Annotated in this window: 36 protein-coding genes and 7 pseudogenes; 24 read left to right on the top strand and 19 right to left on the bottom strand. The window is 69.2% G+C overall.

What is annotated here, in order from left to right; genetic code table 11:
* Nucleotides 1-303 precede the first annotated feature (303 nt).
* The 3 genes from ACZ5XS_RS41240 to ACZ5XS_RS41230 all read left to right on the top strand — a co-directional run bounded on the left by ACZ5XS_RS41240 (nt 304) and on the right by ACZ5XS_RS41230 (nt 2,869).
* A complete protein-coding gene (locus ACZ5XS_RS41240; RefSeq protein ID WP_468660352.1) occupies nt 304-789 on the top strand; it encodes a MarR family winged helix-turn-helix transcriptional regulator in 486 nt (161 codons plus the stop codon).
* 97 nt (nt 790-886) lie between these two features.
* On the top strand, nt 887-2,380 hold the full coding sequence (locus tag ACZ5XS_RS41235) for an MFS transporter (RefSeq protein ID WP_468660350.1): 1,494 nt from the start codon (nt 887-889) through the stop codon (nt 2,378-2,380).
* A 48-nt stretch (nt 2,381-2,428) separates the two neighbouring features.
* On the top strand, nt 2,429-2,869 hold the full coding sequence (locus tag ACZ5XS_RS41230; RefSeq protein WP_468660348.1) for a pyridoxamine 5'-phosphate oxidase family protein: 441 nt from the start codon (nt 2,429-2,431) through the stop codon (nt 2,867-2,869).
* Between the two features lie 441 nt (nt 2,870-3,310).
* Here ACZ5XS_RS41230 and ACZ5XS_RS41225 read toward each other — a convergent pair whose 3' ends face one another.
* From ACZ5XS_RS41225 to ACZ5XS_RS41215, 3 genes and pseudogenes are all read right to left on the bottom strand, one after another.
* Nucleotides 3,311-3,784, bottom strand: a complete 474-nt coding sequence (locus ACZ5XS_RS41225; protein WP_468660346.1) for a hypothetical protein — start codon at nt 3,782-3,784, stop codon at nt 3,311-3,313.
* A 116-nt stretch (nt 3,785-3,900) separates the two neighbouring features.
* Nucleotides 3,901-4,818 carry a hypothetical protein gene (locus tag ACZ5XS_RS41220; protein ID WP_468660344.1) on the bottom strand — a complete coding sequence of 306 codons (918 nt, stop codon included), beginning with the start codon at nt 4,816-4,818 and terminating at the stop codon, nt 3,901-3,903.
* Nucleotides 4,819-5,012: 194 nt separating this feature from the next.
* Nucleotides 5,013-5,244 (bottom strand): annotated as a pseudogene (locus tag ACZ5XS_RS41215) (IS5/IS1182 family transposase); the annotation flags it as partial.
* An 81-nt stretch (nt 5,245-5,325) separates the two neighbouring features.
* Between ACZ5XS_RS41215 and ACZ5XS_RS41210 the strand changes: the two are divergent.
* The 3 genes from ACZ5XS_RS41210 (at nt 5,326) to ppk2 (ending at nt 8,474) form a co-directional block, all read left to right on the top strand.
* Entirely contained in the window at nt 5,326-5,907 is a 582-nt protein-coding gene (locus ACZ5XS_RS41210) for a dihydrofolate reductase family protein (protein ID WP_468660342.1), read from the top strand.
* Nucleotides 5,908-7,094: 1,187 nt separating this feature from the next.
* A complete protein-coding gene (locus tag ACZ5XS_RS41205) occupies nt 7,095-7,340 on the top strand; it encodes a DUF6411 family protein (RefSeq protein ID WP_468660340.1) in 246 nt (81 codons plus the stop codon).
* A gap of 123 nt (nt 7,341-7,463) precedes the next feature.
* Nucleotides 7,464-8,474 carry a polyphosphate kinase 2 gene (gene ppk2 / locus ACZ5XS_RS41200; protein ID WP_468660338.1) on the top strand — a complete coding sequence of 337 codons (1,011 nt, stop codon included), beginning with the start codon at nt 7,464-7,466 and terminating at the stop codon, nt 8,472-8,474.
* Nucleotides 8,475-8,627: 153 nt separating this feature from the next.
* Here ppk2 and ACZ5XS_RS41195 read toward each other — a convergent pair whose 3' ends face one another.
* The 3 genes and pseudogenes from ACZ5XS_RS41195 to ACZ5XS_RS41185 all read right to left on the bottom strand — a co-directional run.
* A complete protein-coding gene (locus ACZ5XS_RS41195) occupies nt 8,628-10,328 on the bottom strand; it encodes an alpha-amylase family protein (RefSeq protein WP_468660336.1) in 1,701 nt (566 codons plus the stop codon).
* Nucleotides 10,319-11,323 carry a TIGR03885 family FMN-dependent LLM class oxidoreductase gene (locus ACZ5XS_RS41190; RefSeq protein ID WP_468660334.1) on the bottom strand — a complete coding sequence of 335 codons (1,005 nt, stop codon included), beginning with the start codon at nt 11,321-11,323 and terminating at the stop codon, nt 10,319-10,321. Before ACZ5XS_RS41190 ends, ACZ5XS_RS41195 begins: the two co-directional genes overlap by 10 nt.
* Before the next feature lie 146 nt (nt 11,324-11,469).
* Nucleotides 11,470-11,616, bottom strand: a pseudogene (locus ACZ5XS_RS41185) (IS5/IS1182 family transposase); the annotation flags it as partial.
* 11 nt (nt 11,617-11,627) lie between these two features.
* Between ACZ5XS_RS41185 and ACZ5XS_RS41180 the strand changes: the two are divergent.
* From ACZ5XS_RS41180 to ACZ5XS_RS41170, 3 genes and pseudogenes are all read left to right on the top strand, one after another.
* Nucleotides 11,628-12,497, top strand: a pseudogene (locus ACZ5XS_RS41180) (transcriptional regulator); the annotation flags it as partial.
* 594 nt (nt 12,498-13,091) lie between these two features.
* Nucleotides 13,092-15,140: a TerD family protein gene (locus ACZ5XS_RS41175; protein ID WP_468660360.1), complete on the top strand. Its 2,049-nt coding sequence runs from the start codon at nt 13,092-13,094 to the stop codon at nt 15,138-15,140.
* Between the two features lie 283 nt (nt 15,141-15,423).
* Nucleotides 15,424-16,119 carry a vWA domain-containing protein gene (locus ACZ5XS_RS41170; RefSeq protein ID WP_468660358.1) on the top strand — a complete coding sequence of 232 codons (696 nt, stop codon included), beginning with the start codon at nt 15,424-15,426 and terminating at the stop codon, nt 16,117-16,119.
* A 123-nt stretch (nt 16,120-16,242) separates the two neighbouring features.
* On the opposite strand, the gene ACZ5XS_RS41165 is transcribed toward ACZ5XS_RS41170, so the two are convergent.
* The 3 genes from ACZ5XS_RS41165 to ACZ5XS_RS41155 all read right to left on the bottom strand — a co-directional run bounded on the left by ACZ5XS_RS41165 (nt 16,243) and on the right by ACZ5XS_RS41155 (nt 18,508).
* Entirely contained in the window at nt 16,243-16,470 is a 228-nt protein-coding gene (locus ACZ5XS_RS41165; RefSeq protein WP_468660332.1) for a hypothetical protein, read from the bottom strand.
* 377 nt (nt 16,471-16,847) lie between these two features.
* On the bottom strand, nt 16,848-17,717 hold the full coding sequence (locus ACZ5XS_RS41160) for a helix-turn-helix domain-containing protein (RefSeq protein WP_468660330.1): 870 nt from the start codon (nt 17,715-17,717) through the stop codon (nt 16,848-16,850).
* Complete coding sequence (locus tag ACZ5XS_RS41155) at nt 17,714-18,508, bottom strand: peptidoglycan-binding protein (RefSeq protein ID WP_468660328.1); 795 nt, start codon at nt 18,506-18,508, stop codon at nt 17,714-17,716. The genes ACZ5XS_RS41160 and ACZ5XS_RS41155 overlap by 4 nt, the downstream gene beginning before the upstream one ends.
* Before the next feature lie 147 nt (nt 18,509-18,655).
* Between ACZ5XS_RS41155 and ACZ5XS_RS41150 the strand changes: the two genes are divergently transcribed.
* The 5 genes from ACZ5XS_RS41150 to ACZ5XS_RS41130 all read left to right on the top strand — a co-directional run bounded on the left by ACZ5XS_RS41150 (nt 18,656) and on the right by ACZ5XS_RS41130 (nt 23,035).
* Nucleotides 18,656-18,967, top strand: coding sequence for a hypothetical protein (locus ACZ5XS_RS41150; protein WP_468660326.1), 312 nt, complete (start codon nt 18,656-18,658; stop codon nt 18,965-18,967).
* Complete coding sequence (locus ACZ5XS_RS41145) at nt 18,951-19,484, top strand: SMI1/KNR4 family protein (protein ID WP_468660324.1); 534 nt, start codon at nt 18,951-18,953, stop codon at nt 19,482-19,484. Before ACZ5XS_RS41150 ends, ACZ5XS_RS41145 begins: the two co-directional genes overlap by 17 nt.
* 493 nt (nt 19,485-19,977) lie before the next feature.
* Nucleotides 19,978-20,793, top strand: a complete 816-nt coding sequence (locus ACZ5XS_RS41140) for an oxidoreductase (RefSeq protein ID WP_468660323.1) — start codon at nt 19,978-19,980, stop codon at nt 20,791-20,793.
* 445 nt (nt 20,794-21,238) lie between these two features.
* The gene (locus tag ACZ5XS_RS41135) at nt 21,239-21,829 is read left to right on the top strand and encodes a TetR/AcrR family transcriptional regulator (protein ID WP_468660356.1); all 591 of its coding nucleotides are present in this window, start codon (nt 21,239-21,241) and stop codon (nt 21,827-21,829) included.
* A 270-nt stretch (nt 21,830-22,099) separates the two neighbouring features.
* Nucleotides 22,100-23,035, top strand: a complete 936-nt coding sequence (locus tag ACZ5XS_RS41130; protein ID WP_468660321.1) for an alpha/beta hydrolase — start codon at nt 22,100-22,102, stop codon at nt 23,033-23,035.
* A gap of 431 nt (nt 23,036-23,466) precedes the next feature.
* Here the strand turns inward: ACZ5XS_RS41130 and ACZ5XS_RS41125 are convergent, their stop codons facing one another.
* Complete coding sequence (locus ACZ5XS_RS41125) at nt 23,467-26,757, bottom strand: RHS repeat-associated core domain-containing protein (protein ID WP_468660319.1); 3,291 nt, start codon at nt 26,755-26,757, stop codon at nt 23,467-23,469.
* Between the two features lie 307 nt (nt 26,758-27,064).
* On the opposite strand from ACZ5XS_RS41125, the gene ACZ5XS_RS41120 reads away from it, so the two are divergent.
* Both ACZ5XS_RS41120 and ACZ5XS_RS41115 read left to right on the top strand, forming a co-directional pair.
* Nucleotides 27,065-27,265 (top strand): hypothetical protein, encoded by a 201-nt coding sequence (locus tag ACZ5XS_RS41120; RefSeq protein WP_468660362.1) that lies wholly within the window; start codon nt 27,065-27,067, stop codon nt 27,263-27,265.
* Nucleotides 27,266-27,305: 40 nt separating this feature from the next.
* Nucleotides 27,306-27,443 (top strand): annotated as a pseudogene (locus ACZ5XS_RS41115) (DUF6223 family protein); the annotation flags it as partial.
* 391 nt (nt 27,444-27,834) lie between these two features.
* Here the strand turns inward: ACZ5XS_RS41115 and ACZ5XS_RS41110 are convergent.
* Nucleotides 27,835-28,116, bottom strand: coding sequence for a carotenoid oxygenase family protein (locus tag ACZ5XS_RS41110; protein ID WP_468660317.1), 282 nt, complete (start codon nt 28,114-28,116; stop codon nt 27,835-27,837).
* On the opposite strand from ACZ5XS_RS41110, the gene ACZ5XS_RS41105 reads away from it, so the two are divergent.
* Nucleotides 28,026-28,574, top strand: coding sequence for a MarR family winged helix-turn-helix transcriptional regulator (locus tag ACZ5XS_RS41105; protein ID WP_468660315.1), 549 nt, complete (start codon nt 28,026-28,028; stop codon nt 28,572-28,574). The two genes, ACZ5XS_RS41110 and ACZ5XS_RS41105, sit on opposite strands and share 91 nt — an antisense overlap.
* A 103-nt stretch (nt 28,575-28,677) precedes the next feature.
* Here ACZ5XS_RS41105 and ACZ5XS_RS41100 read toward each other — a convergent pair.
* The 3 genes and pseudogenes from ACZ5XS_RS41100 to ACZ5XS_RS41090 all read right to left on the bottom strand — a co-directional run.
* Nucleotides 28,678-29,049 (bottom strand): annotated as a pseudogene (locus tag ACZ5XS_RS41100) (KR domain-containing protein); the annotation flags it as partial.
* Nucleotides 29,050-29,164: 115 nt separating this feature from the next.
* Nucleotides 29,165-30,283 carry a fatty acid desaturase family protein gene (locus tag ACZ5XS_RS41095; protein ID WP_468660313.1) on the bottom strand — a complete coding sequence of 373 codons (1,119 nt, stop codon included), beginning with the start codon at nt 30,281-30,283 and terminating at the stop codon, nt 29,165-29,167.
* A 7-nt stretch (nt 30,284-30,290) separates the two neighbouring features.
* Nucleotides 30,291-31,346, bottom strand: a complete 1,056-nt coding sequence (locus ACZ5XS_RS41090) for a ferredoxin reductase (RefSeq protein ID WP_468660311.1) — start codon at nt 31,344-31,346, stop codon at nt 30,291-30,293.
* 87 nt (nt 31,347-31,433) lie between these two features.
* Here ACZ5XS_RS41090 and ACZ5XS_RS41085 point away from each other — a divergent pair, with 87 nt between their 5' ends.
* The gene (locus ACZ5XS_RS41085; protein ID WP_468660310.1) at nt 31,434-32,573 is read left to right on the top strand and encodes a PucR family transcriptional regulator; all 1,140 of its coding nucleotides are present in this window, start codon (nt 31,434-31,436) and stop codon (nt 32,571-32,573) included.
* On the opposite strand, the gene ACZ5XS_RS41080 is transcribed toward ACZ5XS_RS41085, so the two are convergent.
* Nucleotides 32,566-32,778 carry a hypothetical protein gene (locus tag ACZ5XS_RS41080; protein ID WP_468660308.1) on the bottom strand — a complete coding sequence of 71 codons (213 nt, stop codon included), beginning with the start codon at nt 32,776-32,778 and terminating at the stop codon, nt 32,566-32,568. The two genes, ACZ5XS_RS41085 and ACZ5XS_RS41080, sit on opposite strands and share 8 nt — an antisense overlap.
* A gap of 335 nt (nt 32,779-33,113) precedes the next feature.
* On the opposite strand from ACZ5XS_RS41080, the gene ctaD reads away from it, so the two are divergent.
* Entirely contained in the window at nt 33,114-34,826 is a 1,713-nt protein-coding gene (gene ctaD / locus ACZ5XS_RS41075) for an aa3-type cytochrome oxidase subunit I (RefSeq protein ID WP_468660306.1), read from the top strand.
* Nucleotides 34,823-35,197, top strand: a complete 375-nt coding sequence (locus tag ACZ5XS_RS41070; RefSeq protein WP_468660304.1) for a hypothetical protein — start codon at nt 34,823-34,825, stop codon at nt 35,195-35,197. Before ctaD ends, ACZ5XS_RS41070 begins: the two co-directional genes overlap by 4 nt.
* 43 nt (nt 35,198-35,240) lie before the next feature.
* Here ACZ5XS_RS41070 and ACZ5XS_RS41065 read toward each other — a convergent pair whose 3' ends face one another.
* On the bottom strand, nt 35,241-35,612 hold the full coding sequence (locus ACZ5XS_RS41065; protein WP_468660354.1) for a hypothetical protein: 372 nt from the start codon (nt 35,610-35,612) through the stop codon (nt 35,241-35,243).
* Nucleotides 35,613-36,422: 810 nt separating this feature from the next.
* Here ACZ5XS_RS41065 and ACZ5XS_RS41060 point away from each other — a divergent pair.
* On the top strand, nt 36,423-36,902 hold the full coding sequence (locus ACZ5XS_RS41060) for a MarR family winged helix-turn-helix transcriptional regulator (RefSeq protein WP_468660302.1): 480 nt from the start codon (nt 36,423-36,425) through the stop codon (nt 36,900-36,902).
* A 140-nt stretch (nt 36,903-37,042) separates the two neighbouring features.
* Nucleotides 37,043-39,502: an MFS transporter gene (locus tag ACZ5XS_RS41055; protein WP_468660300.1), complete on the top strand. Its 2,460-nt coding sequence runs from the start codon at nt 37,043-37,045 to the stop codon at nt 39,500-39,502.
* A gap of 650 nt (nt 39,503-40,152) precedes the next feature.
* Here ACZ5XS_RS41055 and ACZ5XS_RS41050 read toward each other — a convergent pair.
* Complete coding sequence (locus ACZ5XS_RS41050; protein ID WP_468660298.1) at nt 40,153-40,593, bottom strand: DUF6069 family protein; 441 nt, start codon at nt 40,591-40,593, stop codon at nt 40,153-40,155.
* A 46-nt stretch (nt 40,594-40,639) separates the two neighbouring features.
* Nucleotides 40,640-41,248, bottom strand: coding sequence for an NAD(P)-dependent oxidoreductase (locus ACZ5XS_RS41045; RefSeq protein ID WP_468660296.1), 609 nt, complete (start codon nt 41,246-41,248; stop codon nt 40,640-40,642).
* 146 nt (nt 41,249-41,394) lie between these two features.
* On the opposite strand from ACZ5XS_RS41045, the gene ACZ5XS_RS41040 reads away from it, so the two are divergent.
* A complete protein-coding gene (locus tag ACZ5XS_RS41040) occupies nt 41,395-41,889 on the top strand; it encodes a MarR family winged helix-turn-helix transcriptional regulator (protein WP_468660294.1) in 495 nt (164 codons plus the stop codon).
* Nucleotides 41,890-41,989: 100 nt separating this feature from the next.
* Here the strand turns inward: ACZ5XS_RS41040 and ACZ5XS_RS41035 are convergent.
* Nucleotides 41,990-42,244 (bottom strand): annotated as a pseudogene (locus ACZ5XS_RS41035) (NAD(P)-binding domain-containing protein); the annotation flags it as partial.
* Between the two features lie 32 nt (nt 42,245-42,276).
* Between ACZ5XS_RS41035 and ACZ5XS_RS41030 the strand changes: the two are divergent.
* Nucleotides 42,277-42,459 (top strand): annotated as a pseudogene (locus ACZ5XS_RS41030) (NAD(P)H-dependent oxidoreductase); the annotation flags it as partial.
* Nucleotides 42,460-42,562 lie beyond the last annotated feature (103 nt).

Here is a 42,562-nt window from a genome sequence, read left to right as displayed (position 1 = left end):
CAACGGCTCCAGCTTCGGGCCCCGACGAGGAACTGACGCACCAGCAGCAGAAGTCACACCACAACTAACGATCAACTACTGGCGCAGGACACTAGGCGTGCGGGACGTGGCGAAGCGGATCGGCTCGCCTCCTCCGGAGAGAAGAGCGTCCCGATCGCCCACCTGTAACCCTGCGGGGACGTGTGCGGAGCAGGTGCTCCATCACGGCATCAGGTCCAAACTGTCGGACCCTGTGACCAGCGATTGCATCAAGGTCTCTTCTGGATAATCCGCCTCGGATCGATGTGCTCTACGCTGGCAGGCATGACCGCCATGACGCCCGCCCGCACCGAACCGGACTTGTCGTTCCTCCTCGACCACACCAGTCACGTCCTGCGGAGCAAGATGTCCGCCGCCCTCGCCGAGATCGGCCTGACGGCCCGGATGCACTGCGTGCTCGTCCACGCCCTGGAGGAGGAGCGCACCCAGATCCAGCTCGCCGAAATCGGCGACATGGACAAGACCACGATGGTGGTGACGGTGGACGCCTTGGAGAAGGCAGGTCTGGCCGAGCGCCGCCCCTCAAGTACGGACCGGCGGGCCAGGATCATCGCTGTCACCGACGAGGGCGCCCGTATCGCCGGACAGAGTCAGAAGATCGTCGACCGCGTGCATCGCGACGCCCTGGCGACGCTCCCCCAGGGGGACAGGGAGGTCCTCCTGCGGGCCCTGAATCACCTGGTCGACGACAGTCTGGCAACCCCCGTCGAGGCCCCGCGCACCGCCCGCCGGGCGCGGCAGTCCAGATAGACGGGGAAGCAGGGCAAAGTAAGTCCGAAAAAAATAGTCTGCAACAAAACTATCTGCTACGGTCTCTCCTGTCGCCTCAACTGACAGGAGAGACCGCATGTCTGCCGCATTCGACTCCGCGCCGTCGCCCGCTTCTCCCGCCGCCCAGCGCTCACGCCGGCTCGCCCTCGGAGTCATCGCCACCGGGATGCTGATGATCATCCTCGACGGCTCCATCGTGACCGTGGCGATGCCGGCCATCCAGAACGACCTGGGATTCACCCCCACCGGCCTCAGCTGGGTCGTCAACGCCTACCTCATCGCGTTCGGCAGCCTGCTCCTGCTGGCCGGACGTCTCGGTGACCTGATCGGTCGCAGGCGCATGTTCCTGGCCGGCACCGCCGTCTTCACCGCCGCCTCGCTGTTGGCCGGCGTGGCCACCTCGCCCGCCGTACTGATCGCCGCCCGCTTCCTCCAGGGCATCGGCAGCGCGATGGCCTCCGCCGTCAGTCTGGGCATCCTCGTGACGCTGTTCACCGAGCCCAGGGAGCGCGCCAGGGCCATCGCCGTCTTCAGCTTCACCGGCGCCGCGGGCGCGTCCATCGGCCAGGTCCTCGGCGGCGTACTCACCGACGCGCTCAGCTGGCACTGGATCTTCTTCATCAATCTGCCGATCGGCGTCGCCACCCTCGCGATCGCCGTCCGCGTCCTGCCCGGTGGCGTCGGTTTGGGCCTCAAGGCGGGTGCGGACGTCTTCGGCGCGGTCCTGGTCACCGCCGGTCTGATGCTGGGCATCTACACCGTCGTCAAGGTCGGGGAGTACGGCTGGACGTCGGGCCGCTCCCTCGGCTTCGGCGCCCTCGCCGCCGTACTGCTCGCCGCGTTCCTCGTCCGTCAGGCCACCGCGAAGAACCCGCTGATGCCGCTGCGGATCTTCCTCTCGCGCAGCGTCTCGGCCGCCAACCTGGTCCAGATCCTGATGGTCGCCGCACTCTTCTCCTTCCAGATCCTCGTCGCCCTGTACCTCCAGAAGGTCCTCGGATACGGCGCCGCCGAGACCGGCCTCGCGATGCTCCCGGCAGCCGCCGTCATCGGTGCCGTCTCCCTGGGAGTCTCCGCCCGTCTCAACGCCCGCTTCGGTGAGCGCAACGTCCTGCTGGCGGGCATCGTGCTCCTCATCGGCGTCCTCGCCCTCCTCGCCCGCGTCCCCGTGCAGGCCGGTTACGCCGTCGACCTCCTCCCGGTCATGCTGCTCGCCGCGGGCTTCGGTCTCGCGCTGCCGGCGCTGACCACACTCGGTATGTCCGGCGCGAGCGAGGATGACGCCGGTCTCGCGTCCGGCCTGTTCAACACCACCCAGCAGATCGGCATGGCCCTGGGCGTCGCAGTCCTGTCCACCCTGGCCGCCTCCCGCACCGAGAGCCTCGCGGCGGAGGGCCGGACGGCGGCCGAGGCACTGACCGGCGGCTACCGGCTCGCCTTCGCGGTGGGTGCGGGACTTCTGGCCGTCGCCTTCACCGTCGCCTTCACGATGCTGCGCCGCCCCGAGCGGCAGGACGCCCAGGAGCCGGCCACCGACACGCCGGCTCCCGCCCACGCCACCGCCGTCTGACCCGCCCTCTCCCCCACCCACACCCCGGCCGCCGAAAGGCTGATCCCCATGAGCGAGAACACCACCGCCGAGACCACCCCCGGCACCACCAGGAACGACGGCCCGGCCCCCCGGGTGCTCACCGACCAGGAGCTCTCCCAACTGCTGCGGCAGCAGCGGTTCGGCGTGCTCGCGAGCGTCAGGAGCACCGGCCACCCGCACCTGTCCACCGTCCTCTACGACTGGAACGCCGAGGAGCGCGTCCTGCGCGTCTCCTCCACCGCCGACCGCCTCAAGGTCCGCCAGCTGCGCCGCGACCCGCACACCTCACTGCACGTCAGCGGCCCGGACGTCTGGTCGTTCGCCGTCGCGGAGGGCGAGGCGGAGATAGTGGATCCGGCCGACGGGGCGGGCCCCGGCGAGCAGCCGCTGCCCGACCGGCGCGTGGTGATCCTGATCCGGGTCTCCCGCCTGTACGGGACCGCCCTGGACATCCCCGCCCAGGACTGAGGACCACTCAGTGCGTGCGCCCGGATCGCGGAGGGATCGATGTCAGCGCAGCGGAGCGGGGCTGCATGCCGAGGCCGTCACCTTCCAACCGCCCCGAGCCAGTGCGTCAGCGGGAAGTGCATGGATGCGGAATGCCGCCGCAGTCGACGTCCGCAGCCACCACCTGAGACTGCCGGTATCGCGTGTTCACGCTGGCAGATCTCGGACGTCGAGTTCAGCAGCGAACGCCAACGAGCCTGTCCCAGAGGCCTCCTGCCGGTCGGTCCTCGCGCGCCCGACCAGGTCCACGTCGCCCGTCTCCGCCACCTGCCAGGGCTCAGGAGGAATGAGGCGGGCCACTCCGCGTGCGTGATGAAGTGAAGCAACTGATGAATGGGCTGTCGACCAAGATCAACCTGTCCGCACGGAGTCGCGTGCTGGGCATCTCGCCAGGAGGGCGCGCTAGCTGCGCGGCCACCGGAGAGTGTGCCCACCGAGCGATATCAGCGGCGAGCCGGGCCCGCGCACCCCGTCCTCGTACCGCCAGTAGCTCAGGCCGACGGTCCCGCAAAGGAACCCGGCGAGGAAGCCCAGCGCCAGCGGGCCCACCGGGTTGGGGGCGCCCTCCTCGGCCACTTGCCCGCCGACCTCGAGGATCGCCACCCCGAACCCGAGCGCCACCGCTACCCCGGCCAGGCCCAGCACCAGCCACGCCCACCGGCGGCTCCTGGTCGCCGCGACACTGAGCACCTTGAACTTCAGCGGCTTCTGGCAGCTCCCGCATTCCAGCGCCTCCACCCGCCGGCCCTTCTCCGGCCGCTCGATGTCGATCGGATAGAGAGCAAACTGGCGGACGACATGGCTGCTGTGGATGTCCTTGGACACCATGTGCGCATATCTCAGACCTGGATACGGCCCCAATTCCCGCTTACTCATAGCAGCCTCCCTATATCAGATACCTGTCGGACCGTCCCGACCGATAATCGGTCAATCCTTGCCCCACCAGCTATTCCGTGGACCCACGGCCCGTCGGTCGCCGCATCCCCACATGCTCAATCTCCGTAACTCGGGGAGCGCAGGACGTCGTCCACGTCGAAGCTGAACGTCGGCGTCGGGTACAGCGGGTCGGGCACAGTCGTGGTGTCGGGCACGTCGTACGGGTCGGCGGTGGGCTTGCCCTCGGGGCTGCAGACGTTCGGCGCCGCTGGAGGCGACAGCTCGTACGTGGCCACCCGCTCGGTCCTGAATTTCACGTTCCCGCCGGCGATGTTGAGGCCCCCGGACTCGGTGCTGATCTGCTCGGGCAGTTCCTTGCTCTTGAGGGGCCTGCCGACGTACACCGCGACCAGGGCCCCCACGCAGACGCTGCGGTCGCCGGCGTAGAGCCTCTCCGGCGGTTTCACGAGGTGCTCCTTGCGTCCGTCGACGCGCAGCTCGGTCCGCTTCACGGAGTCCATGTCGAAGTAGTAGTCCGGCGGGGCCTCCGTGGCGCTGGTGGTGTGCCCTCCGGCGCCCGCCGAGCCGTAGGTGAGCTTCCAATACTCCACCTGAACGGTGACCGTTTCGCAGAGCGGGCCGGAGTAGCCCTCCATGCTCTCGTCGATCGTGACCGGGTCCTTGGAGGTGTCAACGCCTGCGGCGGGGACATCGGACGCGATTCGCATCCAGGACACGGCCTGTTTCGTCGTCCATTCCCCGTTGGGGTGGCAGCCCTTGGCGTTGGTCGGGTAGAGCGGGGAGGGCGTGGCCAACGGGGTGGTCGGGGCAGCGGTGGCAGTGCCGGTCACGGAGGGCCTGGCGGCCGATGCGTCGGTGCCGTCTCCGTCGCCCGAGCAGCCGGCCGTCAGCAGCGCGACGGCCGCCAGCAAGGCGGTGACCGGAGCGGCGGCATACGGAGCCGGCCGGTTACGTCCCGTCGGTGTGACGGCGCGGACCAGCCACCGTACCCGGTCTCCTGCAGACTCCAGCAACGTCATCATCCCGACCTGTACTCAGTGGCTCTACCGGTCGCGCACGGTTCATCCTCGATCAAGACCCTTCCCTAAGCGGACGCTGAAGAGATCAGTAGAACTACGCAATCGGCTACGTATGTTCGCCGGCCGCGGAGTTGCCGCAGTGGGATCCTCTCCACGGATCAGGCTTTGTGTCCCGGGGGTTGTCAGGTGTCGATGACGGGAGCGCGGCGTTCGTAGCAGCGGGCGAGGCGCTGGAAGGCGTTCTGCCGGGCGTGGGTTCGTTCGACGTGCCGGCGTCGGCTCGCCTGGATCGGCGTCTTCTCACCTTTTTGTGGGCGATCCGGCCGTGCAGACCGCGCTGATCGAGCAGGGGCCGTGTCTTGTCCGAGTCGTAGTCGGCGTCCAGGGCACGGCGATGTCGTTGGGCAGCGGGCCCAGGCCAAGTGCGCGGGACGGAGAGGTCCAAGAGCGACAGCTCACGACAGGCTAATTTGGGGGCACCCCAAAGCAGAGGAGAGCCCCGTGGGCAAGGTGGTCATGTACAGCTCGGTGTCGGTGGACGGCTTCGTCGCGGACGAGAATGACCAGCCCGGACCGCTGTTCGACTGGTTGTCCAGCGGTGACGTCCCGTTGGACGAGAGCGGCGAGGTGAAGGTGTCGCAGACGTCCTACGACTACACCCGGCCGTACTGGGACCAGATCGGAGTCACGATCGTCGGCCGCCACGTCTTCGACCTGACGGACGGCTGGGACGGGAAGCCTCCGGGCGGGATCGACCACGTGGTCGTCGTGACGCACCGGCCGATGCCTGAGGGCTGGGACCCCGAGGCGCCGTTTCACTTCGTCGACGGCGTCGAGGCAGCCATGGCCAAGGCGCAGGAGCTTGCGGGCGACCGCATGGTCGAGGTCGCCGCCGGCGACGTCGGTGGCCAGGTGCTTGCCGCGGGCCTGGTCGACGAGGTGCGCATGGACGTCGTACCCGTCGTGTTCGGGTCCGGCAAGCGCTACTTCGGGTCGGTCGACGCGCAGCACGTGTTGGAGGATCCTGACGTGGTGATTCAGGGCATCCGGGTGCTTCACCTGCGCTACCGGGTGCGCCGCTGACCGATCCGAGGCCGGTCGAGGGACCGGCGATGCGGTCGGAGGGCAGCGATGCGGGCAGAGTTCGGTTGCTGGTGAGAGAGACCCTGTGGGCGGGATGGCGGAAGACAAACGTTCGCGTGGCGAGGTTGCGCCAAGTGGCCATCGCACGGGGCGCGTTGCCGGTCCGCAGGTGGGAGTGGCCTTTGCCGCGGTCGAGGTCGGTTCGCAAACTTCGGTGCCACCGACGATGGCCCGACAGCTCCGACCCTCACCTCCTCGTCACCCGCAACACCGCAGTCGACGACTCCGGCCCGCCTGTCAGCGGCAGAGTGGTCCAGAAGCCCTTCAAACGGCTCGGCCAGCCGGCCGGCGTCCTGCGCGTGGACCGGATCTACGACAAAGCCCGCCAGACTGCGGACCCGGTGCCCGGCCAGAAAGCCAGGGCGGCAAGACCTGGATGAAGATCGACCTGAAGAAGGCAGTGCAGTCGCAGGGCGTGAGCGCCCAGTAGATCGGCGATCCGGCCCAGTCCGCCGCGTACGCCAAGGCGATCAACGACAAGGGACGTCACCAAGCTCGGTACCGAGAAGATCGACGGCGCCGACACAACGTACTACCGAGTCTGGGTGGACGTCGCCGGGTTGCCGGGCGGCGCTCAGATGCGCGAGCAGCTCGGCCCGACGCTGCCGATGCACGTCCGGCTCGATGACGACGGTCGGCTGCGCCGCCAGCAGATCGACATGACGATCAAGGCTCCGCCTCCGCCTCTGCCTCCGCCAGCGCCGAGCCGGGCACCAGCGCATGGCCTGAGCAGGTCAAAGTGACCATGGTGATGAATCACTCCGACTTCGGCACCGAGGTCGACGCCGAGGCACCACCGGCAAGCCAGGTGGCTGACGTGACGGACGAGGCCATCCGGCAGGGCCGGCAGCAGAGCTGATCAGCGCGAGGACGGACAGGCATGGGCGGCGGCCCGGACCATGTCTCGGGGCCGCCCCCGTGCGTGCCGCTCCACGGCTGCCCGGCACCGGCCACAACCACGGCCACGGCCCGGCCCCGGCCCGCCCGACCACATGAGGGACCGACCAGCCGCCCGATCCGTCGGCTCAGCCCAGCCGAGACCGCTCGATCCGGCGTGATCACCGCAGGGCGGGGCACGCGGTCTGAGCAGATGGAAGAGCGCGCAAGCCCTCGATCTCCAGGAGCCCATGATGGTCATCGCCATAGTCATCGCCGCGTGTGTCGTCCTTGCCGTGCTGGCCTTTCTCGTGCCTCGGCTGTCCCGGCATCCGCAGAACGGTGCCCAGCGTGGTCTCGGAGCCGGTTCGCGGGCCGGGGCCAAGGCACCCGGCCCGCTGGGACGGCTGTTGAGCAAGCCCTTCAGCTCCAGCTCCCGTGCTCTCGGCCGCAGCGGCTCCGCCGGACGCCGGGCCCGCGGCCGCCTTCCATTCTGAGTGCCGCAATGCTGTACGTGGACGTGGTGACCCGACGACGGCGCGTAGCCGGCGGCTCATGTTCGTCTGCGCCTCGTGCGGGCACCGTCCACCTCGGTGTCCGGGATTGATCGGAGACGGGTGATGTCACAGCACGACGACGCCTCACGACCGTACGAGGTCGACGAGACGCGGGTCGAGGAGGGCCTGCTCGACGGCCTCAGCGTGGACGAACGCCGGCCGGAGAAACCGATCCTCCTGGACGCCGACGGAAGCTCCGTGGACACATGGCGGGAAAACTATCCGTACGACCAGCAGGTCAAGCGGTACGAGTACGAGCGGACCAAGCGCGTCCTGCAGATCGAGCTGCTGAAGTTGCAGCGCTGGGTCAAAGAGACCGGCCAGCGGATCATCGTGCTGTGCGAGGGCCGCGACGCCGCCGGCAAGGGAGGCACCATCCAGCGGTTCACCGAGCGGCTCAACCCGCGCGGCGCCCGCGTCGTGGCGCTGGAGAAGCCGACCGAGCGGGAAGCGGGGCAGTGGTACTTCCAGCGCTACGCGGCACACCTGCCGTCCCGTGGTGAGATCGTCTTCTTCGACCGCTCCTGGTACAACCGGGCCGGTGTCGAGCGCGTGATGGGGTTCTGCACCGAGGCCGAGTACCGCGCCTTCCTTGAGCAGGCCCCGCTGTTCGAGGAGATGCTGACCAAGGACGGCATCCTGCTGGTCAAGTTCTGGTTCTCCGTCTCCCGCACCGAGCAGCGGACCCGGTTCGCGATCCGCCAGGTCGATCCCCTACGCCGCTGGAAACTCTCCCCCACCGACCTCGCCTCGCTCGACCTGTGGGACGCGTACACCGCAGCCAAGGTCGACATGTTCCGTGCGACGGACACGCCGCACGCCCCGTGGACGGTGGTGAAGAACAACGACAAGCGCCGCGGTCGGCTCGAGGCGATGCGCAGCCTCCTCGACCGCTGTGACTACCCCGCCAAGGACCACACGGCCGTGAGCAAGCCGGACCCGCTGATCGTGGGCGCCGCGAACACGCTGCTGGAGGCGGGCGAGGAACCCATCGACCTCTCCCCGACCCCGCTGGCCGGGCACGGACATGGCCCCGGAAACCATCCGACCGAGGCGGGCGGCGAGCGGGCCTGATCCACAGCGTGCGGCCTCGCCGCGTCGCTGCGGCTTACGCCGACGGGCGCGCAGCCGGTCACCCGACTCCGTTCCACTGCGGCCCGTGCCGTCCCGGCCTTCGCCCCTGACAGCAGGCGACAGGGGCCGACCTGCGCCGGCCCCGCTGGAGCTTCAGTCACAAGCGACCCTTTCGGGGTCGTCTGCCGGCGTGCCGACGCGGAGCCACCGGTAGCCGTAGGCGGGCAGGTCGACGCGGAACAAGCCGTCGGCGGGCACCCCGGAACCGCTGTGTCCCTCGTCGAGCAGGTCGGTCAACCGTCCGCCCGCTCCCGCCTCGCTCAGCTCCAGCCGTACGGTGAGGGGCCGGTCCGCGAAGTTGTGCACGGCCAGCACCGTGCCGTCGCCGGCGCGGCAGAGATGCGCCAGGACCGCGCGCTCCCCCGTCTCCACCAGGTGGTGCTCGCCCCAGGCCAGTTCGGGTGCCTCCCGGTAGCGTTCGATGAACAGACGCATGCGGCTGAGCAGTGAGCCGGGGTCGCGGCTCTGCTCGTACACGTTGATCTTCTGGGGTCCGAATGCGCCCTCCACCAGTGGGTTGGGGAAGGCCTCCGGCTCTGCGGTGGAGAACCCCGCGCCCTTCTCCGGGGTCCATTGCATCGGGGTACGAACGGCCTGACGTCCCTCCGCGGCCAGGTTCTCGCCCATGCCGAGCTCCTCGCCGTAGAAGAGCACAGGGGTGCCCGGCAGGGTGAACAGCAGGCTGTAGGCGAGTTCGATGCGGCGCCGGTCGCCGTCGACCATGGGCGGCAGCCTGCGACGCAGCCCCCGGTCGTACAGTTGCATGTCCTTGTCCGGGCCGAACGACGCGAACACCTCGGCCCGTTCGTCGTCGCTGAGCTTGTCGAGGGTGAGTTCGTCGTGGTTGCGCACGAACATGGCCCAGTGGGCGTCGTGCGGCGCTGCGGGGCGGTCTCGTAGCGCGGCGGCCAGCGGCCGGGCGTCCTGGCGTGCCATCGACAGGTACATCTGCTGCATCGCGACGAAGTCGAAGCACATGGTGAGTTCGTCGCCGCGGTCGGAGGAAGGGTCGCCGAAGAAGCGGGCGGTGGCGTCGTAGGGCAGGTTGACCTCGCCGAGCAGGACCGACTCGCCGTTGCGGCGGCCGAGGAAGGCACGCAGGTCGGCGAGGTACTCGTGCGGGTCGGGCAGCTCCCCCGCGTCGCTCTGTCCGTCGGTCTCCAGCAGGAAGGGCACGGCGTCGACCCGGAAGCCGGACAGCCCGAGTTGCGTCCAGAACCCCATGATGCGGGCTATCTCGTCGCGGACCTCGGGGTGGGCGACGTTGAGATCGGGCTGCTGCCTGTAGAAGCGGTGCAGATAGTACTGGCCGCTGCCCTCGTCGTACTCCCACAGGCTGTCCTCCGCGTCGGGGAAGACCACGCCCTGGGGGCCGTCCTCGGGGGGCTCGTCCCTCCAGACGTACCAGTCCCGGTGGGCGGAGTGCCGGCTGGAGCGGGCGTCCCGGAACCAGGGGTGGTCCACGGAGGTGTGGTTGACGACCAGGTCGGCGATCACGCGGATGCCGCGGTCGCGTGCGGTGCGGACGAACTCGGCGAAGTCGCCGAGGGTGCCCAGGCGTGGGTCCACCCCGTAGAAGTCCGTGATGTCGTAGCCGTCGTCGCGCTCCCGCGTCGGATAGAAGGGCATCAGCCACACGCAGGTCACGCCGAGCCGCACCAGGTGGTCGATACGCTGCGTGAGTCCGGCGAAGTCACCGATGCCGTCACCGTTGCCGTCCTGGTACGTCTCGACGTCCAGGCAGTACACCACCGCGTTCTTCCACCAGAGGTCGGACGTGCGTGTCAGACGCATCGGTACTCCTTCGCCGTGGCGGGGATCGGGCGGGTCACGTGGAGTTGCGGCAGTACCTCGGCCCCGAACGCGTCGATGAACGCGCTCTGTTCGCGGCCGACGTGGTGGAGCATGACCGCGTCGAAGCCGAGGTCGGCGTACTCCTGGAGCCGGGCGGCGTGCCGGCCGAGGTCGCTGGAGACGTCGACCGTGCGCGCCACCTGCTCGGGAGTGACGTGCTCACTGACGATGTCGAACAGTTCCGCGGAGTCCAGGTCCCAACTGACCGGCGGCGCATGCACGTTGGTCCGCCACTGGTCGTGCGCGAGCGCCATGGCCTCGTCCTCGTCGGGCGCCCAGCTCAGGTGCACCTGGAGGTGGAGTGGCCCACGGCCGCCCGCGTCCCGGTACGCGGCGCCGATCTCGCGCAGGCGTTCGCGCGGGCCGTTGACCGTGATCAGACCGTCGGCCCACTCGGCGCACCAGGCCGCGGTCGCGGTACTGCACGCGGCTCCGATCAGGGGCGGTACCTCGGGCGGAAGCGTCCACAGCCGGGCCCGGTCCACGGTCACCAGCCCGTCGTGGCTGACCTCCTCACCCCGCAACAGCGCCCGGATGACGTCGACGCACTCCCGCAGCCGCGGGGTACGGGCGTCCTTACGGGGCCAACCCCCGCCGGTGATGTGCTCGTTGGACGCCTCTCCGGTGCCGAGCGCCGCCCAGAACCGGCCCGGGTTCATGGACGCGAGCGTGGCGATCGCCTGGGCGACGACTGCGGGATGGTAGCGCTGGCCGGGCGCGTTCACCACGCCGAACGGCATCTGGTCGGTGGCCTGGAGGGCGGCCCCGAGCCATGACCAGGCGAAGCCGGACTCCCCCTGGCGCACACTCCACGGCGAGAAGTGGTCCGAGCACATGGCGGCCGTGAAGCCCGCCTGTTCCGCACGTACTACGGCATCGAGCAGATCCGCGGGCGGGATCTGCTCGTGCGAGGCGTGTAACCCGTAGACAGTCATGGCAAGCGACTACCCCCCGAAGCGCCTCTCAGGGGCCAGACGGCGGTGGTTCGTGAGCAAGCCCAGGGTGTGCTCGACGGTCCACGGGCGGGGCAGGACTGTGAACGCTGCGATGGTGGGGTCGCGGCGGACGATGTGCATGTCGTGCGGGAGAAGACGTGCTCGACGCGTGCGCGGACTTTGCAGAGGGCGGTGTTGTCCTCCTCCTCGCCCTTCAGCAGTGCCCGTCCGGGCCGTTTGCGATGCGGGACGATCAGACCGGTGCTGATGCAGGCACCGTCGCCGAGCACGGTCACACCGTGGCAGCGGACCGCTGGACAGCCGCCTGGGCGGCGCCCGCGCACGGTACGACCAGGGCGGGCACGCACGGCTCCTGGTCACACTGCCCGGCCTCATCGCCGACGCGCACCACGCCGTCGCCTCCCGCCGCAACCTCGACCAGGCCCGGCTGTCCGCCGTGAACAGCCTCGCCTCCGCCGTGCTCATCAAGCTCGGCTCCCACGACCGCGCCCGGCTCACCGCGGACCGCGCCCGCACCTGGGCCGAGATCTCCGGCTCCCCGCTCGCAGCCGCGGCCGCAGCACGGGAACTGGCCTCGTGCTGCGCCACCAGGACCAACACTGCGCCGCTCAACGCCTGATGTCCTCGGCAACCGACGGCCTCGAGGCGAGCGGGCTGCGCACCGAGGCCGCGGCCGCCGCCTACACGCAGATGCTCTGCACCGTGGCCTACACCGCCGCCCGAGCCGGGCAGCGCAGCGAGGCCCTGGCGATGACCGAGGAGGCCCGCCGCGCCGCCCGCCGACTGCCCCACGCCGCTCCACTGGGCCGCCTCTTCGCCATCAGCCCGGCCGCCGTCGACCTGTACGCGGTCGTCGTGCACTGGGCACTCGGCGACGCCGGCGCCGCCCTGGACGCCGGGAAGAACCTCAGGCCCCGAGCAGTTCCCGACCGCCGAGCGCAAGGCCCGCCCGGGCACCGGCATGGCGCGCGCCTGGTGGGCCTGGCAACGGCCCGAGCGGACGGCCCGCACCCTGTTGGACGCCTACTGGGCCAGCCCCGGCGAGGTCCGCGACCGGCCCGCGATCCGCCACATCGTCACCGAGCTCGCCGAGCGGCACCCGCGCACCACCGGCGTACCCGAACTACACGCCGCAGTGACAGGGGCCATCTGACGCCCGGCGACGCCCTTGCCACAGGGCGGGCGCGCAGACCGACAGAAGCCGGGGCGCTGCGGTCGAGTCCTTCTGCCTGCGACTGTGCCCCGGCCTCTCACCGGCCGACCCGTCGCGCATGAAGCGCGGGACCTCGGCATCCATCTCGAGGCCCTGCGCGTCCGGGTCCGCCGGGCCGAGACGGACCGCGGCCAGAAACGTGACCCGAGTCAGGAACGCCCCCTCCGTCCCGGAACGTGATCCTCCACCCAGGCCCCGGGACATCTGCAGCGTCGCCCCCCTGCGAAATCGCAGAACCTGACTGTCTGCCTCCCCCTGCGGACCATCCGTCGGCGGGCTCTCCGGTACGTGGTCCTCCAGCAGCAGGGCTGCGGTTGGTGCCGTGGCCGGGCTGATGGCTCATCAACCAACGTTGCTGAACGGGAAAGCGCCGGGCTCCTCTGGTGTACACCCGCCTACACAGAACCTCCACCATTGAGCTCTGTGCGTATTACAGTTTTCTTGCGTGACTCGTGACTCGGTGTCGCGTAAGGACGGATGGGGGCGGGATTCTCCGCATGCCCAAGGTGCGCCGTGGGGGGCTTTGTGCAGGACATGATCAAGGGTTCGAATGTGGCCCTGTCGGACCTGAGCGACAGTGTTGGTTCAGTGATCGTCAGTCTGGATTGGATCAGCCCTACCGGCGACGGCGACGCGGATGTGTCGGTCCTGCTGCTGGACGCGACCGGCAAGGTGCGCAGCGACAACGACTTCTACTTCTACAACCATCCGGTGGCCGTAGATGGAAGCGTGCAGCTTCTGGGCAAGACGCCGACGGCGGACGGCAGCGAGGACCGCATCAGCTTTGACCTCACGGCGGTGCCGTCCGAGATCGGCCGGATCGTCGTCGCCGCGAGCAGGTACGACGCAGCCCGCTTCGGTGAGTTGGACGACGTGCGGATCACGTTGGCCGACGCGGCCGGTGAGAGCCTCCTGCGGTTCGCCGTCGATGATGCCGACTCCGTGACGGCGGTCATTTTCGGTGAGCTGTACCGGCGGGGAGAGGAATGGAAGTTCCGTGCCGTCGGGCAGGGATACGAAACCGGTCTTGCCGGGCTGGCGGCGGACTTCGGAGTCGATATCGAGGACGACGCGGCCGCGCAGGCGCAGGCGGAGGCGGCACTCGACGGCACCGAAGGCGACGTGCAGACGGATGTGACGGGTCCGGCACCGATCGAAGAGCCGGCCCCTCCTGTGACGCTGGAGGCCATCCCTGCTCCTCGTGGGCCTGGGGACGAGGTCGTGGAGTCGAAGAAGTCCGCCACTCGTCCTCGCACCGCGAAGAGGAAGGTCACCCTTCCCAAGACGGTCAAAAGAACTCTGGCGGAGAACGACTCCTGGAAGCAGGCCAGGCTTTTCCCGGTCTCGATGCTCAAGAGCGACCGGGACCGTGAGATGCGCGCCACCTCGGTGCTGCTGGCGGTGATGGCGCAGGTTCCGGAGTTCAGCAGGAGACTCACCGCCGGGTTCGGGGCTCCGGCGGGCCGCATGGAGACTTTCACCGAGGTCTCCCTGCCTCATGGTGACAGTCCGCGGCGCCCGGACGGGGTGATCCGCGTGGAGCGGGCCGGCAAGTTGTGGACCGCGCTGGTCGAGACGAAGACCAACGGCAACGCGCTCAAGGCCGACCAGGTGCAGGCGTACATGGACATCGCCGCGCGCCGCGGTTACGAGGCCGTGATCACGCTGACGAACGATGTCGCGCTGGAGGGAAGTCCGCTCGTCGACGTCAAAATCGACAAGCGGCGCAAGCACAAAGTGGCCCTCTGGCATCTGTCCTGGGCCGAAGTCGCCTACCAGGCGCAGATGTTGATCCGGCACGAGGGAGTGAGCAACGCGGCGCACGCCTGGCTTCTCCAGGAACTGCTGCACTACCTGCAGCACGAGAACTCTGGCTGCCACGGCTTTCAGAACATGGGCCCCGCCTGGGTCCCCGTGCGCAACGGGATCGACGACGAAACTCTCTGCCAGGGTGATGCACAGGCGCTGGAGGTGGTCGAGAGCTGGGAGCGGCTCATCCGCCAGGTCTGCCTCAGGCTGGGCGGCGAACTCGGACAGAAGGTACTGCCCGTTCAGCGCGCCAAGCGTGGAACAGACCCCAGGGAACGCCGGAACCGGCTCGCCGACCAGCTCTGCCTCGACGGACGACTTCAGGCGGAGCTGCGCATCGACGGCAAACCCGGCGTCCTGGCCATCAGCGCCGACCTGCGCACCGGCAAACTGCGCACGTCCATCGAAATCCCAGACCGCGAGCAGGGCTACCCCCTGAGCTGGGCCAAGCGACTCGTCCGACGCCTGGCCGAGGCACCGGCAGACCTGCACGTCGAAACCCTCCTCGACAGCGAAGTCGGAGGCCCGCGCGGGACATTGGAGCGGCTCCGCCCCGAACCGGCGGACCTGCTCCCCAAGGACAACGGCGCCCGGATCACGGGGTTCCGCCTGTCCCTGCTCAAGAGCATGGGAAGCGGCCGCGGCAACGCCGAGTCCGGCTTCATCCGCAGCGTCGACGACGCCGTGCACCGCTTCTACACCACCGTCGTGGTCCCACTGGACGCCCCGACAGCACGACGAGCACCGTCCAAGGAGCGCGCGACGGCGGGATGATGCCTGGGCACAGTCGGCAGCAACGCCATCCCCCGCCCTCACGCGAGACCGTCCTCCTGCACAGGCCCGCACTCAGCCTGACTTCTGCAGGGGGACGCTCGCTCGCGTACCCCCCACCCCGGCGCCTCGCCACCCGTTACTCTCCGGTCAATCAGACCAAGCGCACTCTCGGCAGTCCCATAGCAAGACGCCGCTGCACCTGCTCGGAAGCTCAGGGCACCACCATGGAGGAGTGATCTCGACGAACGGCATTGAGCGCGCCACGGCCATCAGTCTGACCAAGATGCAGGAGAGGGCACCTGATCTGATCAGTCTGTACAAGGCGGCGGGTACCAGCGTGCGCACGCATGGGCTGCAGGACGTGCAGGCGGCGGTCTATCTCGTGCTGGACCGCTCCGGGTCGATGCGGCCCTACTACCGAGACGGCACCATGCAGCACCTGGCTGAGCAGGTTCTGTCGCTGTCGGCTCACCTCGATGACGACAGCACCGTTCCTGTGGTGTTCTTCTCTACCGACGTCGACGGATCCACGGACCTGACGCTCAGCGGATACCGCGGCCGAATCAACAAACTGCACGAAAACCTCGGTCACATGGGACGCACCAACTATCACTGGGCCATGGACGAGGTCATCGACCACTACATGGAATCCGGCAGCCATTGCCCCGCCCTGGTCATCTTCCAAACCGACGGCGGCCCCACCAGCAAGTTCGCTGCCGAACGCTACTTGTGCAAGGCCGCTCGCCTTCCCCTGTTCTGGCAGTTCATCGGCTTCGGCGACCCCGACGACAACGAGTTCGCCTTCCTGCGCAAGATGGACACTCTCGCCGTCCCGGCCCGCCGCATCGTCGACAACGCAGGCTACTTCCACGCCGGCCGCACCCCGCACAGAATCCCAAACCACCAACTCTTCGACCAGCTACTGCAAGAATTCCCGGACTGGCTGGCCGCCGCCCGCACCGCCGGCATCCTGCAGTAGAACGTCCACGGCTACTCCAGCACCGGCACGCCGACGGCCACCGCGAGCTGGTGGTGTGGGAGTGGGACCGGCTGGCGTTCGAGCGGCTGCAGCAGCGGCTCGCCCGGCGCGGGGCACTGCCGCTCAGGCGGCGCCGGAGTGGCCGGCGCCCTTCGTGGCCTTCGACCCGGTCCGTCGAAGGGACGACCTGACTGGCTGGCCGTACGCCCGGCGACGTGCGGCCTGGGAGACGCTGTTCGCGGAGCGCGGCCTGACCGCGCCGTGGGTGCTGTGCCCGTCGACGACCGACCCGGCCGGGGCGCGGGAGTGGCTGTCGTGGACGGCGGCCAGGGTGGAGGGACTGTGCTTCAAGCGGCTGGACGAGCCCTGGCTCGCGTGCTCCTGTGAGGAGGAGGTGGAAGCGGGGCCGGTAGATCAGCCGGGACTTCTCGCCGGGCCCGCATGCCCGACACGCCCAGGGCGGCGGAGTAGGCAGCCGGATCACCTACTGCCGCAGCGTCAAGTGCCCGAAGTGCCCGAAGATGACGCAGCAGCAGCTCGCGGATGCCGCGGGTGTGTCGCTGGGGTCATTCGCAAGATCGAACTGAGAATGCCCAGCACGTCAGCCTGAGACGTCACACCCGCGCCGACTGCACGGTCACCGAGCTGAAGCTGAAGCTGACGGACGAGGGGAGGCCCGTCGTGTGCCGACGGAGGACTTCGGCATCGAGGCGCCCAAGGGGCTGACGCTACTGAGGTGAGGGCGGCCGGGCCGTGGTGGCGTCCTCGCCCACCCGGGCCTCGAAGCACTCCCGTTCGCCGTCGGCCGACGCGGGCCGGAAGCAGGCCCGGACGGTGCTACCGGGACGGACCTCGGTCATCTCGGTATAGACGAAGGTTGCCGCGTCGTCCTTGTTCCTGATGTGCACGCCGTGGGTCGGGCCGCCTGCCGTGACGTCCACCCGGTCGCCGATCTCGGTCCCCCAGGTCCGGACCCAGCTCGCACCGCACTTCTTGCTGTGGCGCAGCTCGACGTGGGCGCCGGTGGCCGTGCGATACGAGGCGAGGGTGTCGGGGCCGATGCCGCAGATCAGGCGCATCGGGTCCCGGCCCTCGCAGGCGGCTCCGTGGCACTGGGGAGCGAGGGAGAACGGCACGGAGGCCGGTAGCGGCTCGGCCTGCTGAGCCTCCGAGTCCGGCAACAGGAAGAACAGCAGGACCGCAACACCACCGACGATCACGGTGTACGCCGACGCCAGCACCACCAGCAGCCTGCTCCCGCCAAGTCGCCGCCGCCCAGTCCCGGCGGGCGGCGGCGACTCCTGAGGATGTGGCCACGGCGACTCGTCCGCGGGAGGAGTGGGTGCGAGGGCCACCGCGCGTCCGCTCCAGTGCGACTCGGCGATCTCCCACAGGGCCAGCAGCCGCCCGTCCGGTTCGTTCGCGAGCCGGCACAGCTCACGTACGGCCTGGCGAGGAGGCAGGCTCTTTCCGTTGAGGTAACGCTCCCACGAGGACTTGCTGTACGCCGTCCGCTCCGCCAGCGCCGCCAGGCTCAGCCCCGCGCCGGCCCGCAGCTCCCGCATCGCCGCGACCAGCCGAGTGTGTTCCGGGCTCACTTCGGATCGGCCTCCCGTAGGGCCTGCCAGGTGGGCGGGTCGATGACTCCGTTCACGACCAGCCCGTTCCGCTTCTGCATGCGCTCGACCGCTCGTCGCGTCTTCGGGCCGAAGATGCCGTCGATCTCCCCCGGCGCAGTGCCCGCCCGGCGCAGCAGGCACTGCGCCTCGGCAACTTCGAGCCCGACGTGGGTGTTGGACAGGAGGATGTCCGCGGTCCGGCTCAGGCCCGCGTACCAGCGGCCGTCACGCTGCTCAAGGCGGCAGGTGTAGATGACTGGCACCAGCGACTCCGACACGGTGGCCGGGGCCGTCGCGACAGCATCGCTGCGGTCCGCGAGCTGGGCACGGGCCTCGGTGAGCCGCATGGCCAGCAGGAGTGCCGCGGAGACGGACAGCACCGTGACCACGGCTCCCGCCGTGACCGCGGCGCGCAGGTGGCGCCCGTACGGCTGCTGCTCCGTGGGGGTGTGTGCCGGTGCCGCGGCGAAGCTCTCGGCGGCGTCGGTGGTAGCCGCCCGTCCCTCCGCCCAACGTTGGGCGGCGATCTCGTGCATCACCAGCAGCCGGGCCGGATCGTCACCGCCGACGCGGGCCATCTCCTCGACGGCCGCCCGCGGGGGCAGAGACCTGCCGTTCAGATATCGCTGCCACGACTTCGCGCTGTACCCCGTCTTCGCGGCCAGTTGCCGCGTGCTCAGTTCGCTGTGGTCCTTCAGCCTGCGCAGTCGCACGACCAACTGGTGGACGTGTGGATGCAGTTCTGCGGGCAGTTCCTTCCAGCGCGACACGCTTCCCCCCACTCGCGTTCGGGACCGCAGGCCCGGCCCCCGTGTTCCGGCCTCATTCTGCACCAGCTGTCGCAGGAACCCCGCGCTGCTGCGATCCCGTCCTGGTCGCGGAATTCAGCCATCCCCCTCTCGTCGCAGTCCCGCCGCATGGACTCGGCGGCGGAATCTCCGCAGGTCAGCTCAGCGACCTGTGCAAGGACGGGGGCCTGGCCCACTGACGTCGACATCCAGCAGCTCCTGCGGCCCGCTATCGCGTCCCTGGCGGTGGATCATGCGGACGTAGAGACCACCTACCGGCGGCTTGTCGAGCGCATCGAGAAGGACAATCGAGGCGAAGGTGCACGCGGGCAACTGGCCGAGTACATCGGCAACCCGAGCCGGGCTCGCCACAACACGCGGATGCAGCATCGCATCAGCCGCCGCATGCTGTACATCTGTTCGCGTGACGCCGACGGATGACCGCCAGTTCCCTGCCCCACTTGCCGCTGCCATGGCGGTCCGGCTCGACCGCATCGGCGAAGACGATGTCGACTTCGAGCCCTTCGAGGCTTTCCTGACTGCCGATGAGACAACCGACTGGTTCCGGGCGTGGACCGGCAACGGAGAGCTGAACGGCGACGCCTTCCGCGTGTTCGGCCAAGATGGCACCGGCGGATTTGCCGCGTTCTGGCTGATCCACCCAGGTCGAGCACTGACCGAGCAGCCCGTCGTCTTCCTCGGCTCCGAAGGAGAGACAGGCGTCGTCGCCCGCGACCTGGGCTCCTTCCTGTGGTTGCTGGCCGACGGCTTCGGCCCATGGGAAGCAGCCACCTCATACGAGCCCGAGCCCGACTGGGTCCCACACCCCAACCGCGAACTGGCCGCCATCGCGGAACAATTCGCTCCACTCCATCGCGCGGCAGCAGCTGTCGTGATTGAGCAGGCCATGCGAGAGTTCCCCGACTTCGACGACACCATGATGGAACTCTGCCGCTGAACCCGATCGCCTGAGATCCAGAGGCTGATCGGCCAGATCGCTTGAGACTGGGGCCACATCACCGGAGACGAAGATGGCGTCATGTGACCTGCACGGGTGTCGCAGACCCAAGATGTCTCAGGCGACGCGCCCTCCGTGGACGAGACGCGTTCGCCGCCGCTAGTTCGGGGAGCCGAAGAGGGAAACAGGCCGCTCTCCCGTCGGCGCGGCACAGATGACCTTCGCGAGTGAAGCAGATTCAGCGGGCCGCTGGTGCGGTCGCGGCTCAGCGGCGCGTGACGCCCTGGGCGGCCCCCTCGAGTTCGGTACCCAGGAATTCCGGCTCGTCGTCTGCTCGTGATCCTTCCCGTACCGCACCCCACCTTCATAGATCTTTCTCGAATCACCGGACGCGACCACTTGCCATCGACCGACGACCACCATATGGTCGTACGCGCATTAGACATACGAACGTAAGACATACGAGCGTACTTCAAAACCAAGGGAGCTTGTGATGGCGACAACTCGGCCGGTGGCACTCGTGACAGGTGCGTCCACCGGAATCGGAAAGGCGGCCGCCCTCGCGCTCGCCGCAGCGGGTTTCGAGACGGTGGGAACGAGCCGGAAGACGTCGGGAGCCGACCGTCGCGACGGCGTGACGTTCCTCGCCCTCGACGTGGGCAGCGACGATTCGGTCGCTGCCGCGGTCGAGCAGGTGATCGAGCGATTCGGGCGGATCGACGTCCTCGTCAACAACGCGGGCATCGGCTCCTCGGGCGCCGCCGAGGAGAACTCCCTCACGCAGGCCCAGCGCCTCTTCAACATCAACGTCTTCGGTGTGATGCGCATGACCAAGGCAGTTCTCCCGCACATGCGCGCCCAGGGAAGCGGGCGCATCATCAACATCTCGTCCGTCCTCGGGTTCCTCCCCGCGCCCTACATGGCCACCTACTCGGCGTCCAAGCACGCGCTCGAGGGGTACACCGAGTCCCTGGACCACGAGATCCGCGAGCACGGAGTCCGGGCCCTCATCGTCCAGCCGGGCGGCACCAAATCCGCCTTCGAGGCGAACACCGTCGCACCAGACATGCCCATGCACATCTACGCCGAGCAGCGGCGCATCGCCGACAAGCTGGCGGTGGCGGTCAACGAGGACGGTGACGAGCCCGACGTCGTCGCGAAGGCGATCGTCGCCGCCGCCACCCACTCGAAGCCGAAGGTGCGCTACACCGCCGGCCGGCAAGCCCGGCTCGTCAGCGCGGCGCACCGCATCCTTCCCGCCGGGGTCTTCGACGGACAGATCCGCAAGACCAACAAGCTCCCCGGCTGAGATCTGGCCGCGCAGCTGACGGATTCGGCCGCGCTGGACGACGTTATGTGACCTGTACGGCGCCTCATACCCAAAAGGTCTCAGACGGCGCACCCTCTGCAGACGAGACGCGTTCGCCGCCGCTGGTTCGGGGAGCCGAAGAGGGAAACAGGCCGCTCTCCCGTCGGCGCGGCACAGATGACCTTCGCGAGTGAAGCAGATTCAGCTGGCCGCTGGTGCGGTCGTCGACTCGGCGGTGAGAGACGCCCTGCGGGTTCGGCTTGCGTCCACCCGACCACCGCAGCCGCTACGCCACCGTCGTCACGTCCGACCGGCGCCCCGGTCAGGCGAGCGAGTTCAAAGGTGCCGTCCGGCCCTGCCTGCCCGCTCTCCTCGCACGCGCGGCACACCGACCCGACCAGGACGGCAGCCCGGGGCGCAAACCCCGGCTGCCATGAAGGAACACATCGTGCGGTACACCAAAGAGCACAAGCAGGAGACCCGGCAGCGGATCATCGCGACGGCCGGCCGCCGGCTCAAGCGCAACGGCATCGACGGCTCCGGAGTCGCCACGCTCATGAAGGACGCGGGCCTGACCAACGGCACCTTCTACGCCTACTTCCCCTCCAAGGACGAACTCGTCACCACCGCGGTCGCCGACCAGATGCGCACCCAGCACGAGAACATCGTCGCCCAGGCGGCACCCGGCCGCGCCGGCCTCGAACAGATCGTGCGCTGGTACTTCTCCCCCGAGCAGCGCGACAACATGGAGGACGGCTGCCCCAACGCCGCCCTGCTCGAGGAGATCGCACGCTCCACCGATCCCACCAGGCAGGCCTACACCGACGGCGCGCTCGTCCTCATCGACGGCTTCGCCGCCCGCCTTGCACCCCACGACCCGCCCTCGGCGCGCCTGAAGGCACTTGGCCTCCTCGGCATGCTGGCCGGGACACTGCAACTCTCCCGCGCCCTGACCGACCGGCAACTCGCCGACCAACTCCTCGAACAGGGCATCCGCAACGCCCTGGCACTGCTGGATGCCGAGCAGCACAACTGAACAGGCCATCCGCGTTACCGATCAGGAGCAGTCGCACGATCCGCACGCCGGCGTATCCGCCGCGCTACGGACGCCGTCGAGAAGTGGGCAACGGGTGATACCGACGTCTCACTGCCCGATCCCGTCCGCGAGAGTCTCACGCAGCGCGCGCCGGCCCTCCCTCGTCGGTGTCGCACCGGCTTCACAACCGTCCCCAATCCCGACGCCGACCACCCGCCGGGTGGCAGACGATTCCACACCCCCTCGACGAGGGGAAAGAACGAGGACCCGATGAGTGCCTTCCACCCCGATCTCAAACGAGGTCGCTTCCTCCCCAACGTGTCCTACGGACGTCTGTCGTCGCGCCTGGTGCGGAGCGTGAAGTGGCGCGCGACCGATCCAGGTCCGGACGTCACGGTCCAGGAGATCGTCGTGCCCGGGCCCCAGGGCGCACCGTCCGTCTCGCTGCGCGTCTTCCAGCCCACCGGCCTGAAGACAGCGGCTCCGGCGCTGCTCTGGATCCACGGAGGCGGGCTGATCTTCGGAGCTCCCGAGCAGGACGACCGTACGAACATCGCCTTCGCCCGCGAGCTCGGCATCACCGTCGCCGCGGTCCGCTACCGGCTGGGCCCTGACCATCCCGCGCCCGCCGCGGTCGAGGACGCCTACGCCGCACTGCGCGGCCTTGTCGAACGAGCGAGCGACCTGCACATCGACATCGACCGCATCGCGATCGGCGGTGCCAGCGCGGGCGGCGGACTCGCCGCCGCCCTCGCCCTGCTCGCCCACGACCGGGCCGAGATCCGCCCCGTGTTCCAACTGCTCCTCTACCCCATGCTGGACGACCGCACGACGACGAGAACCGACCTTGACACCCTCAAGGTGCGCCTCTGGACGCCCAAGAGCAACCGCTACGGCTGGTCGTCCTACCTCGGCGACGCCGTCGCCGGCCCGGGCGTCTCCCCGTACGCGGCCGCAGCCCGCCGCGAGGACCTCACCGGTCTTCCTCCGGCCTGGATCGGCGTCGGCACCCTCGACCTCTTCCACGACGAAGACGTCGCCTACGCGCGCCGGCTCAGCGACAGCGGCGTCCCCTGCGACCTCGACGTCATCCCCGGCGCCTTCCACGGCTTCGACCTCGTGCTGCCCAAGGCCGAAATCTCGCGGGAGTTCTGGCGCCGGCAGGCACGAGCGCTGAAGGCCGCACTGTGGGCCGACCGAAACTGAAGGCAGACCGACGCGCAGTTCGCGGCGGGAGCACCCCGCCCGCCGCGCTACCGGTAGGCGGGGTGCTCCTGAAGGACAGCTCCCACGGCACCGCTGGACGGCGGCCAGGTCGTCGGTGACCACTTCAGCGCGCGTAGGGTCGGCAACACGGTCTCAGCGTTGAGGAGGCAGGCCTTTACTGCCGACCCCCTTGAAGCGCCAAGCTACAAGCGCCCAGAGTCCGCCCAGGATGACCAGACCGACCCAAGCTTCGGTCATCCCTTGTGCCACTATCAGGTAGATCAGGAACAAGACACAGGGGACACTGGCAATGGTCGCCCACCTCAGGTTCCTACGGGTTCTGTCGGCGTGGGTGAAGCTCTCCGGCCCCATGCTCATTCCTCCGTATCCGTAGTACCGGTGAGAGGGCTGTGCCCCCTCTCACCAGCAGGTCAGTCGCCCTTGATGGCGCCTGAGACGATTTCACCGGCGTAGAAACCGACACCGGCGCACACGGCCGGAGCCGCTGCCGCTCCCACTCCTGTTCCGGCAGTCAGCGCTCCGCATGTGAGTCCGGCTGCGGTGCCGACGGCCCAGCCGGCAACGCTCGCCCACGCCGCACGGCTGTCGCCCTGAAAAGCGGCGATTCCTGTATTGATCAGGTCGCTTCCCTTCCCGAGTCCTTCAAGGACGCCTCCGATGCTGAGAAGTCCTGACGGGTCGGCTTTGTTGATGGGGTCGCCGCCCGCGTACAGGTAGGGGTTGGTTTCCTGGCCCGAGGGGTCGGGCTGGGTGAAGCGGCCGAGCTGGGGGTCGTAGTAGCGGGCGCCCATCTTGTACAGGCCCGTCGGGTCCAGGTAGGCGCCGCTGTAGCGGAACGGCTGGGGGACCGCCTCGGTCGGTGTCGTGCGCGGCAGGCCCGTCGGACCGTAGGCGTAGGTGTGTGTGCGCTTGCCCGCGTCGTCGACCAGGCCGAGCACGTTCCCCGTGCCGTCGGTGAGGTAGTAGTAGGACTTCCCCCCAGTTGTCATGGAGTTCAACGTGCCCGCCGGTTCCCGGATGAATCCGGTGTCGACGCCACCGGTGGTCGTGGATGCCAGCCCGAGTGCCGTGTGGTGGAACCACGTCGAACCCAGCTTGGTGCGCTCGGAGTTGTCGGTTCCCGCGTGCACCAAGTCGTAGGTCGAGCCGTTCGCGGTCAGGCCGGACAGCTGGCTGTAATCGGTCCAGGTCTCGCTGGTGCGGCGGGTGGTGGCGGTGCGGCCGCCGGCGGTCTCGTTGCCGAGCTTGTCGTAGGACCAGCCGGTCGTGGAGCCGTTCTGCGCGGTCAGCTCGAGTGCGTCGTTGTAGGTCCAGGTGGCGGTGGCGGGGCAGGTGGAAGCGGTGCCGTCCTGGGTGGTGAGGTTGCCGGCCTGGTCCCAGCAGTACAGCCAGGAGGCCGCGCGGGCACCGGCGGAGTCAGTTTCGAGGGCGTACCGGAGCCGGTCCTGGGTGTCGTACTGGTAGGTGGTCTTCAGCTTGGTGAGGTTGTCGGTGCGAGTGCGGATCTTGGTGGTGTCCTTGCCCGCGTTGGCGTAGCTGTAGCCCAGGTCGACCAGCGTCGTCGTACCGGATGTGGTCTTGACCGTCTTGGGGCGCCCGTCCTCGTCGATGCCGACGGACTGGGTGGTACCGCCGGGGTAGACGGTCTTGGTGCGCTTGTCGTTGTCGTCGTAGTCGAAGTCGGTCTTCTTGCCGGCCGGGTCGGTCAGGTAGTCCAGGCGGCCGGCCTTGTCCCAGGTGTAGTCCGTCTTGCCGGTCGGGTCGGTGTAGTAGTCGACGTCACCGCCCGGCGTGTACGCGAGGACGGCCTGCGCACCGCTCTGCAGGGTGCGCACGCGCTCGCGGTTGAGCTCGTCGTAATCCCAGCCGGTGGTGCCGGAGGCATCGGTGCGGGACTTGAGGTTGCCGTCGCCGTCGTAGTCGAAGGTGATGGTCGCATTTGTCGAGGACACCTTCCGCACCCGGTCACGCGTGTCGTATACGTACACGGTCTTGATGCCGCGGCCGTCCGTCACCGTCTCGACACGGCCGAGTGCGTCGTAGGTGTAGGTCGTCTCCCCCAGCGGGGCGGGTGGGGTGACCTTGGACAGGTTGCCCTTGGCGTCGTAGGTGAAGGACGTCTTCGACGACTTGGTGTCGGACACCTTCACCGTCGCCGTGCAGCGCTGGCCCTCGAAACCGCCGCACGTCGGGGTGGCCTTGTTGTAGGTGTAGGTGCGCTCGCCGCCCGCGGTGCCCGACGTGGTCACCGACATGGTGTTGCCGTTGGTGTCGTACTTGAACGCGTCCTTGCGCCCGTCCGCGCTGGTGAAGTCGTTCGGGAGATCGGTGCCCGCGATGGTCTGGTACTCGGTCACGGACGCCGTGGCCCCCAGGGGGAGCTTGGCGGAGATGGCGTTGTTGCGGGCGTCCCAGCCGTAGGTGGTGGTGTTGCCGCCGGTGCCGTCCGCGCCGGTCCCCATCGCGTCCGTGGCCGACTGCACCAGATGATTGGTGTACTTGGCGTGACGGGAGTGCTGGAGCGGGTCGGTGACCTTGGTGACCTCGCCGGCCGCGTTGTGCGTGTAGACCGTCTTGTCGCCGTCCGGGTCGGTGACCGTGGTCGTGCCCGCGTCCTTCGGGGTGGCAGCCGAGTAGTCGTAGCGCCAGGTCGGCCCGGTGGGGCCGCTGCTTGTGGACTCGGTGGCCCGCAGCATCGAGGTGACGCGGTTCTGGCCGTCGTAGGTGAAGACGGTGACCGTGCCCTCCGGGGTCGTCACCTTCGCCACCCGGCCGTCGCCGTCGTACTCGTAGACCGTCGACTTGCCCGCGGTGTCGGTCACCTTGGCCAGATTGCCGTGCGCGTCCAGGTCGAAGACGGCGGTGCGGCCGGTGTGGTCCTTGGCCTGCCACTGGGAGGCGTCGGTCTTGACCAGGTCGATCCAGCGGCCGGAGCGGGTCTCGGTGAGCTTGAAGCCCTTGTGCTCGGTGCCGTCGTCGTGCTGGTCGACGGTGATCGTGCCCTTGTTCTTGTCCGTGACCTTGGTCAGGGTGCCGCCGGCGTCGTAGGTGTCGCGGCTGCCGGACTTACGGTCGGTCAGGGTGTAGGTGCCGTCCGCGTTCTTGGTGAGGTCCTTGGAGTAGCCGCTGGGGGTGGTGTAGCCGCCGCCGGTCTTCTCGGTGAACCGCAGCAGGTCGCCGGTGGCGTCGAAGACGTCCACCTCGCCGTCGTTGACCTGGAGGTAGCTCTCGTAGCCCTGCCACCAGCGCTGGGACACCTTGCCCCAGGGGGCTTCGAGGCTGTTGTACGTCCGGGTGAGTTGGAGTTTGTGACCGACGCCGGCAATGTCGAAGTCGGTGGCGGCCAGCATCAGGTTGCCGTTGGACAGGTTCACCCGGGCCACGGTCGCGTCGTTCAGGCGGGTGTCGAGAATGCGGTGCCAGGGAACCTGGCCCTGGCCCTCGGGCAGAAACGGGATCGCCGCCCGGCCGCTGGCATTGCGTCCGTCGGCCGTGGCCGTCGTGCCGGTGGTCCGGGCCTTCTGCGCCGCCCGCCAGGCGGCGACCTCGGACGACACCTCGGTCTCCGCATGGGAGTCCGGCGCCTTCGTCACGCCCGTCGGCGTGACCGGGACGTCGACCCTCGTCGGGCTGGTCCACGGGCTTTCCTGCTTGGGCAGTTCCGGTTCGGACGGGGCCGCCACAGCGGGTGCGGCGGCCACGAGTAAGGCCGCTGTGGTGATGGCGGCGGTGAGAGCGATCTGGGTGATCTCCGGGCACGCCGAGACGGCGTGCGCGCAGCACGCGAATGCATCAGCTTCCCCCCACAGGAAGTCAGAAACTGTGACCCCAGCGGTCACAGGCGACGCACAAGCTGCCACAAGAGACACACAAAGCGGCGCCGCGTGCCCGCCAACTCGGTTCCCATACGGGCCGGAATCAGCCCTACCCCTTCACACCTGCAGATCAGATCAAAGGGGTGTCAATCACCCGTTTAAAGCTGAGAAATGTTCACTTCCGCTCCCGAATATGCCAAGCGGCCGAAAGCGCTTCGCCGGTCGGGCTTCGGCCCGCCACCCTGCCTCCACTCGCCGGTTTCAAGACAGCAGCGGGTGGTCGACGGCCGGTCCGGCGCTCCGGGCGACCGAGGCCGGGAAGCAGGCCCTCGCGCAGGACCGCAAGGCGCTCAAGGAGCTGGCCCGCGAAGTCCTGGGCGACGAGACGCCGTAGCGGCCCGGGCGGTCAACGGCGCGCTGGAGTCACTTCCAGCGGCGGTCCCGGCACCGGCAACGGGCTCGTCGGCGCCATCGTCGCCATCCCGCTGGGGCTGGGCGCCGTGCTCCTCGGCCGCCGGGCGCTGACCCGCTCCCGCGGCGCCGACCGGCCGATCGATCGGATGACCGTCTGACAGCCACCGGGCCACGGCGTGCGTGCGGCCGCCGCGCGCCGGACCCCGTAGGCGGCGGCACCGACGGCCGGCGCCGCGGCCCCGGGAGAGCACCGAGGACAGCGGCAGAGTGACGGCCCAGGAGCAGGCAGCCGGCAAGCCCGACCACGGTGATGATCCGCCCGGGACGGCCCTCGCCGCATGCGGCTCTCGTGCGCGCAGGTGGGCAAGGGATCGGCGGTTGATGACGGGACCGACCGGGGTGTCCAGGTTCCTCTGATCGCCAGTGACCAGGGCCTTGGCGCGGGCGGCCAGTTGCCTCGGTGAAGGCATCGGCCACGGACCGGTCGACGACGATCCGCTCGGTCGACATGCCAGGAACAGCCCACCCGGCGGTGCCTCCTGCTGGAGGTCAGCCGGCCTGGACGAGGTGCTCGGGGACCCAGGTCCCGTGGATACCGGCGCGCAGGCGAAGGGGGAGGTGGAGAGTGGCCACAGGACCGGCGGCCAGATCGGCGCTGTCGAGGATCAAGACACTGGCGGGCAGGAAATGAACTGTGAGTCCCTTGTGAGGGTGCTGGTGACGAAGGCAGAGTGGTGCCCGTGACACAAGATCCGGCCGCGCAGCGCCACGGCGAACGTCTGGCCGCCGCCTCCGGCTTCGACCTGCCCGACGTCGACCCGCACCTGGCATCCACGTCGGTGGGTTTCAACCTGGTGCGGGTCGCGAAGAAGATCGAACGCGACATCGAAACCAACTTCGCCCGCCCCGCCGGGCTGACCTTCGCCGGCTTCCGGCTGATGACCACGCTCAAGTACGAAGGTCCGATGTCCCCGCGCAGACTCGCCGACCTGCTGAGCATCTCCACCGCGAGCGTCACCTCGGCACTGCACACCCTGGAACGGGCCGGCCTGCTCACCCGAACACCCCAGCCCGATGACGGACGCATGCTCGTCATCGCCCTCACCGAGCAGGGCGAGACCGTCATCGACGAGTTCCTGCACTGGTGGACGTCGAACCGCGAGAAGAGCTGGCTGGAACACCTGACCCCCGACGAGGAACTCACCCTCGCGCGCCTGCTCGCCAAAGTCTCCCGGCACCAACCCCAGCCGCTCGCCGAACCACAGCGACGGCTGGTTCCCCCGCCCTGACACCCCCAGCCCGGGGGCACCGGTCGGCGCGAGGGACCCCCGGGCGGCGGGAACCGGACACCGCACCGGTCCCCCACCCCGCCTCGCGGATCCGGCAGAGACCTCAGCCTTCGAGTGGCTTGAGCGCCGCCGCGATGGAATCGGCGATCGGTGCGGGCGGATGGCCGATGAGGCGCGAGACATCGCCGGCGTGGCCGGCCGACTCGCCCTTCGCGATGGACGCGTCCACGCCGACGAGCGTGGCGACGAGGGGGCCGGCCACCCCCGCATCGGCCAGGATGCCGCTTAGAGTCTCGACGGAGACGGCGGTGTAGGCGATCTCCCTGCCGGTCCGCCTGCCGATCTCGGCCGCGAACTCGGCGAGGCTCCACGTCTCGTCGCCGCCCAGCTCGTACGTCTTGTTCTCGTGCCCCTCGCCGGTCAATACCGCGACAGCGGCGGCGGCGTGGTCGGCGCGGCACGCGGAGGCGACCCGGGCGGTCCGACGTCGCGGTCGCCACCGTCCGCAGCGGATCTCACCGAACCCGGCGGTGCCGCCGGTACGGCCGGTACCGGCCGTACGGCCGAGAGATCTGAACTTATGCCAGGAATCAGGCGGCGACGAGCTCCTGCTCGCGGTCCGGCGCTTCGACCTTGGGCTTCTTGTTCGGCAGCGAGAGCCGGAAGACCTTGTGCCACGCGGAGAACACCTGCTTGGGCAGCGGGCCGGTGACGTACTCCAGCTCGTACTTCTCGAACAGCGCGCGCACCTTCACCGCGATCTCGGCGTACCGGTTGCTCGGCAGGTCCGGGAACAGGTGGTGTTCGATCTGGTGCGACAGGTTGCCGGTCATGAAGTGCATGGCCTTGCTGCCGCTGATGTTCGCCGAGCCCATCATCTGGCGCAGGTACCACTGACCGCGCGTCTCGCCCTTGATCGACCGGCGCTCGAAGACCTGCACGCCCTCGGGGAAATGCCCGCACATGATCACCGAGTGGGTCCAGATGTTGCGGACCAGGTTCGCGGTGAACGTGGCGGCGAGCGTGGGGAGGAACGACGGTCCCGACAGCAGCGGGTGGATCACGTAGTCCTTGAGCGCCTGCTTGCGGATCTTGCGGCCCACAGCCTTGGCCCGTGCGCGGAACTCCGGGTTCTTGCGGCGGCGCTTGTTCAGGTTCTTGCCGAGCTCAAGGTCGTACGCCGCGATGCCGTACTCGAAGAAGCAGGCGTTGATGAAGTTCCACAGCGGCTGGCCTAGGTGGAACGGGTGCCACTTCTGGTCCTCGTCGACGCGCATGATGCCGTAGCCGAGGTCGTTGTCCTTGCCGATCACGTTGGTGTACGTGTGGTGCAGCTCGTTGTGCGAGTGCTTCCACTGCTCGGACGGCGAGACGTGATCCCACTCCCAGGTGGTGGAGTGGATCTTCGGGTCCCGCATCCAGTCCCACTGGCCGTGGAGGATGTTGTGGCCGATCTCCATGTTGTCCATGATCTTCGCCACGGACAGCCCGGCGGTGCCGAGCAGCCACGCGGGCGGGAAGATCGAGAACAGCAGCACTCCCCTGCTGACCAGTTCGAGCTTGCGCTGCGCCGAGATGACCTTACGGATGTAGGCGGCGTCCTTCTCACCACGGTCGGCGATCACCTCGTCGCGGATCGCGTCCAGCTCGCGGCCGAGCTCCTCGATCTGCTCCGCGGTCAGGTGGGCGGTGGGGTCGATGGCGGTCAAGGTGCTCCTACCGTTCGATGTCGCAGGGGCCCGCCGCGGCGGACACGCAGGTCTGGATGAGGACGCCCGGCTCGGCCTCGGTGATCTCGCCGGTGCGCAGGTCGCGGACGGCGCCCGCCTTGAGCGGTGTGACGCAGCCGAAGCAGATGCCCATGCGGCACCCGGAGGGCATGAGCACGCCGGCCTCCTCGCCGATGTCCAGCAACGGCGTGGCGCCGTCCGCGTCGACGGTCTTGCCGGTGGCGCTGAACGTGACCTCCCCGCCGTCGCCGGCGACGACGATGCTGGGGCGGAAGCGTTCGGTGTGCAGGCGCTCTTGTACGCCGTGCTCGGTCCAATGCTCTTCGGCGGCGTCGAGCAGGCCCGCGGGCCCGCAGGCCCAGGTCTCGCGCTCGGCCCAGTCGGGCACCAGTTCGTCGAGACGGGCGATGTCGAGCATGCCGTCCGTGTCGGTGTGCACCTCGGTGAGCCGCAGCTTCTTGTCCGCGACCAGGTCGTGCAGTTCGTTGCGGAAGATCACGTCGTGCGGCTGGGGCGCGCAGTGGACCATGACGACGTCGTGGAACTCGGTGTCGCGCAGCATGCCCATCACGGGCGTGATGCCGCTGCCGGCCGTCAGGTAGAGCACCTTGGCGGGCTTGGCCTGCGGCAGCACGAAGTCACCGGTCGGCTGGTCGAGCTGGATCAGCGTGCCCGGTTTCGCCCTGCGGACCAGGTGGTTGCTGACCTTGCCGTCCGGGATCGCCTTCACGGTGATCGTGACGCGGCCGTCCTTGCGGTTTGTCGGCGAGGTGATGGAGTAGGCACGCCACAGGCGCACCCCGTCGATGTCGACCCCGATCCGCACGTACTGACCGGCTGTGTGGCCGCGCCAGCCCCGGCCCGGCCTGATCACGACAGTCGCGGCGTCGCCCGTCTCGGGGTGCACGGCCTCGATGCGCCCACGCAGGTCGGCGCCCGCACGCAGGGGGCTGACCAGGTCGAGGTAGTCCGACGGCAGCAGCGGCGTCGTGACCATCTCCAGCAGTTTCCACGCCCTGCTGCGGAGGGCTGTACTCGTCATGACTCCAGCTTGCTGTGCCTCAAGGCGTAAAGTCCTGACCGCAGGACGTGAATCTGGCTGGCTGAATTGTTCGCAGGGAATAGAAACGTGAGCCATGCAATCCGGAGGGCCAGTGAACTGGCCCTGGACGAGACGACGGTCACCGCACTTCGGGCCGCGCTGAAGAGCACCGCCGACGAGGTCGTCCAGGCGATCATCGACGAGGTCCCTCCCTACGCCAACGCCCTTTCGGGCCGCATGGGCGCCACCATCCGCCGAGCCGTCCGCACCGCGTTGGGGCACTACCTGGACCTCGCGAGCGGGCACGCCACGGGCGGCGACGCCGGTGACGCAGCCTATGAGCTGGGCCGCGGCGAGGTGCGCGACGGCCGTTCGATGGACGCCCTGCTCAGCGCCTACCGCGTCGGCGCCCGCGTGGCCTGGCGATGCCTGGCAGCGGGTGCCGTACCCGCAGGTCTGCCCGCCGCCGAGGTCGCCAAGTTCGCCGAGCTGACCTTCGCCTACATCGACGAGCTCTCCGCCGCGAGCGCCGCGGGCCACGCCGACGAACTGGCCGCCCGGGGCAGGGACCACGAGCGCCACCTGGAACACCTGGCCCGCGACCTCCTCGCCGGGGCGACCCCGGACGTGCTGCTGGCCTCTGCTCAACGGGCCGGGTGGCAGCCTCCGGTTTCGCTGACCGCGGTCCTGCTGCCCGCCGCCCAGGCCCGGCCTGCCTACCGCACGCTCGACCCGGGCACCCTCGTCCTCGACGATCTGCCGGATGCCACCGGTGTGCTGCTCGTCCCCGACGCCGACCGATCACATCTCATGCGGCAGCTGACCGACCGCACCGCCGTGGTCGGCCCGGCCCGGCCATGGACTCGTGCGTCCGCCTCGTACGCACGAGCCGTACGCGCGCGCTCCCTCTCCTCTGATATCCGCGACACCGAGGCCCACCTGCCCGAGCTGGTGCTGAGCGCCGACGCGGACGCGTTCGCAGACCTGCGCACCCGAGCCCTCGCACCGTTGCGGACCTTGCCTGTCGCGACGGCGCGGCGGCTGGAGGAGACGTTGCGGGCGTGGCTGCTGCACCAGGGCAGGCGGGACGAGGTGGCGGCGGCGTTGTTCGTCCATCCCCAGACAGTCCGGTACCGGATGTCGCAGTTGCGGGAGCTGTTTCCGGATCTCGCATCGCCACACCGGGTCCTTGAACTGACGCTGGCAGTCGGCCTTCGGGTCAGCTGACGCGCACCTCGACCGTCCGCGACCTCGTCCGCGAGCGGTCCAGGAAGCATGCCTCGTTCTCGGTGCCGTCAGCCGGCTCATACGGCCCTGGGACACCGGAGCGCGCCTCGGGGAAGGCGGGTGCGAGTTCGGTTCCCTTGCGCGAGCGCAGCACCACGCGTCCGGCGTCCACCGAGACCATCGCAGGCCAGCCGTCCCACTTCAATCGTTGATCTTCGACTCACGGGACGCGGCCGTCGAGCAACGCCTGGAGATACTGAGCGGCCAGGACGGCGTGTGGCGCTGCCGAGCGGTTGAGAAGGGGTGCCTCGCCATCGGCTGCAATCCAGGTCTACGCAGGTCTGCTCAGGAAGGCGGCCATGTCCTCGAGCGCCTGAACATGACCGGCTGTGTCGGCGCGCATCGGTGTCCGTGCGTCGGCTCTCCGCCTCGCCCAGCCAGGCATGCGCTCCGTATCCACCGCGCGTCAGCGTGCGATGCCCGCGCCGTTACGGAACCTTGTTACCTGAATGCGGTACTTACACCGAATTAAGGGACTCCATGACGACTGAGGCGGAGCCGGTCACGTTGGTGCCGGTCAAGGGGCGGCGCAGTAGAGGCCAGGTGGTCGTCACCTGGCTGACCACCACGGACCACAAGAAGATCGGCCACCTCTACCTGATCACATCCTTCGGATTCTTCCTGGTCGGTGGGGCGCTGGCGATGGCCGTCAGGGCAGAGCTGGCCCGGCCGGGAATGCAGATCCTGTCCCCCGAGCAGTACAACCAGGCGTTCACGATGCACGGCACGATCATGCTGCTGCTGTTCGCGACCCCGACGTTCGCCGGATTCGCCAACGCGATCATGCCGCTGCAGATCGGCTCCCCGGACGTCGCCTTCCCCCGGCTGAACATGCTCTCGTACTGGCTGTTCCTCTTCGGCGGCCTCATCGTGCTCGGCAGCTTCCTCACCCCCCAGGGCGCCGCCGACTTCGGCTGGACCGCCTACACCCCCCTGAGCGGCCCCATCCGCACCGGGTATGTCGGCGGCGACCTGTGGATCATGGGGCTGGCGCTGGCCGGATTCGGCACCATCCTCGGCTCGGTCAACTTCATCACCACGATCATCTGCATGCGCGCCCCCGGCATGACCATGTTCCGGATGCCGATCTTCACCTGGAACGTGCTGCTCACCTCGTTGCTCGTCCTGCTCGCCTTCCCCGTCCTGGCAGCAGCCCTGCTCGCACTGGAGGCGGACCGGAAGTTCGGCGCGCACATCTTCGACCCCCAGTACGGCGGGGCGATCCTGTGGCAGCACCTGTTCTGGTTCTTCGGCCACCCCGAGGTCTACATCCTCGCCCTGCCCTTCTTCGGCGTCATCACCGAGATCCTTCCCGTGTTCTCCCGCAAGCCGATCTTCGGCTATATGGGCCTGGTGGGCGCCACCATCGCCATCACGGGTCTGTCCGTAACGGTGTGGGCCCACCACATGTTCGCCACCGGGGCCGTGCTGCTGCCGTTCTTCTCCTTCATGAGCTTCCTGATCGCCGTGCCGACAGGCGTGAAGTTCTTCAACTGGATCGGCACGATGTGGAAGGGGTCCCTCTCCTTCGAGCCGCCGATGCTGTGGGCGGCCGGCTTCCTCGTCACGTTCCTCTTCGGCGGCCTCACCGGCGTCCTGCTCGCCTCGCCGCCGCTGGACTTCCACGTCACCGACAGTTACTTCGTGGTCGCCCACTTCCACTACGTCCTCTTCGGGACGATCGTCTTCGCCATGTTCGGCGGATTCAGCTTCTGGTGGCCGAAGATGACCGGCACCATGCTCGACACCCGCCTGGAGAAGATGCACTTCTGGACCCTGTTCGTCGGCTTCCACACCACCTTCCTGATCCAGCACTGGCTCGGCGCCGAGGGCATGCCCCGGCGCTACGCCGACTACCTCGCGGCCGACGGCTTCACCGCCCTCAACACCCTCTCCTCCATCGGCGCCTTCCTCCTCGGCCTGTCCACCCTGCCGTTCCTCTACAACGTCTGGAAAACCGCCAAATTCGGCGAGCGGGTCGAGGTCGACGACCCCTGGGGATACGGCCGCTCCCTGGAATGGGCCACCTCCTGCCCCCCGCCCCGCCACAACTTCACGACCCTGCCCCGCATCCGCTCCGAATCCCCCGCCTTCGACCTGCACCACCCGGACCTGGCGGAGCTCGAACAGCAGGAGAACGTCGGCCGGCGCGACGCCATCGACGCCACCGACCACAAGGGGGATCCACAGTGATCTCCCGGCGCTCTCCCGGCCCGTCGGCCCGCCAAGGCGCCGTACTGGCCAACGAGCTCGAGGGCTACCTCCTCCTGCAGGCCGAACGCGACCAGGCGCAGCACGAAGCCAGGATCCTCTGCTCCCGCCTGCCCTGGCTCACCACGGCCCAGGCCGAAGACGTGACGCGCCACTACGTCGAGCAGCGCCTCCAACTGACCAGGCAGGCGCTGCAGATCACCGCGAACCGAGCCGACCGGCTGCGCGCGGAATACGCAGGACGTTACGACGCGCTGCGGCAAACACTGCTGAAGCGGCACACCGCATGCGCATCCCTCATGCTCGCCGCAGCCGGCGCGGCCGGAACAGGCCTGTACCTGCTCACCCGGTGAGAACAGCCTCCACGCATGACCACCGCGCCGCCGCACACTGCCCTCACCTGCTACCGGGCGCCTCGTTCGCCGGGGCCGGGTGGTGTGCTCTCCAGGCGCGGCACCGGAGACACGAGACGACCGAGGCGATCGTCGGCACGGTCAACCGGCCTCCAACACGCTCGCCGCAGCCGCCGACGTCACCTCTAGTCGGACGTGCCATGGTCCTGGACGGGCAGCCGTCCGATGCGCCGTGCCATTCGCACAGCAGGGCGGTGGCGTCGTCGTTGAGAGTGCCCGTCGTGATGCTCGAGCACGGCCCGCACCAGACGGCGCAGGGTTTCGAGGCCGGCAGGCCCTCGGCCTGGTGGCGGAGAACGAAGTCGACGAAGCGGTCGCGGCCGAACTCGCACCCATGGGCGTCACGGGCTTCGATGATGCCGTCGGTGTAGAGCAGCAGGCCGGTCGCCGGGCTCCAACCGCTCTCCGCACAAAGTCGTGCGAAGGCCGAGGGCGGTGCCGACCGGGTGGGTCGGGGTGCAGGCCAGGTGGGTGGTCAAGCGTCAGTCGAGGATCAGGACCGGCGGATGGTGGCCGCAGCTGAACCAGGCCAGGACACCGGTGTGGACGTCAGCAGGGGCTGCGGGGCGATGCGGCAGATGGGAGTGGTCGGTCATGGCGCGATCTGGACCGGTGTGATCACCTCCGGGCTGGTCACCGTGCCGGTGGGCCAACCGGCTCGTAACGGCAGGCCGGTCTTGGTGGTCCCCAAGTCGTCGGTCGTTGCCGTCCTGGGGAGTCGGCGCCGTCGCTGGAGCGCGCGGGGGTGAGGACATGGCCGGATGAGTCATCCTGTCGGACTCCGGCTCCTGGCGGTCGATGCCGGTAGTCAGAACCGGCTGCGGTAGCCCGCCCGGCGAGACTCCGAGGTTGCGGCGGAAGATCCGTCCCATCGTCTGTGGGAAGCCGAAGCGGGCACGCCGTACGACGGTCTCCTGGCTCTCGTCGCCGGTCACCAGGAGAGACTTGGCCGCCTCCGGCGAGGTCTGCTCCACGTAGCGGCCCGCGTCAAGCCACGTCGTCGCGGAACATCCGCGCCAGTGGCGTTCGTGAAGTGCGACTTCGTGGACCAACCGGTGTGAGGAGCGAAGTGATGGGCGTGGTGGCGGCCATGGTGTCGTTGGCGGGCCGTTCCCGCCAATCAGTATGTTGACATAGGTGTCTCCCCATATATATTTTGGCGGGCGTGTCCGGAGTCAGCGAGGCTCGCCCGAGCCAGAGCATCGGCCACGTGGCCTCAGGTCTCGTGGCGTGCCTGCCTGCGCTGAACCGGTCCATCGAACGGGGCATCGCAGGCCAGCTGCCCTACCCCAAGCTCCCCGAGCGACAGCTGGCGCTGCTTCAGTACGTCGCCGAGCACGACGGCGCAACCGTCCACATGGCGGCCGGCGCGCTGCGGATGATGCCGAACAACGTCAGCGCCCTGGTCACCCGCCTCACCGACGCGGGCCTGCTGGAACGGCACAAGGACGACACCGACAAGCGCGTCGCGCACCTCTGCGTCACCACCAAGGCGCGTCAGCGCATCGACGAGGTCGAGAACATCGCGGCGGCGCAGCTCGCGGCCGCGCTGCGTACCCTCACCGACGGCGACCGCGACGCCCTCGGCTCGGCGCTCGGCGCCCTCGAGGCACTCACCCGGCACCTGCGCGACCACTCCGCCTGACCGGTCGGTCCGGCTCCCCTACGCCTATCTGCACTTGCCGCCGCTGCGGCAGGGCTGGGCGTGCTGCTCGCATGCGCAGCTCTCCCACACATGTCCACGCGCCTCAGCCGCGCGCCGAACGTCCCGAGGACAGCTCACACATGTCTGTCGCCGCTGTTTCCACAGCGTCCACCCCCGCATCCGACTCCCCACCCCGCGGTCTTCGCGCGAACCCCTGGCTGACGCTGATCGCCGTCGGCCTCGGCCTGTTCATGGTCGGCCTCGACGGCTCCGTCGTCTCGATCGCCAACGCCGAGATCGCCCGCGACCTGAGCGCCACCACCGCCGAACTCCAGTGGGTCACCAACTCCTACCTGCTCGCCCTCGCCGCCGCCCTCATCCTGGGCGGCAAGCTCGGCGACCGCTTCGGACGCCGTACGGTCTACCTCGTCGGCGTCGTCGGATTCACCCTCGCGTCCGTCGCGATCGGCCTCGCCGGCTCGGTCGAGGGTGTCATCGCCTTCCGGGCCGTGCAGGGCCTGTTCGGCGCGCTGCTCATGCCCAACACCCTGGCGTTGCTGCGCGCGGTGTTCCCGCCGAAGAAGTTCGGCATGGCGGTCGGCATCTGGGCGATGATCTCGTCCGTCGCCACCGCGCTCGGCCCGATCGTCGGCGGACTGCTCGTCCAGCACGTCAACTGGGAGTCCGTCTTCTACATCAACGCCCCCATCGGCGTGATCGCCCTGGTCTTCGGTCTCGTGGTGCTGCCGCGGTCGAGGAACGAGGCGGCGGCGGGTGAGAAGTTCGACGTGCCCGGTGTCGTACTGCTCGCGCTCGGACTGATCGCCGTCGTCTTCGGCGTCGTCAAGGGTGAGACGTGGGGCTGGACTTCGGCCGGCACGCTCGGCGCGATCGTCGGCGGTGTCGTCGTCCTGGTCCTCTTCGGCTGGTACGAGACCCGCGTCGCGCACCCTCTCCTGCCCATGCGGCTGTTCCGCAACCCGGCCCTGACCATCGGCGTGTTCGTCACCGCGCTGAACTTCTTCGTCCTGCTCGGCGCGATCTTCTTCGTGATGCTGTACCTCCAGAACGTGCACGGCTTCTCGCCCGTCGAGTCCGGCGTGCGCACCCTGCCGCTCAGCCTCGCCTCCATGCTCGCCTCGCCGCTCGGCGCGAAGCTCACCGAGAGGTTCGGCCCGCGCCTGACCATGCCGCTCGGGATGGTGCTCCAGGCCGGCGCCGCGTTCACGATGCTCGCGTGGAGCGCCGACTCCTCGTACGCCGCCATGTGGCCGCCGTTCGTCGCGCTCGGTCTCGGCGTCGGCATCGTGATGGCCGCGTCCTCCGACGCGATCGTCGGCAACGCCCCCGTCAAGGACGGTGGCATCGCGGGTGGCCTCCAGGCCACCTCGCTCCAGGTCGGCGGAGCGCTCGGCACCTCGGTGCTCGTCTCCCTCATCAGCAGCCGCGTCGGCTCCACGCTCACCGACTCACTGACCGACGCCGGCGTGCCCCACTCGGCAGCCGCTCGCTTCGAGGAGGCGAAGGACGCGGTCGCGATGGGTGTCGCCCCGGTCTCCGACGCGATGCCCGCACAGCTCAGGGCGGCCGTGGTGGAGGGCAGCCACACCGCCTTCATGAACGGCGTCCACACCGCCGTCCTGGTCACCGGCATCCTCGCCCTCTTGGGCGCCGCCCTCTCGGCGTTCGGCCTCCGAGGCCGGGAGGACGGGAACCACGAGAACACCGGGAACGACGCGAAGGTGCCGAGCCCGGCCGCAGCCCCGGCCGCGCCCGCCACTTTCACTTCGCCCGTCCCGGCGGCGACCGCGAGTGCCGCTGCCGCGGTCCGGTCGTCCGGCGGCATCCCGGTCAGCGGTCATGTCATCGGCGCCGAGTCGGCACCCGTGCCGCGGGCAGCCGTCACCCTGATCTCGCTGGGCGGGCGGCAGGTGGGCCGTGTGGTGGCCCACCCGGACGGTTCGTACACGGTGGACGCGCCGGGCGCGGGCAGCTACGTGCTCATCGCCTCCGCCGAGGGCTACCAGCCACAGGCGTCCACGGTGGTGGTCGGCGACGAGCCGGTCTCGTACGACATCCTGCTCTCCGGCACCAGCGGCCTGGTCGGCACGGTCAGGTCGGCCGATCACAAGGAGCCGGTCGTCGGCGCCATGGTGGTCGCGGCCGACGTGCGCGGCGACGTGCTCGCCGCCGGGCTGACCGACACGGACGGCACCTTCGGTTTCGCCGAGATAGTGCCCGGCCAGCTGACCCTCGCGGTGACCGCGGCCGGCTACCGGCCGCTCGCGCTGCCCGTCGAGATTTCCGCGCGGGGCGTCACCAGGACCGAGGTCGAACTGTCCTCCGGACTGCAGGTGCAGGGCGTGATCCAAGCCGCGGGCCGACCGCTGACCGACGCGCGGGTCACGCTCGTCGACGTGGCCGGCAACGTGGTGGCCACCGCGACCACCGGCGAGGACGGCAGCTATGCCTTCACCGACCTGGACGGCGGCGAGTACACGGTCATGGCGGCCGGCTACCCGCCGAAGGCCACCCACCTGACCGTGCAGGGCTCAGGTGTGGAGAGCCACGACATCGAGCTCTCCCACTCGGGCGAGTGACAGTCGCCGGGCCGGACGCGCCCGGAGCGGAAGGGTGCCCGGCCTGGCGGTGAAGAGCCCTGGACCGGGTGGTCGGTGGCGGCAGGCGACGGCCTGCCGCCACCGGTTCGCCACGAAAGATTGTCGGCTTGCCGGGCCATGGCCGCCGCGGCACAGTCTCCCAGCGGAGAAACGGGCGCCTCTCGGTCCGAGCATGTCGTCGACCGGGGAGCCCCGAGCACGAGGAGGTCTGCGCCCGTGCCGGGCGCGGCACGCCCCTGTCGGCGCCTACGAACGGTGAACCTCGGCCGGCCCAGGACAACGTGATGCCGAGTCGCTCCGCCAGCTCGTGGGCGCTGACGCCGTACGTCGCCCCGATCCGTACGCCGTCGGGACAAGGAGTCTGCGTGGTGGAAGGACACCGCGCCCTGCAGTTCGGTCACCGGGACCTTGCCGGCGTTGCGTTGGTCAGGTCGGGGTCGACCGCGTCGCCCTCGGTCTTGGGGCCCATGTTGAGCATGCCGTTCTCGATGTGCGGTCCACCCCGGGGTCGGCCGGCAGTTGGTCGGCGATCTTGCTGGGCTGCCCCGATACCGAGGTTGACGAAGGCGTCGGCGACAGCGCGCAAAAAAGCCGGGGCGCGGCGGGCCGCGTCCCGGCGGTGGGCTTGGTCAGTCCTGGGTGGCGGGAAGGGGGAGGAGTCGCCGGTAAGCGGGGACGGCGACGGCGGCAACAGCGACGTGCATGACCATCAACGCGATGACGGCGCCCCAGCTGGTGCCGGGCCGACTGTCGGAGACGCCGACCATGATGTCCGGGATCAGGCTGACGATCAGGACGACGGGGACAAGGGTGCGCAGCAGCCGGGCCGGGCGGGCCGATCGCGCGCGGATGAGCGCCCAGGCGCCGGCGGCGACCAGGACGCCGAAGACCGTGAGGACGGCGTAGGCGGGCAGCTGGAGAGCCTCGAAATCATCCGAGGCGCCGGCGGCGTGGGCTATCGCGGCGACGACGGCATTGACGGCGACGGCGACGACAGCGGTGCCGAGCAGGCCGCCGGCGACGAGGAGGCCGCTGGGGCGGGCCGGGTGGGCGGCGAGCTGGTGGCTCATGTGGTCCTCCGGATCGAGCAGGGACGGTGCAGGGAAGCGGAACGGGTCAGCCGGCTATGACGACGGAGCGGCGGCTGGTGGCCGTGTCGGTGAGCGCGGTGAGCATCCAGGTGGCGACATCGGCGCGGCTGATGGTGTCCCCCATGCGCAGGGTGGCCGACTCGGGCAGTGGCTTGGCGGCGCCTGTGGCAGGACCGTTGGTGAGGCGGACGGCGTGGACGAGGGTGTAGTCCAGGTCGCTGGCCCGCAGCGCGTCCTCGGCGGCCGCCTTGTCCTTGACCATGGCGCCCATGGCTGTGCTGGACATGAACTTGGCGGGTCCGCTCAGGCGCTCGCGCAGCACGGCGAAGGAGGACAGCTCCACGAACCGGCTGGCACCGGTGGTGGCGGCGCCGGAGATGACGGCGCGCGTGGCGTCGGTGATGACGGTTCCGCCGGTGGCACCGAGCGTACTGATCACCGCGTCGATGCCGGACATGGCCTGCGTGACGTCACCGGCGTCGGTGGCCTGCCCGGAAACCACGTCGAGGCCGGACTGAGCATCCAGCTTCCGGGGCGAGCGGACGAGCGCGCGCACGGTGTGGCCCGCGGCCAAGGCCTGGTCGACGACCAGGCGCCCGGTGGCACCGGTGGCGCCGAGTACGAGCAACTTCATGGGGGACTCCTCAAGGCTTCGACGCTGCTCGGAGACCCGGGCAGTTACTTCAAGCGTTAACTGAAAAGTAGCGGCGATAACTTCAAGTTTCAAGTGAAATCGAGGTGGATTCACTTCAAGCGTGAACCCGCCGTACATTGGAGGGCATGATGAACACCCCGGCTGACGAGGCACCCCGCTGGCTTGACGATGAGGAGCGCCGCGCCTGGCTCGGCCTGGTTGGCGTCATGCGGCGCCTGGAACACGCGCTCGACACGCAATTGCGCGACGAAGGGCTGACGCACTTCGAGTACGGAGTGATGGCGGCGCTGTCGGAGTCGCCGCACCGGGAACTGCGGATGAGCGCCCTCGCCGCGTACGCCGAGGGCTCGCTCTCTCGCCTCTCCCAGGTCGTGGCCAGGCTCGAACGCAAGGGATACGCCCAACGCCGCCCCGATCCGGCCGACGGCCGCTACACCCTGGCCGCCCTTACCGACGAGGGGTACGAGAAGATCGTCAGCTCCGCTCCCGGCCACGTCGCGGAAGTACGCCGACTGGTGTTCGACCCGTTGACCAAGGCGCAGGTCAAACAGCTCGCCCAGATCGGCCGGCGCATCCTGCACGCCATCGCCCCCGACCACTGCGAGGGCGACCGCGGTTGAAGGCCCGGTGTCTACTCGCTGGTCGGGGGTCCGCCTCTGAAACCGGCTGTCCCCGTCCACGACGCCGGAACACCTCCCGGGTGTGGCCACAGACAGGCCGGCTCGCACGGCTGGGCGCTGCGGCGCAGGCGCCCTGCTTGTCGAAGCCGAGCGGGTTGACGCAGTCGACGACGATCTTCCCGGCGAGTTCGGGACGCAGGCGCCTCAGAAGGTCGCCGTGGCCCTCCCAGGGCACCGCGACGATGACGACGTCGCTGTTGCCCGGCAGCCTCGGCGTTGCCGGCGCTCCCGCCACGCCGGGAACGCCCAGTCCGGTCGCAGTGGACTGGGCGCGCTCGGCGTGGCGGGAGCCGACATCGTTACACCGCGGGCGCCGACCAGGGCCTGCGCGGCAGGCTGATCGCGGAACTGGAGCAGGCCGACGCCGTGCTGATCGGCGCCCCGATGGACGAATTCACGATCCCCAGCGCCCTGAAGGCGTGGCTGGACCACGTCATCCTCATGGGCCGCACCACCGCGGTCGAGGAATCCGCGGTCGTCGGCACTCCCGGCCGTCGTGGTGGCGAGTGGCGAAGGCGGCTAAGGGGTCCTTTCACTATGAGCGTCCGATCAGGTCGCGTGGTCTGGTGCCGTGCATCGCAAGGCGCCGGAGCGGCCGCGATGGGGGTCCCCC

This window comes from Streptomyces sp. NPDC033131 (assembly GCF_055578365.1).
Note: the sequence above shows the minus strand (reverse complement) of the source record. Positions and strands in the feature narration are given on the sequence as shown.

Bases quoted from the DNA above. Each gene is read 5' to 3' on its own strand.
- ACZ5XS_RS41240 (WP_468660352.1), top strand. From the start codon at position 304: ATGACCGCCATGACGCCCGCCCGCACCGAACCGGACTTGTCGTTCCTC.
- ACZ5XS_RS41235 (WP_468660350.1), top strand. From the start codon at position 887: ATGTCTGCCGCATTCGACTCCGCGCCGTCGCCCGCTTCTCCCGCCGCC.
- ACZ5XS_RS41230 (WP_468660348.1), top strand. From the start codon at position 2,429: ATGAGCGAGAACACCACCGCCGAGACCACCCCCGGCACCACCAGGAAC.
- ACZ5XS_RS41225 (WP_468660346.1), bottom strand. From the start codon at position 3,784: ATGAGTAAGCGGGAATTGGGGCCGTATCCAGGTCTGAGATATGCGCAC.
- ACZ5XS_RS41205 (WP_468660340.1), top strand. From the start codon at position 7,095: ATGATGGTCATCGCCATAGTCATCGCCGCGTGTGTCGTCCTTGCCGTG.
- ppk2 (WP_468660338.1), top strand. From the start codon at position 7,464: ATGTCACAGCACGACGACGCCTCACGACCGTACGAGGTCGACGAGACG.
- ACZ5XS_RS41195 (WP_468660336.1), bottom strand. From the start codon at position 10,328: ATGCGTCTGACACGCACGTCCGACCTCTGGTGGAAGAACGCGGTGGTG.
- ACZ5XS_RS41190 (WP_468660334.1), bottom strand. From the start codon at position 11,323: ATGACTGTCTACGGGTTACACGCCTCGCACGAGCAGATCCCGCCCGCG.
- ACZ5XS_RS41175 (WP_468660360.1), top strand. From the start codon at position 13,092: ATGATCAAGGGTTCGAATGTGGCCCTGTCGGACCTGAGCGACAGTGTT.
- ACZ5XS_RS41170 (WP_468660358.1), top strand. From the start codon at position 15,424: ATGCAGGAGAGGGCACCTGATCTGATCAGTCTGTACAAGGCGGCGGGT.
- ACZ5XS_RS41150 (WP_468660326.1), top strand. From the start codon at position 18,656: ATGGACTCGGCGGCGGAATCTCCGCAGGTCAGCTCAGCGACCTGTGCA.
- ACZ5XS_RS41140 (WP_468660323.1), top strand. From the start codon at position 19,978: ATGGCGACAACTCGGCCGGTGGCACTCGTGACAGGTGCGTCCACCGGA.
- ACZ5XS_RS41130 (WP_468660321.1), top strand. From the start codon at position 22,100: ATGAGTGCCTTCCACCCCGATCTCAAACGAGGTCGCTTCCTCCCCAAC.
- ACZ5XS_RS41120 (WP_468660362.1), top strand. From the start codon at position 27,065: ATGCCAAGCGGCCGAAAGCGCTTCGCCGGTCGGGCTTCGGCCCGCCAC.
- ACZ5XS_RS41110 (WP_468660317.1), bottom strand. From the start codon at position 28,116: ATGCCAGGTGCGGGTCGACGTCGGGCAGGTCGAAGCCGGAGGCGGCGG.
- ACZ5XS_RS41090 (WP_468660311.1), bottom strand. From the start codon at position 31,346: ATGACGAGTACAGCCCTCCGCAGCAGGGCGTGGAAACTGCTGGAGATG.
- ctaD (WP_468660306.1), top strand. From the start codon at position 33,114: ATGACGACTGAGGCGGAGCCGGTCACGTTGGTGCCGGTCAAGGGGCGG.
- ACZ5XS_RS41055 (WP_468660300.1), top strand. From the start codon at position 37,043: ATGTCTGTCGCCGCTGTTTCCACAGCGTCCACCCCCGCATCCGACTCC.
- ACZ5XS_RS41050 (WP_468660298.1), bottom strand. From the start codon at position 40,593: ATGAGCCACCAGCTCGCCGCCCACCCGGCCCGCCCCAGCGGCCTCCTC.
- ACZ5XS_RS41045 (WP_468660296.1), bottom strand. From the start codon at position 41,248: ATGAAGTTGCTCGTACTCGGCGCCACCGGTGCCACCGGGCGCCTGGTC.
- ACZ5XS_RS41040 (WP_468660294.1), top strand. From the start codon at position 41,395: ATGATGAACACCCCGGCTGACGAGGCACCCCGCTGGCTTGACGATGAG.